Genomic DNA, 54,674 nt, shown 5'->3' on the forward strand with positions numbered 1-54,674 from the left:
TCGCTCTTTTGCCAAAGGCATCGACCATGGCATTCATCATGTGGCCAATCAGACCACCCAGTGTTGCCTGAGTCAGCTTATTGCTCATCTCAAACTCCAGCTCAAGGGAGACCTTGCAGCCATCCTCAGCCAGGGGCTGAAATGTCCAGATACCGGATAAGTGTTTAAATGGCCCTTCCAGCAGTTGCATCTCAATAGACCTCCCGGGAATCATTTGGTTCCTTGTGGAAAAGCTATGATGCAATCCGGCCTTGCCAACTTCCAGGGTGGCTTCCAACTGTGCGCCTTCCTGACGGTCAATACGACCACCGGCACACCCCGGCAGAAATTCTGCATACGACTCAATATCGCTGACCAGATCATACATCTGTTCAGCGGAATACATGACCAGTGCGGAACGGGAAATCCTTGGCATACAAAGCGCCTTTCATAAAAAAAGGCCGGATAGAATAACCTATTCCGGCCCTTGGATTAATAGACAGTGTCAGGGGCTGTTGAGATCTAGAACAGCGCGGTAATCAACACCGTCAATACACACAGCGGCACGATCACACGGATCATGGCACGCCACAGGTTGAATACTCCCACGCTCAGGCCCAGCTCATGCACCAAGGTTGAACGCTTCATTATCCAGCCAGCGAAGATGGAGACCAGCAGACCACCCACAGGCAGCAGGATATTGCTGGTGAAGTAATCCAGCAGGTCGAAGAAGTTCTTCCCGAACAGCGTGAAGGTCAGGTCACCACTCATGGAGAACACGGTGCCCAGGCCAACAAACCAGATGGCAGCACAGAGAATCACCGTCGCGACGGTACGGCTCAGTGGTGTGCGCTCGATCAGCCAGGCCAGTGCCGGTTCAACCAGGGAGATAGCCGAACTCAGCGCAGCAATACCCACCAGAACAAAGAACAGGAAGCCAAACAGCTCACCCATCGGCATGTGCACAAAGGCGGCCGTCAGGGAGACAAACAGCAGGCCGGGTCCGGCAGAGGGCTCCAGACCATAGGCAAATACGATCGGGAAGACAATCAGGCCGGAGATAATTGCCATCAGGGTATCCAGAGCGGCAACGTTAATGGCGGTTCTTGGAATGGAGTTATTGGCGGGCATATAAGCGCCGTAAGCCATCAGGCAGCACATGCCCAGACTCAGGGTAAAGAACGCCTGACCCAGTGCAGCAACAAACGCTTCACCGGTAACTTTGGAGAAATCCACGGAGAACATAAAGTCAAAACCGCGCATAAACTGTCCGGTTTCCAGCATGCTGTAGCCCAGCATGATCAGCAGCAAGGCGAACAGGGCGGGCATCATCACCTGCAGGCCTTTCTCAAGACCTTTATGGATACCTCGGGCGGTAATCACCAGGGTGATCACCATAAAGACGGTGTGCCAGAAGATCTGACGTGGTGCCGATGACACCAGCCCACCAAAAGCATCACCCACCTGATCGGTGTTCATGCCGCTGAAGGCCCCGGTCACAATGTCCCAGGCATAAGAAAGGGACCAGCCAGCGATGACACTGTAGAAAGAGAGAATCAGGAAGCCCGCCAGCATACCCATCCAGCCGATAATGCCCCACAGTTTGCTGGCCCCCAGGTCACTGGTCAGCTTGCGAATGGCATTCAGGGGGCTCAGGCGGGTATGACGGCCAATGGCCGTTTCTGCCATCAATAGAGGTACACCCATAACGGCGATGCACAGCAGATAAAGCATAACGAAGGCACCACCGCCATATTGCCCGGCGATGTATGGAAATTTCCAGATATTACCCAGGCCGATGGCAGAGCCGGCGGCGGCCAGCATGAAGGTCCAGCGGTTGGCCCAGGTTTTTTTCGATGTCGTTGGATTTTGTCCGGACATGAGTTCCCCAATGAGTCGAATTATTTTACTCAGAGGCTGTTTGAAAGGCAGGTAAGGTCTAACAACACAGAATAATTCTTATGGATAAGATACAGCTGCGACCATCTTTATCAATAAGGCCGGTTGTCAAAAACCAGAACAGCAACGCTGCATTTCAGACGGCTTCTTGCTTCTTGAACAATTGCCACGCGAGATTTTCACGGGAACAACACAATCCCGGTAAACCTCCAAGCCGAACAATCAGCTATAAAGACTACCTCAGATGAAACAGCATGCTGATGGAAGAGCGGAGAAGATCACACAGGTTGGTCGCTATTGTACCGGTCAGGCACTTCATCTCAACCGTTTTTTCCGTCTAATTGGTTAAAATAGAGTTTTTTGAATATTAAGGTTATTAAATGCAGAAATATTCACTATGCTAAACCTTCGTTGATCCGGTGCTATTGTCGAAACCCGTCCGGATCCCGCAGAATTAGTGACTTTACATTTAGCTGCTCCTATAATCCGCGCCATGGCAAAAAGTTCAAAGAAAGGCAAACAGGGCGACTCATCCATCGTCGTCAACAAGAAAGCCCGTCACGATTTTCATATCGACGAGACTTTCGAAGCAGGCATTTCCCTCGCCGGTTGGGAAGTGAAAAGCCTCCGGCAGGGCAAAGTCCAGCTGGTGGACAGTTACGTCCTGCTCAAAGATGGCGAAGCCTGGTTGATTGGTGCCCAGATCACACCGCTGATCACCGCGTCCACCCATGTTGTGGCAGACCCTCTGCGTGACCGTAAACTGCTGCTGCACCGCAGAGAACTGGCTAACCTGTTCTCGGTAACCCAGCAAAAAGGCCACGCCTGCATCGCCACCAAACTCTACTGGAAAGGCCATCTGATCAAATGCCAGATTGCCCTTGCCCGGGGTAAAAAAGAGTTTGATAAGCGTGCAGCCACTAAAGAGCGTGAGTGGAATATTGAAAAGCAGCGGGTTATGCACCGCGGCTGATAACCCCTGGCACACGGTTTCACTGTGTGCCGCTTACTCCTTTTTCTTAATGCAATTCACCTGGCTATTGAATTCGGGACTTGTTTCTGAGCAGTGCCTGTACAGTGAATAAAAACAGCTGGCGATGGGTTTCCCGGCTCAGTACTTCATACAGAAGGTGCCTATAGTCTTTCTCAGGAAAATTTAACGACAATGGTATTTTTTGCAGTGTAAAAATACTTATGTACTAAACACAGTTGCATTTGCTATCCACTTTTGGCATAAATACGACAGAGTTTTGTTACTGGGGGCGATCAGGATTCGACGACGGTTACGAAACCCAAGGTGCATGTCGAGGGCGTAGCGGCTCTCGTAAATCAAAACGCTACAAACGTATAGTTGCTAACGATAATAGCTTCAACGGAGCAATGGCTGCCTAATAACAGCTTTCTCCCGATCACTCTGTCTTGTCTGTTGGGTGGAAATTGATCGTTACCGAAAATAGAATCGCCACATCGGTCTTCCTGGAACCGGTGGGTTAAATCCACAGGATCGCGCAGTGTCACCCTGACCGTTGGGTCGTTCTGCGTTAACTTAATAACGGAAACTAAGCATGTAGAGCCGAAGGCGTAGAGCTGGCGGACGCGGGTTCAAGTCCCGCCGCCTCCACCAACCACCAAAACTGACTCAGGCCGACACAGGCAGAGTCAGACAGATTAAAGGGCGTAAATTCAAAAGTTTACGCCCTTTTTCTTTTTGGGAATTTTTGTTTCTGATGAAGAACTCGCATTACACGAATATCTTTACCATCCACCCAGTATGAAACAATCATGGATACTTCCGGAATGATCAGCAATCTGCCACGGATGCCTTCACGCTGAACCCCCATAAGCGGTTGTTCTAATAAGTTTTCAACTTCCGTTTCAATGATCAGATCAGTCTTTTCTGCGGCTTCAGGATTAAAATCATAAAGAAACTCAAAGATCTTTTCCCGATCATTCAGAGACTCTTCTTCCCATAAAACCATCACTGACTGCCTCTGTTGCGAATTTTTGCTTTGCGCTTAGCCATCTCGTCTTTGGCTTTATCGTGTTCAACAAAATCCGCTGCTCCAGAGTCCAGTTTCTCAAATGCCTGGTTGACTTGTTGGGTTAGCCATTGATCGTGGGAGGATAACTTACGCTGTTTTTCGGCCAGTTGCTCAGTAAACTCCCGGCATGCATCACTGATAGTGCGCCCCTGACTTTCAGCCATTTTTTGAGCCAGGCGTTTTGTTTCCTCATCGACTCGAAATTGTATTCTTGTTTCCATCATGGTTCCCTTATTGCTGTGTGTACAAATGTTAGCACAATGTAGAGAGGCTCACAAAAAACGAGTTAGGTGATTTGGCTATATCAGCATGGAACACGGTAAATCCAATTAGCCCCTCAAACGCCCCTCGTTTGGAAATTCAAAAATTATATGCAGAAAAAATAAGGGCTTATTTAGTCGATTAGTCGATGTATTCCTGATAGGGGTTGAAAGGCAGGCGAACTCTCTGCAAAACTCGCTGGTCTTCGACTTATGACTATAATGCTGGACAGACGAAAAGCCTGTGACCAGACGTCGGCATAAATGCAACAATGCTATGCAAAGAAAACCAACCACGGGCAGTGGTTGAGGCACCGGTAACCGGCCATCAATTTGTTCTGCCTTTGGGATCAAACATCCATAACTAAATCATGGTACTGACTACTAATGAATAACAGTAACTCCCCCGCCAAACCAACCATGGATTATGCCCAATTGCTGGAAGCCCTGAATCAGGCCAGCACCTTTGATCTGTTCCGGCTGAATGCCATGATTGATCGTGAGCTAGAGTCGTCAGAGCGTATTGGCCGGATCAAGGCGGCGCTGACCGTTGGACAAAAGCTGAGCTACTTTGATCGAAACAGCAACTCGCTGCGTGACTGCGAGGTGTTGCAGCTTAGGCAAAAGCGGGCACTGGTACTGGATTTTTCTGATGGCAAACGCTGGACGGTGCCCTACTACATGCTCAATCTTGAAGGTGCCGATGCCCGCGTTAATCATGAAGCTCAACAAGGCCTGAGTCGCCATGCCATTGCTGTGGGAGATCTGCTGGGTTTTAAAGATAAGCATGGGGAAGAACATTTTGGTCATGTCCTTCGTCTGAATACTAAATCAGTCTCCCTGCAGGTGGCTGAAAGACAATGGCGGGTCGCTTATTCTCTGCTCTACCGTGTTCTGGATGGGCAGGGTGACCAGGAAGGGGAGCTGTTGATTGACGGTGAGAGGGCAGATCAAAGCGGTGATGCTGTCCAGGGTTCATTGCTTGAGCTCTGATAAAATGACAATCAATCTGCCTGTAAAACGCTAAGACTGAGAACAGTATTTAGTGAAGAAACCAGATGATTGAACGACACGCTGGAATACTTCGCTGAGAACCTTGATCCGCTGACCGAGCAATTGCAAAAAGGAGCGGTATTTTACATACCTCGAACCATTTTTTTAATTTTCCTCAATCCCCTGATGAGCGTATATATGGTTTGCTGATGCATTCTGAATAATCTACCGGGTTTGTCCAGCCAGCTGATGAATTAACCGTGCTGCCAGTCGGGCCGTGTGTGCATCGATATCATGTTTCGGGCAGGTTTCAGCGATATCAAAGAGTTTCAGCTTGCCGCAATGTTTGATGATATCCAGCAAAGGTTCGACAACCTCCGGTGGAATGCCTCTGGCAGCGGGTGCGCTGACGCCGGGGGCCAGGGCGGCAGGGAAGGCGTCAATGTCGATGGTCAGATAAATATGATCCACCCGGTCGATAAACTGTTGGAGATCTTGCTGTAACGATGGCAGGTTCAGCAATGTCATTTCTTTATCGAGTCGATAGGCGACACCCAGCTGATCAGCTCGATTAAAAAGCGCCTGAGTGTTACTGCTTGCACTGATGCCAAAACAAAGGTAGTTAAACGGGATACGGTGCTCTCGGGCGTATTCAGAAGCCTGCCAGAATGGCGTTCCTGAGCTGGGACCCGCTTCGGGTAAACGGAGGTCAAAGTGGGCATCAAAATTGATAATGCCGACATTGATCGGGTCTTTACCCTGCCTCTGTTTTTCCAGATGCATCATCAGTCCCTGGTAAGAAGCCCAGCCAATTTCATGGCCTCCTCCCAAACCAATCACTAATTGATCATTGTCTAATAGTTGGCACATCTGCCCGGCATAGTCCTGTTGTGCCTGTTCAAGGTTGGTGCCATGGCAGTGAAGGTTGCCTGCATCCCAAACCGGGGCAGTGCGATTCCAGGGAAGGTTGGTCAGTGCCTGTCGAATATGGTCGGGCCCTTTGGCGGCCCCGGGTCGGCCCTGATTTCTCCGGACGCCTTCATCAGACTCAAACCCCAGTAAAGCAGCTCCTGGTTCGCCCCCCGGTGCATAAGGGCGAACTTTCTGGTGCCAGCGCTGTGCAGCCTGTGGATCGGTTTCCTGATCGATGCGGCCAGACCAGGAGAATGGTGGGTTTCTGGAGATGGTTGATTGCACAATTTGGCCACTTTTTATGATCAGGGAAGGGGAGATGCCCGTGAGCCCGGCCGCCAGAGAGGCTGGATGGCTGACAGGCCAGAGTAACAGGTCGGCATCCAGTCCTGCTCTGATTCGGCCAGTTTTTTCTTGCAGACCCAGTGCCTGTGCCGCATGGCGGGTACAACCGGCCAGTGCCTCGGAAGGCGTCATACGAAACAGGGTACAGGCCATATTCATCATCAGTCGTATAGATGCGAAAGGGGAGGTACCAGGGTTCAGATCGCTAGCAATGGCAATGGGAACGCCAGCTTTTCTTAATGCTTCAATAGGTGGCAACTTGGTTTCCCGAAGAAAGTAGAAGGCTCCCGGCAACAGAGTGGCTACCGTGTTGCTGTTTTTTAACGCTTCAATACCGGACTGGCTGAGGTATTCCAGATGGTCCACGGATAGCGCCTGATATTTTACCGCCAGTTGGGTGCCGCCGCTGTCAGAGAGTTGCTCGCCATGGAGTTTGATGTTCATCCCATGGGCTTTGGCTGCTTTAAATACCCGTTCAGTCTGTTCCGGTGAAAAAGCAATGTTTTCACAGAACACATCCACGGCATCGGCCAACTGTTCTCTGGCCACCGCAGGCATCATTTCAGTGCAAACGTGTTCAATGTAATCGTCAGCCCGGTTTTTGTATTCCGGCGGCAAAGCGTGGGCACCCAGAAAAGTTCGAACGACAGTGACAGGGTACTCACTGGCCAACAGACTTGCGGCCCGGAGCATTTTGGTTTCGGTTTCCGTATCCAGGCCGTAGCCGGATTTGATTTCCAGTGTGGTCACCCCTTCAGCCAGTAATGCCTCAAGTCGTGGGCGGGAGTCGTCAACCAGTTCTTCAACCGTGGCTGCCCGGGTGGCTTTGACGGTGGAGAGAATGCCACCTCCCTGTTTGGCGATGGTTTCATAGCTGACGCCTTCAAGCCGCTGTTCAAACTCTCTGGAGCGGTCGCCGGCATAGACCAGGTGGGTGTGGCAGTCGATCAGGCCGGGTGTTAGCCAGTGTCCTTGTCCATCGATGGTCTCTTTCGCATTGCTACCTGGCGGTAATTCTGACTCTGCTCCTGCCCAGGCAATCTTGCCGTCCTGCACCAGCACGGCACCCTGGCTGACGCTGTGATAGGGGCAGGTGGCAGTGCGGGCCGGGTCCATGGTGGCAAGGTGAATATTCCGAATGAATAGGTCACAGGCGGTCAGTGATGGATCAGCGTTACTGTTGTTCATGGTGTTAGGCCGTTATTGGTTGACTGAATGATGAGCCACAGCTTCAGGAGTAATCAGCATTTGTTGTCTCCTTTAGATAATGCATGAACGTCAAAATAAATACTTGCCAGAAAAGTTCAAACGATACTCGATTAATGAAGTAATCGGTTCCCATATCCATTCTTGGGAAAAGAGCCGTGTGAAATTATCTTCTGAGTAAGGCGGCGATCATATTACCAAGTGCAATGCCAAGGAGTACTTCCACAATCAGGGCAAGAATAGCGTCCACTTCCTGCCTCAACAACTCACTGGCCATTCTGGGGAAGTCAACGGGGTTATTGTTGTTGGGTCGGATAAAAGCGACTCCGATCAACAGATCAAGAAATTTTGCAAAGGAAAAGAAGGAGCGTAACTCCATAGCCAGTGAAAGTATTCTGGCATTGTCCTCGAAGGTAATCGAGTTATAAGCAAATAACGTCGATAAAGAAATTGCGACAATACTCCGACGAGACAATACCCTGTCTATAATGCTCCAGTCACCTGCCCTGTCTACTTCAAAGGGAAAATATGCATGTCGGCATAAAGGGCAGTTCAGTTTTCGCTCTCCCCACTGGACGATGCATGAGCGTCCAAAAGTATGTCCACAACTCATTAAAGCCCGATAGTGTGTGGGAACATCATCATATTCTCCCAGACAAATACTGCACTGATCACTGGTAACGTTGTTCACTCTAACCTCGAGAAAATCCTTGAATTTTTTAGCGAAATCGTACAATTTGCATTATCTTGTTGTATATACAACTATATACAATAAGATAATATAATCAAACTCAGGATCCCCGGGATCGCCGGAACGTCTGAAAAGCTCCAATTGGCACAAATAAATTATGAATCAGAGCCTGTTACCCCGTTATCAGCAGATTAAGCACTATATTCTTGACAAGATTGAGTGCGGTGAGTGGACAGAATCCCGCAAGGTGCCTTCTGAGAATGAGCTCTGCCAGCAATTTTCGGTAAGTCGGATGACCGCCAGGAAGGCGCTGCAGGAGCTGACGGCATCGGGCGTACTGATGCGCCAGCAAGGGTTGGGTACGTTTGTGGCTCCTATCGAGCCACAGTCGTCAATACTGACGGTAAAAAATATTGCCGACGAGATCAGGGGGCGAGGGCATGGTTACAGCAACCGGGTATTGCTTCTGTCTGAAGAACAGGCGTCCGAGGCCATTGCGGTTTCCCTTGAGTTACCGGAGTCAGCGAGCGTTTTTCATTCCATTATTATTCACTACGAAAATGGCCTGCCACTGCAATGGGAAGAACGTCATATTAACCCGCGGTTTGCTCCGGATTACCTGAAACAGGATTTTTCAAGGGAAACGCCCAATGTTTATCTGACCGGGGTTGCAGCGCTTACAGAAGCGACACATGTCGTGGAAGCAGTATTGCCTTCAAAAGAAGTGGCCGAAGCTCTGGCTATGGAAGCCGGTGCTCCCTGTCTGAGAATCACGAGAAGAAGCTGGTGTCGGCACGGTGTCGTCAGTCTGGCCAGGCTGATGCACCCCGGTGACCGATACCGCCTGGGAGACCATTTACAGTTTTCCTGATGACCTGCCGACAAGTCGGATCACAGGAGTAACACCGACAGCCTCCCGGGGCAATAACAACGATTGTGCAGGTGACAGTTCCACAATAAAGCAGCGTAACGTAGAGGACGGTGAATATGGCAAGTGAACAGGAGAAGATGCTTATAGCCGGTGGTAAAGAACCCGTTGGTAAAACCGGCAGTAAAGGCCATCAGCGATTTGATCCGGACCGAATCATTCGGGCTCCCAGAGGTTCTGAGCTGAATACCTGCAGCTGGCAGGTTGAAGCCCCTCTGCGTATGTTGATGAATAATCTGGATCCGGAGGTGGCAGAGCATCCTGAACAGCTGGTGGTTTATGGCGGTATTGGCCGGGCTGCCCGGGATTGGGCTTGCTACGACCAGATAGTGGCCACTCTGCAACGTCTGCAAACCGATGAAACATTGCTGGTTCAGTCCGGAAAACCGGTCGGGGTATTCAAGACCCACCCCGGTGCTCCCCGGGTGTTGATTGCCAACTCGAACATTGTGCCTTATTGGGCAAACTGGGAGTACTTCCATGAGTTGGATAAACAAGGGCTGATGATGTATGGCCAGATGACCGCAGGCTCATGGATCTACATTGGTTCCCAGGGCATTGTGCAGGGTACCTACGAAACCTTTGTGGCCATGGCCAAAACCCACTTCCAGGGGGATGCTTCGGGCAAGTGGATTCTCACCGGTGGTCTTGGCGGCATGGGGGGGGCACAGCCTCTGGCTGCGACCATGGCCGGTTTTTCCATGCTGGCCTGTGAAGTGGATGAGTCCCGAATCGACTTTCGCCTGAAAACCCGTTACCTGGATAAAAAAGCGGCGACGCTGGATGAAGCGCTGGCGATGATTGAACAGGCCAAATCGGCAGGCAAGGCGATTTCGGTGGGCTTGCTGGCGAATGCGGCGGATATATTCCCCGAGCTGGTTGAACGCAATATTACGCCGGATGTGGTGACGGATCAGACATCAGCCCATGACCCATTGAATGGCTATTTGCCCAAAGGGTGGACATTGTCTCAGGCCTGCGAACGTCGTCAGGCGGATGAAGCGGCGGTTACCCGTGCTGCACGAGAATCTATGGCTGTGCAGGTGAGGGCCATGCTGGAGCTGCAGAAGCGGGGGGCGGCAACTGTTGATTACGGCAACAATATAAGACAGATGGCGAAAGAGGTCGGGGTTGAAAACGCGTTTGACTTCCCCGGTTTTGTGCCCGCTTATATTCGTCCACTCTTTTGCCAGGGTATTGGTCCTTTCCGCTGGGCAGCCCTGTCCGGTGACCCTGAAGATATCTACAAGACTGACCAGAAAGTCAAAGAGCTGATTCCCGACGATGCACACCTTCATAACTGGCTGGATATGGCCAGAGAGCGCATCGCTTTCCAGGGTCTGCCAGCCCGCATCTGCTGGGTGGGTTTGCAAGACCGGGCCCGCCTTGGGCAGGCCTTTAACGATATGGTGGCCAGTGGTGAGCTGAGTGCGCCAGTGGTGATTGGTCGTGATCATCTGGATTCAGGCTCGGTTGCCAGCCCTAACCGGGAAACCGAAGGGATGCAGGATGGCAGTGACGCTGTCTCTGACTGGCCGCTGCTGAATGCCCTGTTGAACACTGCCTCGGGGGCAACCTGGGTGAGTCTCCATCATGGTGGTGGTGTAGGGATTGGTTACAGTCAGCATTCCGGTGTGGTGATTGTCGCGGATGGTACCGATGAAGCCCGGGAAAAATTGGGCAGAGTGCTGTGGAATGACCCGGGAACCGGGGTCATGCGCCATGCCGATGCAGGGTATGACATTGCCCGTGAGTGCGCACAGGACAATAGTCTGGACCTGCCCATGCAGTCGGGAGGGCAAAGGTATGAATGAGTTAGTGATTTACCCCGGAAAATTATCGCTGAGTGACCTGCACAGGGTTAGTCGTCACGAGGTTCAGATCAAGCTGACCCCGGACTGTTATGAAGCCATTCATAAAAGTGTGGCCTGCGTGAATCATGCGCTGGCAGAAAATCGGGTTGTGTATGGTATCAATACCGGTTTTGGTCTGCTGGCCAATACCCGGATTCCGGATCAGGAGCTGGAGGATTTGCAAAGGAGTATCGTGCTTTCTCATTCGACAGGTGTCGGACAATTTATGGATGAAAGCACTGTCCGCCTGATGATGGTATTAAAAATCAACAGCCTTGCCCGGGGATTGTCGGGAGTGAGGCTGGAATTGATTGAAGCACTGATTCAACTGATTAACCTGGGGGTTTACCCCTGTGTCCCCGAGAAGGGGTCAGTCGGGGCCAGTGGTGATCTTGCGCCACTGGCTCACATGAGCTGTTTATTGCTGGGTGAAGGTCATGCCCTGGTGGATGGTCAGCAGTTGACGGCCATGGAAGCCCTGACCTACGCCGGTATGGAGCCCATGAAGCTGGCACCGAAGGAAGGACTGGCACTGTTGAATGGTACCCAGGCCAGTACGGCCTTTGCCTTGCAGGGACTGTTTGGTGCGGAAGATTTAATGGCATCAGCCATCATCGCCGGGAGCCTCTCCATTGAAGCAGCCATGGCCAGCCGTCGTCCTTTTGATCCTCGCATTCACGAGGCGCGGGGGTTGCAAGGGCAAATTGATATTGCTCATGCCTACCGCACCATGCTGGATCACAGTGACATTGAGCAGGCACACATAGATTGTGACAAGGTTCAGGATCCCTACTCACTGAGATGCCAGCCCCAGGTGATGGGAGCCTGTCTGGAGCAGGTGCGTTATGCCGCCGGCCTGCTTGCAGTGGAAGCCAATGGCGTTACCGATAACCCCCTGGTCTTTGCTGAACAGAATGAAATACTTTCCGGTGGCAACTTTCACGCCGAGCCAACCGGCATGGCTGCCGAAGCATTGGCTCTGGCCATTGCAGAAATCGGTGCCATCAGTGAACGCCGCATTGCATTGCTGGTGGATCAACACCTGAGCGGATTGCCACCATTTCTGGTGAAGAACAGTGGCGTCAATTCCGGGTTTATGATTGCCCATAACACGGCGGCTGCTCTGGCCAGTGAAAATCGTTGCCTCTGTCATCCTTCGGTTGCCGATAGTCTGCCCACTTCTGCCAACCAGGAAGACCATGTCTCCATGGCAACTTATGGTGCCCGTCGTTTACGGGAGATGAACAGTAATACGGCGTCTATTGTGGGTATCGAATTGCTGGCGGCGGCACAGGGAGTGGATATGAGGAAACCCTGCAAAACCTCGGAAACGTTGCAGCGGGTGATGAAAACAGTGAGAAAGGATATACCGTTTTATGATCAGGACCGGTATTTCTTTCCTGATATCCAGAAGGCATCCGAGCTGGTGGCCAGTGGTGAGTTGAGCGTTTATATGCCAGCAGAGCTGCTGCCAAGTCACTCTTAGTTTGTGCAGGTGGCTAAATGCTCAACATCTGGTTAACCCATTCACGAGTCGGCTCCCTTCGGGGATCGACCTGTGCACGAAACCAATTTGCGTTATCTATGTCTATTTTGGAGTTTTTGTTCTGGAACTTGTCAAAACACATGAATAGTTAATTAATCCTTACCTGTCTCGCAACAAGCTTTGTTGACAACAGCCCCTTGAAGAGAAAGGTTTCTTCGCTTACGCCATGCTCATACTCAACTTCATAAAGCAGCGTAAATGGTAGCCCGTCATTGCTGCCCAGCCAGTCGCTAAAACTGGAAAACCAGCCAACATATTGATGACTTTTATAATTGCCCAGCTCTTTCGCTAATAGCGGCCTGTAGGTTTCCCGGTGCTGGCCGGTGGTGGTAATCCAGTGATCTTTGGTTCGGATAATCAGTGCAGACTTATCGGTTGAGAGACTGTTGATATCCAAGTTTGAGAAATAGCTGTCAACTTTCTGCTGATAAAAGAACTGCAGACTGATAAAGCCAGTGATAAAGGCTGACAGAGCAATGATGAATGCAATACCAATCCGTGCCAGCCATGAGCCTAATTGGTTATTTACCAGGGTTTTATTTTGCATAGCCATGCCTTTTTGAACCGTTCTTGAATAAATAGCGTCATTACTTTGGCTATCGGACGAATGGCAAAAAAAAGTAGCTGATCTGTCAAAAGAAGCATGGCTGGGATTACTGCACGATAAGCGGTATGGATGGTTTCACTCTATAAAAAGCCGTGTTTAGTGGTTTTATTATTCTAATCAACGGGATATGTCGTATTTATGGTGAATTTGCCCTGTCGGCAAAACGACCTGCAGGGTTTTGCTGCCACCGGGTTTGTGAGTAGGTAGCCCTGCACCATTACTGCACTTAACTATCCTGTTTAAAGGGCTGCAGGACGGTGCCGACAGATTGAGCAATGGACTTCAGCGCGCTGTCAAAAAACTCATTGGTCGAGGAAAAAATTATGAAAACAAGGATGTCGGAAATCCGTAAGATGTCGGGTTTTACCCTGATTGAATTGATGATCGTTGTGGCGATCATTGGTATTTTGGCATCGGTAGCGATTCCACAGTATCAAGCGTATACCAGGAACTCAACGGCTCAGGCAGCACTGAGCGAAGTGAAAGCATTTCAGACAGCTGTAGCGATTTGCGCACAGACAGCTACCATTCAATCCTGTCAACCTGGAGCTGCTGGTAGCGGTGTACCCTCGGTGGATGGCACCAGAGTGTCCACTGGTAAATATATAAACAATACTTATGCAGAGCTGATAGTGACGCCAGGGAGTTCATTTGATGAACAAACTCTGATTTTCCAGTCGGATGCTACCGGTGGTAACTGGAAGATGTCTTGCCAAAATGGTGGAGATACAACGGCAAATAATCTTTGTGCTACGGATGCCGTTGCGAAGTCCAAGCAATGGAGCGGTAAATCTGACGGTACTTTTGGAGAATAACGCTTGCCTCGTTGCTTCGTTCCCACGCTCTGCGTGGGAATGCCAACCGCAAACACCGGTAGCTCCCGCTCTCAAACAAGCCCCAAGGCTTGAAAGCAATTCAACACAAACTCTATAAAAACAACGGCTGAACATTCGGCCAGCATTGGTATGCATTCCCACGCAGAGCATAGTAATGAGACTCTTGGGGGGATACTGTGCTTTTACCCGGTTTCCCGACTACCAAGCTTATCCAGAAACTCAATCAACTCTCTAACTTGCTTCCTGTTCACATAGTCCTGTAAATCTTCCATCCGTTTACTGCCAATCGTTGGGCACTTATCTGAAATCTGCCGGGATAACAATCCTCGTAAATCCGTTATACACCCAGCCAACTCGCGGGCATTGCTTTTCCCGATGCCTGGAATACTCAGCGCACGGATCTGTTGCTCCAGGCTTTTCGGCCGTCGAATGGATTCGAAATATTGCTGGATATCCTGCGGATGCACCCCTGCCGATTGCAGTGAATGGGGTGTCAGCTGCAGAATGTCCACCATTGTCTGGATTGTTCCCGTTTGAACCCATTGATGAATAGCTGGCTTGCTGATAGCTGCAATATCAAGCCCCTGCTTACCGGTTAGCCATATCAGGCGAGCGACAAACTGTTGTTCACAACCCGGTGTCATAGAGAGGCAGGTAAAAGGCGTATAGCGGCTTGTATCCGGGAGTTTCGGGCTTACCCTGTTTGCCGGACGAAACAACACCTTACCAAAGACCGTTATGGCACTCCCTTTGAGCTTGATACTGATTTGATCCCCCACGGCAATCGCTTTCTTTTCCAGATTCTGAACAGTGCCCAGTGAAAGGGTTGAGAGGGTTCTGTTTTTGAATAGTACGGGCTTAATATGAACCACGGGTGTGATATTGCCGGTTCGCCCAATGGTAAATTCAATCGCCTCCACTTTTGATGTGGTGGTTGCTGGTGGAAACTTCCATGCCATGGCCCAGGCTGGTGTATCACCTGTCCAGCCCAGCTGCTTTTTGAAAGTTTTGCTGTCGGCCTTAATCACAATTCCATCCATTAAAAATACGGGTTTTTTGATGGTTGCGTAATGCTCAAGGCGCTGTTTGATTTCAGGGTAGGATGTTGTTTTGTGGGTATGCTCCAGGGTCAGAGGAAAGCCCATGCCCGCTAAAGCGGTTATTGACTGTAAACCGCTATTAAACGGGCTGTTTACCCACTGCCATGGGAAAAAATCAAAGGCTTTTACGGCTTCTGTGTCTGGATCAGACCGATTGAGCTGACCGGCAACCAGGTGTCGGGCACTGGCATACGGCTTAAGAATTAATGGAGAAATAATATCAAGCCGTGCGAATAGCTCTCCATGAAGAATGAGTTGGTTTATTTCATCATTAACCAGTGTTTTTGGGATCAGTGGCATCTGCCGGATATGATTTAGGATATCGACTCCAGCTTCGCCATTTCCCCGGGTGGAAGCTTGAATTAACAGCCCGTTTTTATAGACCAGCTCAACCGCAACGCCATCAATCTTCGGCTGTACCAAAACACCACTGTCAGCTATTCGCTGTAAAAAGCGTTTTACTTCTTCTGCAGACTGCGCTTTCTTCAAGCTGCCCATTGGAGCCTGATGGTGAATTGTGTATTTATTGTGAGGAGTTTGGTTAAGGGATTTCTCTGTTGCAATGGAAGGGAAGCACGCTTGCCAGTATTTCAGCCTGGCAAGCAAGTCGTCGTATTCACCATCGCTGATAATCGGGGCGTTCTGGTTGAAGTACAGTTCATCATGGTAAGCCACTTCATCCGATAGACTGCTGATCTGCTCAGTGGCTTCTCCCTGATCCCACTGTGGGCAGTCATCTGCCCACGCTGGTAGAAGAAAGATTATCCACAGGAGCGATATTGTTTTTTTCATGCTTCGATTAAAGCATGAAAAGGCGAGTGGTACCCCTTCTTTTAGCTTTTCAGCAGCCCCAAAGCTGGTTAACTGTGATAACCGTTTGGATTCGCCGACTGCCAGCGCCAGCTATCAGACACCATATCTTCCAACCCTTTTTCCGCTTTCCAGCCCAGTTCACTCAAGGCTTTGTCCGGATTGGCATAACAGGCGGCAATATCACCGGAGCGTCTCGGGGCGATCTGGTAAGGGACTGGCTGTCGTGATGCCTGTTCAAAAGCGGTGACCATTTCCAGCACGCTGTAGCCTTTACCAACCCCCAGGTTCCAGGCATGGATTCCCTCAGTTTTCTGCAGCTTTTCGATAGCACGCACGTGGCCAATAGCGAGGTCAACCACATGGATATAGTCCCTGACTCCGGTTCCGTCGTGGGTTGGGTAGTCGTTACCGAAGACACTGAGCTTGTCCAGCTTGCCAATGGCAACCTGAGAGATATAAGGCATCAGGTTGTTGGGAATATCATTCGGGTCTTCACCGATTCTACCGGAAGGGTGAGCACCAACCGGGTTAAAGTAGCGCAGCAAGGCAATTCGCCAGCTATTGTCCGACACCTGAAGGTCCTGAAGGATTTCTTCTATCATCAACTTCGAACGACCATAAGGGTTGGTGGCCGAGGTCGGGAAGTCCTCGCTGATGGGGAGGCTGGCAGGGTCGCCATACACCGTGGCAGAAGAGCTGAACACCAGGGTTTTGACCTTGGCCTGGTTCATGGCTTCCAGCAACACCAGTGTTCCATGCACATTGTTATCGTAGTAAGCCAGGGGCATGGAGACGGATTCGCCAACGGCTTTCAGACCGGCAAAATGAATAACAGAGGATATCTCATGGTTGCTGAACAGTGAGTGCAACAGCTCATGGTCGCGAATATCCCCTTTGACAAACTCCAGTGTCTTACCAGTGATCTCCTGAACCCGCTTCAGAGATTCCTGACTGCTGTTACTGAGGTTATCCAGAACAATGATGTCATAACCATCGTTGAGCAGTTCGACGCAAGTGTGGCTGCCAATATAGCCAGCGCCCCCGGTTACCAGAATTTTTTTGTTCATAGTGTTGTTGCTCAAGGCTGCCTCCGTGTGTTTTAAAGCTGCTCGATGATCCGCATGGACAGATCCACAGACTGGCAGTCTTTGGTTAGTGTGCCAATAGAGATAAAGTCGACTCCGGTTTCGGCAATGGGCACCAGCGTTTGATCATTAATACCACCGGAGGCTTCCAGTTTCGGCGCTTTTCCGGAGAGTTCCCGGTTCAACCGGACGGTTTCGGCCAGCTGGGCCAGCGGGAAGTTATCGAGCATGATGATATCGGCTCCAGCCTCTCGGGCAATATTGAATTCTTCCATGCTTTCCACTTCGATCTCTACCGGTTTGCCGGGGGCGATTTCGTGAGCTTTGCCGACCGCTTGAGCAATGCCGCCACAGGCGGCAATATGATTTTCCTTAATTAAAAAGGCATCAAAGAGTCCGATTCGGTGGTTGTGGCAGCCTCCGGCAGCGACGGCGTATTTCTGGGCAACCCGCAGGCCCGGCAGGGTCTTGCGGGTATCCAGCAATTTGACGCTGGTATTACTGACCAGACTAGCATAGCGCTGGCAGCGGGTTGCGGTGCCAGAGAGGGTCTGCAGAAAATTCATCGCGGCCCTTTCGCCGGTCAGAAGGCTTTGGGCAGAACCTTTCAGGACTACCAGCACCCGGTTCGGCTCAACCCGTTCACCTTCATCTATATGCCATTCCAGCTGGACATTGGGATCAATCTGGCGGAAGACCTCGTCAAACCAGGGGCGTCCACAGATGATGGCATGGTTTCGACAGATAATTCTGGCGACAGATTGTTGGATTTTTGGAATCAGGGATGCCGTAATGTCTCCGGAACCTATATCTTCAGCCAATGCCTGACGAACATTGGTTTCTACGGCACCGTGAAGCTGGTCTCGCACAACCGGGCTCAGGTTTTCAGGCAGTGTATAGGATACTTTCATGGTCATTCCGGAGGTTACTGGTGTTCTTTGGCGAGGATTATATACATAAAGGAGAAGCCGTTGCAGGCTGGCCTGTTTTGACGCCGACAGCGCTGAGCCGATCCATCAGTTGGTGATGGCCGTTGACGGTGACTCCCAGGGAATTGGCCTGTTGGATCAGAAAATCGTTGATATAGGCAAGTTCCGTGGCTCTTCCCTTACGTGCGTCCTGGCAGGTTGATGATAGATTGCTGGCAGTGATCTGGCAGACACCGTACACGCTGTCTTTAAGTGCGGTGGCTGGAATCCCCAGCGCCTCCAGAACCTCGCTGGTCTCAATAATTAATTGATTCAGCCAGACCTGCTTTTCACCATTATCCAGCAGCTCGCCATTACGGCAGTCGAACAATGCCGTGAGGCCGTTGATACAACTGTTAATGGCCAGCTTTTCCCATAACTTCTGCTCAATGAAATCGCAGTGGTTGACCTTTAATCTGAAATTGTCGCAAAGCTCATGAAAGCCCTGTTCGGATCGTTGCTGATTGCGGAGAAGGCCAATCCAGGTCTGACCCTGGCCAGCGTGATGTACCTCAAAAGGGGCTGACAGATAAGCTCCATCGGTACTGGAGCCTGCCCAAATCGATTGTGTTGGTAAAGCGTCCCTGATGGTCTGCTGGCTCCCCATGCCATTTTGCAGCAACAGTATTTGGCAGTTATCCGCCAGATGTGGCTTTACGCTGTTCAGTGCAGACAGTGAGTCCTGCGCCTTGGTGCAGACAATCAGACGGTTGATGGTGCTGTCGATGGTTTCTGGCGAGACGATATCGACAGCAAATCGAGAGGTCTGGTCTGGCGTTGATAACTTAAGTGAAATGCGTTTCTTGTTAAATTGCTGATAACTGCTTTCTCTCAGGATCAGTCGGGGGCTTTCCCCCTTATGGAAAAGGCTGGCAGCCCAAAGGCAACCGATGCTGCCTGCGCCCAGAATATACCAGGGATCATTGTCCATTAATCTCTAAAGTCCATCAGCGAATGAAGATACGCCGAGTCTACCATTTGCTGCCTATACTCAAACAGCTGGTGTTTTACAGCTTTTCTAAACAAGAGTGGGAGATAGACAATGAGTCATACCTATAAAATGACTGAACTGGTAGGCAGCTCAACGGTCAGTAGTGATGATGCTATTCAAAATGCCATCGCCGCCGCTGGCATGACCCTGGAGCATATGGGCTGGTTTGAAGTGGTGGAGCAACGAGGCCATATCGAGGATGGCAAAATTGCCCATTGGCAGGTGACGGTAAAAATTGGCTTCAGGCTTAAGGGCAAAGATCAGTAGTTTCCGTCAAAAGGATCTGATCCTGCATATTCACCTGAACCTTGTCACTGGTGTATTGATTTTCTCCATGGTCTTTCCAATACAATCATGGATACAATAGTTGTTAATTGTTTCTTTCGATTTCTCAAGGAGATCATTCGCTATGCCTTCATTTGACATTGTCTCTGAAGTGGATATGCATGAGCTGGCCAACGCTGTTGACCAGGCAAACCGTGAACTGACTACCCGCTTTGACTTTCGGGGCGTTGCTGCCAGCTTTGAGAAAAGTGGCGAAAAACAGATCGTTATGACCACCGATGCCGACTTTCAGCTGGTTCAAATGGTAGAAATGTTGAAAACCAAGATGGTCAAACGGGGTATTGATGTTAAATGCCTTGAAGTAAAAGACCACTACGGTTCTGGCAAACAGGTCAAGCAGGAAGTGGTGGTTCGGCAGGGGCTGGAAAAGGATATTGCCAAAAAGATCGTGAAAATGATCAAGGATGCCAAGCTGAAGGTTCAGGCCGCCATCCAGGGCGATCAGGTTCGGGTGACCGGCAAGAAAAGGGACGATTTGCAGACTGTGATTGCCTTTTTGCGGGAAGCCGATCTGGACATGCCGTTGCAGTACAATAATTTCAGAGATTGATTGACTGTTTGTGACACAGAAAACCGTTTTCATTGGATGATGGAAACGGTTTTTTATTTCTCGGCTAAGCTGATATCTTCTTTTTTAAAATAGAACGTCTATTACAAGAAGCATGGCGCTGTAGAATTTCATATTTGCGATGGAGCATATTGCATGGGGCTGGCAGCAGATTCTTCGAAGAATTGGGGTGACGCTTGGAAAAGCTTTTTTAATCGTCGGGTGATTGCACTTCTTTTTCTTGGTTTTTCAGCAGGCCTGCCCATTCTGTTGATTTTCAGTAGCCTTTCCCTCTGGCTTCGTGAGGCTGGGGTAGAACGCAGTGCTGTCACTTTTTTCAGCTGGGCAGCGTTAGGTTATTCCTTCAAGTTTGTCTGGGCACCGCTGGTTGACCGCATTCCACTGCCGGTTCTGCATGATTTGCTTGGGCGTCGTCGGTCATGGTTATTGTTATCCCAGGCCTCGGTTATTGCCGCGCTGTTGTTTATGGCGGCCCATAACCCTGCTGAAGGTCTGTTCTGGATAGCCTGTGGTGCGGTAATGCTTGGCTTTTCCTCGGCCACACAGGATATCGTTATTGATGCCTATCGAATAGAAGCGGCGGATGATGACCTGCAGGCCATGATGTCCTCTGCTTACATTGCCGGGTATCGAGTGGGTATGCTGGTGGCCGGTGCTGGCACCCTGGCACTGGCCAGCTGGTTTACCATGACGGACGAAGGCAATTACGACTATCTGGCCTGGGCCTGGGCCTATCGCTGTATGGCCGTGTTTATGCTGATTGGGGTGGTTACCACTCTGATGGTTGCTGAGCCGGATGTTGATCGTACTTCCGAGTCGGTACACAGCACTGTTGATTATCTTCGCTTTCTGTTGCTCTTTGCCCTGGCGGCGACCGTATTTGTTATCTCTTTTACTCCGCTGGCTGATGCCTTTGGTGCTCTGAAAACCTTTTTGGTGGAGACCGGGCTGTCTACGCCCATCGCCGGATTTCTGGCCGGTGCCGGTCGATTTGCAGGCAGTGTGGCAGCTGCTGGGGTTACAGCCTGGTTGCTGGTGAAAGTTCATCTGGCACCCAGAGCAATGGTAAAGGAAACTTACATCGCACCTTTTGCTGACTTCTTTGAGCGTTATGGCAAAGTAGCTATCTATATATTGCTATTGGTAGGTACCTACCGTATTGCTGATATTGTTATGGGTACCATATCTAATGTGTTCTACAACGATATGGGCTACACCAAAGAGCAAATCGCTACCATTACCAAAACCTTTGGCTTGGTCATGACCATTGCCGGTGGCTTTTTGGGCGGAGTGTTAGCCATTCGCTTCGGTGTGTTGCGAATTCTCTGGGTAGGTGCATTGCTGGCGGCATTGTCGAATGTGCTGTTTGCGTTTCTGGCCAATCTTGATCCATCCAGCCTCTATTTAAGCCTGGTGATTGCGGCAGATAATCTCAGTGGTGGCATGTCGTCCGCCGCGTTTATTGCCTTTTTATCCAGCCTGACCAACCGGGCCTTTACGGCCATGCAGTACGCTATTTTCAGTTCGCTGATGACGTTGCTGCCCAAGCTGTTGGCCGGTTATTCAGGCACCTTTGTGGATTCCCTGGATTATCCGGTCTTCTTTATTGGCTCAGCGCTGCTGGGGCTGCCGGTTTTATGGTTAGTGTCGTATGTAGGGCGATTGCTGGAACGTCATGAGGCGGTAACTAAAACGTATTCTGAAGAGGGTAGCTGTTCCTGAGACAGAGAGTGTGTTGCAAAAGGCTATTCAGCCTTTTGCAACATCCTGTTAATGGGTTTCAGCCGGTGTGTCGTTTGATGAGTCCAGGAGTTCGGCAATCAGTCTCTGCCGCCAAAATTCCCGGGTTCCGTCGTTGGGTAGTTTGTTCAGTGTATCCTGACAGATGTGAACCATCGCCTTGAGAATATTTTCTTCCGGATAATTCAGGTTTTCCAGCTGGCGAATAATTTCGACGGCCAGGGCAATATCTTCCGACGCTCCATCCATGTATTTACTCTCCATGCCATTGATGCGCTTTCAGGTTGATTTTTCCGGATGAAATTGTCACTCCCTCCTGCTCCAAACGTTGTTTTTGCTGGCTGTATCGACTCGACCCATCAGGGAATGAAATCTGACCTTTGCCGTTAATAACCCGGTGCCAGGGAAGGTCGGTCCCGGCGGGCAGCTGTTTCAGGATATTGCCCACAACGCGCGCATAACCGGGGGCTCCTGCCATATCTGCCAGTTGGCCATAGGTTACCACACAGCCTTTCGGAATCCTGCTGATCAGATACCATATTTCCGAAGGGGTAAAGGGGGCGGTCAATGTTGGTTCTCCACGATACTTTCTATGATGATCGCCATGATACTCTTCATCATAAGATCGACCACAAATAATAGATGTCAGGATATTTTAAAAGTTTGGAATGGGAAAGGAAATTGTGGAGCCTGTCGTATTTATGAATTTTACAGGTGGATAACCTGTTCTGGAGAATTCCTTTTATGTTGCTCCAAAGGAGCCTTCGCTGTTTATCAAGGCTGCTGGGAATATTCTGTCTGTTTTCTATCAGTATGACATGGGCTGATACCGTCTGGATGAACAATGGCGATGTGTTGTCTGGCGACATTGTCAAGCTGGATTCTGGCAAGCTGAGTTTACAAACAAAGTATGCAGGAACTATTGAACTGGATTGGCGCTATGTCACGGCCCTGGACTCGGATAAAACATTCTGGGTCAGCCTGATTGGTGAAGAGAAGGCCAGATTGCGGCGGTTTGAAGGCCAGCAGACAGGCGTTACGGTTATTGATGAGAGTGGTCGAAAGCGCTCTTTCTCAGCAGTATGGCCGGTTGCCGCTATCCATATTGAAAAGCCGGTGATTGCCGATACCTGGGCGCTGGGAGGTAAGCTGGTGGCCACGCTGGACAGCAAATCCGGCAACGATGATGAGTTGTTGGTTGGTGTTGAAGGCAAGCTCAATATTGATGATCAGTGGAATAAAAATGCTTTTTACTGGGATATTGAAGTGGAAGATGATGACGGTATTAAAAGCTCTGAGTGGCAGGTTGGCTATTCATACAGCCGTTACCTGGATGAGCACTGGTTTGTGCAGGGAGCCGCAGAACAGGAATATGATTCGGAAGACGATCTGAGAACCCGTACATCAGTGGGTGGTGCCTTGGGCTATCGTTTTTGGGAAACCGCTGAAAGGGCGTTGAAAACCAGTGGGGGTATCAGTCAGCTCTGGGAAGACTATATTACCAATGAATCGCAGCGGGATTATGCCCTGACCTGGATCTTTAACTACCGAACACGACTCATGAATAACTGGGAATATTTTGCCAACAGCCGAACGTTCTTCCGGCTAAAACAGTCTACGACACTGGTTAATGTCAATCAGGGGTTAAACATTGGACTGACCGATCGCATTACCTGGAATCTGACGCATATTGTTGATTACGACAGTGACCCGGTGGATAAGACCAGAAATGTCGACAGCCGAATCAAAATGGGGATTGGTTACCAATGGTGAGGTCCGGAGCGCGGCAGGTGGGTGCATACTGGCAGTCGTCCTCTTGTGGGCATAAAAAACCGGGTTCTTATCAGGCAGCGCCGGAATGGGTACTGCCTTGAGGGTGGGAAAGCCGGTTTCTGTTGCTCAGGCTGCTCAGTAAGTTGCTTCTCTTCACGCTGTTCTTGTAAAGCCCGCATAGTGGTTTCCAGCCAGTTGGCTGCACGATAGAGCAGCGAGTGTCTGGTTAAATTGTCAGAGTGTTGATGTTCAAGGGGAAAAATCAGGGTTTTTCTGACTTTCATTGCTACCGGGTACTTTTTCAGAATTACTTCTGTTAATAGCGGCAGAAGGGCGTTTTGATTGATGACAGATTACGGTTTTTTTACCCTCTCGCCTTTGGCAATGTACAGGCTCCTAAGGCTCCCGGAAGTAAAGAGGTGCTGCCTATACAGTAAGCAGACACTCCAAAACCTCGGGCTGGTAAAAGACGGGATCGTCAATCGGGCATAGTACGTGATAATGGGGTCATAAACCAGAGACTGAGACGCTTTCAACCACTTCTTCACTGAGAGGCGTCATTTCAGCGTAGGCTTTTCTATCCCGTTGTGATGTCGGACAGGGTTGATTTCCGTGTGAACAGAAAACACAGCAATCACCTTCCTGTGGGGTAATCAGTTTCTGGCAGTTTCTGCATTCGTAAAGGTAAACACAGGCATCCTGAGGCATGGTTTCAACCGCATGGTGAAGACAGTCCGGGCAGGTGATGATGGACGTAGATACAAGAGTTTTTGCGCTTAAGGTATAGTTTTTACTGGACATACTCTTTCTCCTGGCACTTCTTGTGCCGTTCGTTGCATTTTTTCTCTTTGGGCATAGGATAGAGTTATCGGCCTCCGTGTTGGTTTATTGACAATGAATACGTAAAACAAGGTGCACTGTCGTTTTTTGACGAACAAACACGTAACAAAAGCACCTCTTTTCAAACTACCCTATCTGACTTTTTATAAAAAGAGCGGCATGAATCAGGCCAGTTATGATGTAAGCATAAAAGGGGAATATGACCGTTTACTGACAGCCATAAAAAAAACCGGACATTTCTGTCCGGCTTTGTATGGGAAGAATTAAACGAACTTAGTCGTTTTCAGCCTGAATCGCAGTCAGGGCAATGGTGTAAACGATATCGTCAACCAGGGCACCACGGGAAAGGTCATTAACTGGCTTGTTAAGACCCTGAAGCATTGGACCGACACTGATAACGTCTGCACTGCGTTGTACCGCTTTGTAGGTAGTATTACCTGTGTTGAGATCAGGGAAGATAAACACGGTCGCACGACCCGCGACGTTACTGCCGGGAGCTTTGCTCTGGGCTACCGACTCAACGGAGGCAGCATCGTACTGCAGAGGGCCATCGATAATCAGGTCCGGACGTTTGGCTTTAACGATTTCAGTGGCCTCGCGCACTTTCTCTACATCAGCACCGATGCCAGAGGTCCCGGTGCTGTAGCTGATCATCGCAATGCGTGGCTCAATACCGAACGCAGTGGCTGAGTCGGCGCTCTGAATGGCGATATTGGCCAGCTGTTCTGCATCCGGGTTTGGATTAACGGCACAGTCGCCGTATACCAGAACCTGGTCAGGCAGTAGCATGAAGAAGACGGAGGAAACCAGTCCGCCAGCATCTTTTTTCGTCTTGACCAGCTGGAACGCCGGACGGATGGTGTTGGCGGTGGTGTGTACTGCACCAGAAACCAGACCATCTACCTCGTTCAGAGCCAGCATCATGGTGCCGAGTACTACAGTATCTTCCAGCTGAGCTTCCGCCATCGGGGCGGTAAGGCCTTTGTTCTTGCGCAGCTCAACCATCGGGTCAACATAACGGGTGCGGATGCTCTCAGGTTCCATGATGATCAGGCCATCCGGCAGTGTGATGCCGTTGTCTTTAGCGACCTGTTCAATAACGCTGCGCTGCCCGAGAAGGATACACTGGGCGATACCACGCTCCTGACAGATAACGGCAGCCTGAATGGTGCGTGGCTCATCGCCTTCTGGCAGAACAATACGCTTATTGGCACCCAGGGCTCTCTGAACCAGTTGGTAACGGAAGGCCGGGGGGGAGAGTCTGCGCTCTGCCAGGGCAGAGCATTGTTGCTTCAGCCACTCGGTGTTCAGGTTGGCAGCGATGGTATCCATAACCAGTTCAACACGAGCAGCGTCGTCAACCGGCAATTCGTTATGGCGACGATCCAACAGGGTTGCCGTGGTGTAAGAGTCTTCCCCGGTGAGCATGACAGGAAGACCTGTACCGATGGCCTTGCTGCACAGTTCCATCACGGGTTTGGAGGGAGTGATACCGCTGGTCAGCAGAAGACCCGCCAGGGGAACACCGTTCAGGGCCGCCATGCAGGTGGCCAGAATGATGTCATCACGGTCGCCCGGAGTAATCACCAGATTACCTGGCTTCAGGTGATGAATCATATTGGTGGGCGTTCTGGCGCTCAGGGTGTAAGAAGTCACCCGACGGGTATCCATCTCACCGGCATTGATGATGTCTGCTTTCAGGTGCTCGGCAATATCCATGGTTCTTGGGGAGGCCAGGTTATTGTCAAACGGAATATAGCCCAGCGGCTGGAATGGCTTGCGGGCAAATTCTGGCAGGCTCTGGAAATGGCCGTCTTTATTCAGGCTGGCAACCACGTCCGGCGTCAGTTTATTCAGGGCATAGCCGACGACATTCGGGTTCTTGATGCCACCAAAGCTGTCGGCAGCGATTTCCAGTTTGTCGGCCAGGTCTGCCAGAGAATCATTACCGGGCTCAGACACCAGGATGATGTCGGCATTAATGGTTTTGGCAATGCTGCTGTTCAGGCGATTGGCGTAGGGCATTTCCCGGGTCGGAACCAGACCTTCTACCACCATCACGTCACAGTCCTGAGAAGCCTGTTCAAACAGGGCTACGATCTCTTCCATCAGGACATCGCCCTTGTTATCACCCAGCAGGTCTTCAGCACGGTGGGAGGTAATGGGGGTAGGCGGCTCATGGTCCATGATACGCTGGACCAGTTTGGTGGAACGCTCTGGTCCAGTGTCGCCTACATGCAACTGGGCAATGGGCTTGAAGAACTTGACCCTGAGACCGAGATTATCGAGTGCTCGAACCAGGCCCAGGGTAACGGAGGTCAGGCCAACACCATAACGTGTTGGTGCCAGGAAAAATGTACGCATATCCGGACGAATCCTTCTCATGAAATACTGATATAAAAACAGGAGGTGAAACCTCCTGTTGCTTACATCATTTAGATAACCAGTTTAGCCAGCAATCAGCGCTTCGGTATCACGGGCAATCATCAGTTCTTCATTGGTCGCGACAACCATGGCTACGGTTGAGCCGGGTTTGGTGATAACACCGCTCTTGCCACGGAAGGTCTCTTTGTTGGCTTGTTCATCAACGTCAAAGCCGAAGATGGACAGACGCTCCATGACATTCTTACGGATCGTGCTGGAGTTCTCACCGATACCGCCGGTGAAGACCAGTGCATCAATGCGGCCCAGTTCAGCGGCAAAACCAGCGAGTTTTTTGGCCAGAACGTGGCAAAAGATGTCCAGGGTGAGCTGGGCACGCTCATGACCTTCTGCTGCGGCATTTTCAAGAACACGGCAATCGTTGTCCAATCCAGACAGACCGAGCATGCCGGATTTTTTGTTCAGGAGGTCGATGATCTCGTCCAGGGAGTAGCCGCATTGCTTGTTCAGGAAGCTGAAGACGTTCGGGTCAATATCACCGGAACGAGTACCCATTACCAGCCCTTCCAGCGGCGTCAGGCCCATGGTGGTATCAACGGATTCGCCGTTTTTGATCGCACAGGCACTGGCACCGTTACCCAGGTGCGCAACCAGGATAGCACTGTTGTCCAGGTCAAGACCCAGCATGTCGGCAGCGGTTTTGCTGACATAACGGTAGCTGGTGCCGTGCATGCCATAACGACGCAGGCCGTGCTCTTCGTACAGGTTGTAAGGAACCGCGTACAGGTAGCTTTCTGCCGGCATGGTCTGGTGGAATGCTGTGTCAAATACTACGGACTGTGGCAGCTCCGGGAAGTATTTTATGCAGGCACGGATACCCAGCAGGTGAGCAGAGTTGTGCAGAGGTGCCAGGTGGCTGCAGTCTTCGATGCCCTGGATTACTTCATCAGTGATCAGGGTGGATTGGGTGAACTTCTCACCACCGTGAACAATGCGGTGACCGATGGCTTCGATGTGTTCCATCAGGTTGTTCTCACGGAGAATGCCCACCAGTGCTTCGATAGCACCTTCGTGGCCAGCAGCGCCAAGATTCAGGGTTTGCTTCTCACCGTTCAGTTTCCAGGTGATGGAGGCTTCGTTGCCCACGAGGCATTCAGCAATGCCACTGATGCTTTCCTCTTTGGTTTTCGGGTTGATGACTGCGAACTTCAGGGAAGAACTGCCACAGTTGATAACCAGAACGCTGTCTTTGCTCATAGAATCTATTACCAGTGAAAATGACCGCACAGTTTTCGAAAATGCCCGTTTAATGCTTTTAATGTAAGCGAATTGTCACGAATATCGTCAAACGCCGCGGCCGGAACCAATCACAAGGAGGCTGTCTGGAAATAATGTCCGTAACGGAGATGGCAGAACATTGTGGAGGAAACATCGTTTTTGTGCGGTGAATAGTGGTGCTATTTACCGGAAAAACGAATGTCTGAACCCATGTGCTGTCACAGCAGCAGGACGGTCTATTCCAAGGCAACCTCCCGGATGATCATGACTTGTATAAAGTAGAAAAGCGGTATGAAAATATTATAACCATTGACCTGTGTCGGTGGACTGCGTATTGATGCGTATATCGTAACAAGGCTGTGGTTAATTGTTCTCCAATGTGTCAGAGCATATCAGAGGTTTTGTTCCAGTGCCGGAAGAACCAGCTGATCAATCATTTCCGGAACATTGGCAGCCAGCTGCAGCAGCTCATTCTGGTAAAGCCAGCCATAGGATCCTGCGGCAATCAGGGCCAGTAATGGAATCCACAGGCCAAAGACCTGGGCAATTCTCCCGGCGGAATAGGGAGTTGGCCCAAACCGGTTGGTACTGGCAGTACCTGAGGAAAAGGTCAGCCATAACAGAAACAGAAGGTTGATGCCCGGGATCACTAGCAGCAGGCTCTTCCAGCCACTGCGGTCAAAATCATGAAGCCTTCTGGCAGCCATGGTCAGCATAAGGAGGCAGGCAATAGTCATCAGGCCCAGTGTCAGGTGCAGTGACTCCAGAGGTGGGTAGAAAGGTGTCAGGTGAGGGGTTAAAAGCCCCGGAACCCAGCAGGCGCAGACGACCAGCAGCGCAATTACCCAGAGGGAGGCGATAAATCGTACTCTTCCCATTCTGGGGAGCAGTTGAAACTGCCCGGATGATTCGGCCGGTTGTTTCTGCTCCTGCTCCGGGATGGTTTCTGGTGGCGTTTGGGGGAGTTCTTCATTACTGGTCATAGAGAGAATCCGGCAATGGGCTCCTGCCTTCATCATGGCTCTTTCATAAGGACGGATTTCACTGGCGGTCATATTCTTGCGAATAATAACCGGCTTTCCTGAGAACAGACATTTCAGTTCTGCCTTGTCGGCATTCAGGAGCTCTTTCAGGTTTTTCCGAACCTTTCTTTCCTTAAAACCCGGCAGTATTTCTCCTTCGAAAACCAGTTTATAGAATGAGTCATCCATGGCGACCTGTCCTGAAATATGTCCTGAGACAGGTTATCGGCGGGCATGGTGGAGACTGAGGCTTTTTTGTGGTTAACCCCAGGGAGTATAAATATCGTAAAGGAGCAGTGGGTTCCCTTGGATTTTATGCTCCAGATGGTCAGCCTTCTAAAAGGGCTTAACAACCACCAGAATGACAATACCCACAAGGAAGACCACAGGAATTTCATTGAAAACCCTGAAAAATGTGTGGCTGTGGGTACTGGTGCCGTTGGCCAGTTGCTTCATATAGCGGGCGCACATATGGTGATAGCCCACGGTCAGAACTACCAGGGTCAGTTTTGCATGCATCCAGGGGGCACTGATGTAGCTGGGGATATAGTGTAACAGCCACAGGCCAAGCGTCAGGGTGGCAATCATGGAGGGGGTGGCGATGCCGCGCATCAGCTTTCTTTCCATGATGACAAAGCGATCTCTGCTGATCTGGTCTTCACTCATGGTGTGATAGACAAACAGCCTCGGCAGGTAAAAGAGAGCTGCAAACCAGCAGGTCATGGCGATAATGTGGAAAGCTGTTACCCAAAGCATGGTTAAACCCGATTGTTATTGAATTTGTAAGCATTCTTACAGGTTAGAAAAGTAAATCAAGTTGCATGCTTTAAATTTCTTGATTCAACGCTTTGGGGGCTGTGGATCTATAGCCGTTACTGTTTTTTCCTCACTGCTTGCTTTCATATAATCAGCGTACAGGTATGGCCAGTTTTTCGACCACCATGGAGGGTTTGGGATATCTCGGAGAGCTGCCCGTAAACCGTGATAACATGAGATGACGAAGTCATTTGTTGCCAGTAAGTCTTTATTCCGAATTCTATCGGCCAGGAATATTTCTGATTCTGTTTTGAGTTTGACCAGTTTTTTTCTGATATCTTTCCTGCTGCTCATTAACGCTGGTCTGCTGATCATCAACTCGGAGATTTTGTCGCAGAGAAGCCTGAGATCTTCCCGGAGCCCCTGAGGTCTGCCGATGATGTTTTGCAGTAATGCGCGTTCGGTTTTTTGTTCTTCCAGGACACAGCGGCCTCTGGCCAGTTTGGCTTCTTCTCTGTATTTATCTTGACGGGTGGTAAGCCAGGAGTGAGAAGTCCTGTTGTTCAGGCTTTCTTCCATAAAGTGGTCGCATATCAGCGTTGCCAGCTGTGTTATCGCCTGTTTCTGAGGTTTAACTTTTTGTAACGGGTTGATCAATTGAATGTCGTCAGATTCCCAGACGCAACAGGCGAAAAAAAAGCGTCTGCACTCTTCCCTGGAAAACCCTTTTGGGCGAACTCTGCCCCCCGTTAAAATTCTGGTTTCGCACTCTTTCATTAACTGTGTCAATTCGGAGGTGATTGTTTTATAGGTATTTGGATGCTCATGTAACTGAAGAGTAAGCTCTGGGCTGCTCAACAGTCTAAAGCATGGGGAATTGGGTACTTCCGGGCTGTCTTCTTCACATTGCTCATCAAATGATGGCCACCAGCCTGAATTAAGTTGAATTGGCGAATCTTCTTCTTCTGGTAAACAGTCATGGATGGTTTTTATTTCATGAAAGATTTGATGGATTGTTTCTAAAATGACCTTTTGTTTTTCGTCGATGTCTGGCATTTTCTTAGGTATGTTGAGCAGTTCTTCAAAATCTTGAGCATTTTTTTCTTCTGCTTGTCCGTTTAAAAGCACAAGCTTGTCTTGTGAGAGGCTGGTTGCTTCAGGTAACTGCATTAATTTCGCCAGCTGTTTTTTTATTTTGTCGAAATTAGTGTAAAGAGCTGCTGGGGAAACGGCGGCTCTTTGCTCAGGCTCATACCATGACATGAAATCAGTAACGGTTATCTGGCCAGTAGCTAACGCTTTAACTTTAGCCCTGATCAGTGCTTCAGCCGAAATGCCCTGGACATCAATAGAGAGTGCTGAATAAAGGTTGGTTCGATTTTTTTTTCTGGCTGAGACAAGCATTGATGTCCCTGCTGAAATATCGAGCGTTTTCCCGGTTCGCCTGAAAGAGTGGCGGATGCCCTTGACTGCACGCCCCATGAAGCCGGGTCTGGCAGAAGGCTCAGTGGTATTGTCATCTTGACTTGGCGTTTCTGGCAGAGCGCCAACGTTTGAGGTTGCTCCCAACTGGTTGACTTCCATCGGTTACACCCTTTTATTGATCTTCTCGCTTTCTAATCGTTTATAAAGTGGCTACAGGGACCCATTTGCCCCCGATAGACGTGAATCTATCAAATATTCTTGCTGGCTGAATGTCTCAAGCATCATTATTCGTCATTAATGTACAACTACTGTGCGTTACTGAGAAAACGCTCAATTGATTGCAGAGTAATAACACCAACAGCGTTGTATATTTCTACTTTTTTCCGCCCGTTCTTTTCCATGACCAGCAATACATCGAGACCTTTATCAAGCATGATTTTACGAGCTTCATATAAGGTAGACTGCATATCAATGGGCAGTGTCTGTATAACAACGTTGTCTCTTATCTGACTGGTTACATCCTCCCCTTGCTTTTGACATTCAAGCAAGTCTTTAGTTCTGATAATTTGCCCGGGTTGTCGATCGCCCAGGACGACCCAATGACTGTTTGTGCTGTTTATCCTCCTGAGTTCATTTGGTACAGACTCTGACGATAATGTCACCAGCTGTCTATCCATCAAACCCGCAACCCCTGTTCGATTCAACAACTGAGCCATTGGGGAAAGCTGAATACTCTGTCCACGTGCCAGGAACTGCATGGCAAAAATACTCTGTTGGCCACAGATCTGGCTGGAGGTCAGACAGGCGATCACGATAGCCAACATGGCTGGCAGAATAATCTGGGAACTGTGGGTCAGCTCCAGCACGGTAATCAGGGCCGTCAACGGAGCCTGAAAGATCGCCGCCATCATGGCGATCATCCCGGTGATGACATGAAAGGTGATATTGGTAGAAACCCCCGGTAACTGGCCAGCCAGTATAGCACAGCAGGCACCGACTGCGGCTCCGATCATCAACGATGGTCCGATCATTCCGCCGGGAACGCCCAGACCGATGACCAGTGGTGTAATCACCAGCTTGGCCGCCAGCAGGATAAAGAGAAACTGCAGATTTACCTCGTCGCCGTTCAGCAGGGCTTGAATGGAGTCATAGCCAATGCCCATGGTTGCAGGGACCAGAACGGCGACTATGCCCATTAGAAGCCCTGCGATTAACAGTGGCAATACGACCTTATTCTGGCGCTTTTGCATGGCAAAGATATTAATTTGAATAAACGCTGCGGCAAGAAGGCCAATAATGACCGCAGTGATCGCCGTCAGCATCAGGTCTTCGGGTACGGCAGAAGGAATGATCGGGATCTGAAAAGCCGGGTTAGGGCCGTAAACCGTTTGGGTCAGAACGGAAGCCACCACAGCGGAAACCATGACCGGAATAAAGCTTTCCAGTGAATACTCTTTCATAACCACCTCCATGGCAAAGATCACCCCGGCCATGGGCGTATTGAACAGTGCGGCAATGGCTGCGGCAGTACCACAACCCGCCAGTACTCCCAGAGTGTTGGCAGGCAGTTTCAGCATCTGGCCCAGAAAGCTGCCTGCTCCTGCGCCCAAATGTACTGCAGGCCCTTCACGCCCCACCGAGAAGCCACTGACCAGCGCGATCAGTGCCGTCAAAAACTGGGTGATGGTGCCGGTAATGGGTAACCAGCCCCTGTTCAGGGTCAAGCGCTCGATCACATGGGCAATGCCAAAGCTTCTTTGCCCGGGGGGGCAGCGCTTGATTAACAGGATCAGGGCAATGGCTCCCCCGACAGGTGACAGGAAACGAACCAGGGGAGGGAGAGCTTCATAACCACTTTCCACCGATGCGAGTGTTGCAAATACCTGTTCAGATATCAGGGCACGCTGAGAAACAACGCCAAAGTAAAACAGCAAATCCTCAAAGGCGATAAGAAAGCCTCCGGCCAGCAGCCCGGTCATCAGTGCCATCAGGGTCAGTTGTGGCAGCGCTTCTGATTGCGCCAGACGCAGCCTTAAATTCTGTATCGAGGGGTTGTTAAACATAGACGCCGCCTGGGTAAAGTTGTTCCGTTGCTGAGCGGTTATCAGATGATTTTGTTTCCTGGCATGGGGTGAAAATATGACTTTTTCAGGGTTATGGGCTTCAGTAATCGCTTATGCCGGAATTAAATAACGTCGGTTGACGTATGTAGTTTGCAGTTTACCGGATTGTCATTGCGTCTCTCTACCTGTTAAAACAGTGTTTTACTTTTCAGGTATGATTGAACGATTTTTGCACATTATTTCGATGATTTGATGTGTACAATCTCCGTTCACCCTGAGCGGAGTCGAAGGGTGATTGGCACAGTCTTTATTCAGGGTATGGTGTTTACACCCTTCTTCCGTGCACCCTGAGCCGAGCCGAAGGGCGCTCAGGACGAACGGAGCCTGGAAGTCATTGATAGAAGGAACCCATCAATTACATTGAAACCATGTACTAGTGCGCAGCATATAGCTGCTTCAGGAGAGATCGAGCGATGTCATCAGGAACGCTGTCAGGCATTGTCATTTTGCTGTTTTTTACCGTGCTGGGTGATGTATTAAGTGACGCATTCAGTCTTGCAGTTCCGGGCTCTGTGATGGGGTTGATACTTCTGGTTATTTATCTTCAGTTGTCTGGCGGTGTCAGTGAGTCGCTGGATACGGTGAGCCAGTTCTGTATCCGTTACCTGGCCGTGCTGTTTATCCCGGGCTGTGTTGGTATTTTCTTCCTGAGTGACCTGCTCTTGCAGCAATGGCTGCCTATCGCTCTGGCCATGTTGGTGGCGACTCCTGTTTCTTTGGTGTTAACGGCTGTTCTTCTGCAATGGCTGCTGAAACGCTTTGCCAGCACCTGCGGAGAGAATCATCATGGATGAGGTGATCAGTTTCTCTTACGGACTATTACAGCGGCAAATGAACAACCCGGTTGCCATTTTGTTGATCAATCTGGGCGCTTACCTGCTGGCGGAAAAGTTGTTTAATCGTATGGGGCGCAAAGGGTGGTTTCACCCGCTGTTTACCACCAGTCTGCTGGTTTTTCTGGTGATTCACTGTTCTCCACTTGAGCCCGATGTGTATACCAGGCACAGCCAGTTGCTGAAGATGTTGCTGGCACCATTTACGGTAGCACTGGCGGTTCCTCTGTCACGACAGCTGCACACTCTTCGTCAGTTAGCGGGACCTCTTCTGTGTACATTACTGATCGGTGGATTGCTGGCGGCGTTTATGGGTATGGGGATGGCTCTGGCAACCGGCGGCTCAAGAGACGTGGTGTTATCCATTTCTACCAAAGCCGTAACCACAGCGGTTGCCCTGGTGATGGGCGAACAGTATGGCGCTATTATTTCCCTGGTAGCGGCGGTAGTCATTATTTCCGGCGTTTATGGATCGCTGGTGGGGCCAGCACTGTGTCGCAAGTTTGGCGTGACTGATCCAAGGGCCATTGGCTTTGCCATGGGCGTAAACGCTCATGCAGGCGGCACGGCCCGGGCTTTTGAGCTGGATCTGACCATGGGAGTCTATTCCAGCCTGGGAATGTGCCTGTGTGCTGTCTACATGCCGCTGCTTGTGCCATGGCTGATCCGCCTATTATTGTAATTAGCCTGAGAAAACCCGATGTTCGATAAAGAAGACCTGCTCAAAATCGCCAACCAGACCATGCCTTTCGGGAAGTATCAGGGCAGAAGACTGATCGACCTGCCAGAGCCCTATCTTCTCTGGTTTGCTGGCAAAGGGTTTCCGGAGGGTGAGCTGGGTAAGCTGCTGGCATTGGCTCTGGAGATTCAGGTCAATGGGTTGAATGACCTGATTACGCCATTAAAAATCACTCAGTAGTCTCCTTCATTGGAGCGACGATATCCCGGAGAGTTCTGGTAAGATCGCCGGTTCAAACAATAATCCAGACGTAACGGAAGCAGCAGATGATTAAAGTGGGGATTGTCGGTGGAACGGGCTATACCGGAGCGGAGTTGTTGCGGTTGCTATCGGTTCATCCAAATGTTGAGTTGCGTATGATCACCTCCCGTTCTGAAGCGGGAAAGCCGGTCAGTGAACTTTTTTCCGGGTTACGGGGAAAGCTTGATCTGAACTTTTCGCTTCCGGATAACCAACAGCTGACCTCATGTGACCTGGTGTTTTTTGCCACACCCAATGGTATTGCCATGGAGTCTGTGCCGGAATTACTGTCTGCCGGTGTTCGGGTGATTGATCTGGCGGCTGACTTTCGTTTGCGCGATACAGCGCTGTGGCAGCAGTGGTATGGTCTTGAGCATGTCTGCCCGGAGGTATTGGCAGAAGCGGTCTATGGCCTGCCAGAAATGAACCGTGCCGATATTGCCAGCGCCCGGCTGGTGGCCAACCCCGGCTGCTACCCAACGGCAACGCAGCTGGGTTTATTACCCCTGTTGAGGGCAGGGCTGGTGAGTGGCAATATCATTGTCGATGCCAAATCGGGAGTCAGCGGCGCTGGCCGTGGTGCCAATGTGGGCACGCTGCTCTGCGAAGCCTCCGAGTCTTTCAAGGCCTATGGTGTTGCCGGTCATCGTCATTTGCCGGAAATTCGCCAGGGTATTGAGCGCATGCCAGAAACGGGGGTATCGCCATTTACCGGCGACCTGGTATTTGTTCCCCATTTGACCCCAATGATCCGCGGTATCCACTCCACGCTGTATTGCACCGTCAAAGATCATAGTATTGACCTTCAAGGGTTGTATGAGAGTACCTTTGCCGATGAGCCCTTTGTTGATGTTATGCCTGTGGGCAGCCACCCGGAAACCCGGTCGGTTCGCGGATGTAACCAGTGTCGTATAGCCATCCATCGTCCACAGGGCGGGGATACGGTGGTGATATTGTCTGTTATTGATAACCTGGTCAAAGGGGCAGCAGGCCAGGCCGTTCAGAATATGAACATAATGTTTGGACTGGATGAAATGACCGGCCTGGACTTCCCTGCTGCTATGCCTTGATAAGAGACGGTATCATTATAGTCATAAAAAAGCGCTGCTTCTCTCTGGTTTAGCAATCAGAGGGAGGCATTGGGTTTTGTCTGATTTCAAGTTAATTGTAAATTTTTTATTTTTTTTAACAGAAATTTTATTCTCTTATTTTTTTGTCTATTTTTGATGGCCTAAAGAAAAAATAATATACAGAGGTTTTAGCTATGGACACGAAAGGTCATCAAGCAAATCCTGTTAATAACCAGCAGGTAACCTATCCACAATCACAAGCGCCTCTTTCCTCATCCGACGCATGTCGATTACCCGCTGGTTCTGGCCATCGAGAATCAGTGAATTACTTTGGATACTCCTTAAATTCACAAGATCCCAATAGACAACATTTGGCACATGCTCCCAGTGACCGTCCCAATACCAATTCGGGGCAGGTGAGAAACGTTGATTATCTGGCGCAAGGTGTTGTATCAACAGCCACTGTTCGCCCGCAACTATACCCGGATCTTCCTCCATACCCGGATCTTCCTCCATACTCGGATCCTCCGCCTCCATACCCGGGAACCGATGACCAACAGTCCGGGGTTGGCTCTCAACCATCAATAACCACCTCGTTTCCCTCGCCCATAGAAAAGTTTCAACGAGCATTTACACCTGAGCAGCAATATGCGATCCAGCAGGTGCTGGGTGGTTCAATCAACGGATCAACCTGGCTGGCCTATCGACTGGCCGCCCTGAAAAATTATGAACTGCATTTTATTATTGATAACAGCATGTCAATGGATACCCAGGATGGCATGGTACATCCTGAGGTCGGAGTAAGAATGTCCAGGTTTGAAGAGGCGGTCTATCGGTTGAGTCATGTTGCCGATTTATTAGCCCATATTCCGGTGATGGGAATAAAAATTCAAAGTTTCACTCAGGAATTCCCACCAATTGATACCGGTGGCACGCCAGCCAAGGTTGCGATGCAGATGAAGAGGTGTCTGGACAGTATTTTCAGGGCTAAGAGACTCCCTTCAACCCCGCTCTATCCTGCTATGTTAAAAAGCATAGAAGAGTCTGAACGTTCTCCGAAATCTCCCCCCCGTATTATCTATGTATTTAATGATGGTGAGCCCAATAACGGAGGCTCTAAAGAGCATATTTTTGAATTACTGAAACACCGAAAGGCTGAGAGGAGTCCGGTGTGCCTGGTTGCCTGTACTGATCTAGAGTCATCAGTCGAGTGGATGAACGAGGCAGATGAGCAGCCAAACGTTCATGTTGTTGACGATTTCCAATCAGAAATGAGAGAAGTGAAGGGGCACCAGGGCGCAGCTTTTCCCTTTACAGAAGGCTTCTACCTTATGTCCACTTTGCTTGGTCCCATTGACCCGCTGTTTGATAAAGCGGATGAAAATCACATCTTTGATCATGCGGATTATCAGGAAATCTGTGGCTATAGCGTATCGCCAGCGGAGTATGACTTATATCGAAATGAAGCTTATAGACTGCAAAATGAGCCTTATCGACAGCAAAACCGGCAGGCTGGAAATGAGCCTTATCGACAGCAAAACCGGCAGGCTGGAAATGCACCTTATCGACAGCAAAACTGGCAGGCTGGAAATGCACCTTATCGACAGCAAAACAGGCAGGCTGGAAATGAGCCTTATCGGCAACAATACCGGCAGGCCGAAAATGAAGCTTATCGATTACGAAACAGGCATAATGAAAATAATGAAAATTCTGATTACTGTTTAATTTCATAGCGTTACTGGCTGCCTGCAGGAAGTATGTATTCTCTGTCGCTTAACGGCTTGACCAGTTCAAACAGCAGATGGAAGTAGCGCAGCAGCCAGGGAATAGCGACTTGCCATCAACTTTGACAAATAACGAAGGTTAACGATGACCTAGGTTTTTGTTTTTGTTCCTGATGATGGATAGACCCCCATAAGCCTTGCAAAAACCTCTTCTGCCTTTTTAATTTCTTCTTTTTTAAATCCCTGGGTCATAGAGGGATTAAGATCGTAAAACCAGCGTCTCAGGCTGGTTCTCAGAGATGTCAGATTCTTCCAGTGTTTGCCTCGACGAAATATACGATTGATGGTAATTTCAATATCTTTTTTTGAGGTTGGCTCTTGCAGGCAGGCATTAATAGTGTCTTTAACCGCATCTAATCTTGCTTTAGTTCTTTTAGGGTGATTTTTAGAAGATTTGTTTTGGCAAGTTACCTTTCTTTTCTTAATTGGCCGGGAGTTCGCTTCTCCTTCTGAGTGTGATTTACCCTGGCTTCTGACTGTAGATGTTGTTTCCGCTAAGGGATGTTTCCGGAATCTGCGAGTTACTGTTTGAACTGAACTTTGGCATTTCAGGAGGCCTGTTTCAGAGTTTGCTGCATGGGGAACTGCTTTTACTTTACCGGGGATAGCATTTCGTGCTGCTTTAATGCCAGGGATATTATCGTATTTTTTTAAATAAAGTAATGCTTTCAGAGTTTGCAAGGAATTTTTTTTATTATCATAGGTGACTCCAATCGTATCGGTAATATCACGAAAGAGGCTTTCGTGGGTATGGCTGAACAATCGCATCATAATGCAAAAGCTTGTTACTACAGTTTCAGCATCCTCGGAGTATTGTTTATCCAGAAATTTGCTGCTTCTACTGTCGGCGTTTGAATGAAAATCGCTTGAACAAAATTTTGAAAACTCAATTACGGTTCTCTCTTGCGGTGATATATATCTGGGCTTTGACTGCTCTACACCTTGTTGTGGCTCTGAACCTTCTTTAAGCATGAATGTACAGGGTTTTGCTGGTTTTATCCGGCCATTTGTCATGGCTTGTCCGTGGAGCTTTTTTGCAGCTTGTTCGTGGAACATTTTTGCAAGAGGTCGTTGGGTGTTGGCATCGGGGGTAATTGGTGTGGTGGAAATATCCATAATAACTGCCTTTAGCAAAGTTTATTTTAATAATGATATAAATTAGTTGTTTTTTTTGATGAAAAGTTCCTTAACTGGTGAAATTTAATTTTATTTGAATATATTCAAGAGAGTTTTTTAGAACAAGATGGTGTAGGTAGATGGCCAAAAGGAATCATATGTTTCTGACTAAATGGGCGGTCACTCTCGGCAACTGCTCCATACAGATATTGGTAATGGCGAACCCTGATTGAATAGAATGATGGAACCAAACTATATTTTTCTTGTCTGAACTCTATAGCGGGTCGAATCATTTTAGAGGATTGAAGGTGTTTTCCAGAGTCAAGTGTTTATCCATAACCTCATTAACTGTATGTATTTACTTGCTTTCCTGCGTTTCCAGCGCTCATGGGAATCAAGAGGTTCATACATTAAATAGAAACGATGTTATCAATAATCTCCATCGAGTTGTTGATAGAAGCCTGCTGGAAGAGTTTGAAAATAATGGCCTTGCATCGGTTGCCAGTGGCACTGTTGGTACAATGATCGGCGTCAGTTGGACTGGCCTTGCATCGGCAATCACAAAAAACAGTGCCAACCCGTTTTTTATTGATTTTACGGTCAGGGCATTCCTGACCGGGGCTGCGCTTGGGACTCTTTCCGTGGTATCCCGAACGTATTTAAAGACCCCTTTCGATTACCTTCACCTGCCACTGGGCTGGGGGTTTTACAAATTAGCACAATTGCAGGACTGGGTCCTGCGTGAAGAGACATCCCGCGAGCTGGAACAGAAATACTCCGAATTTCTCGACCCTGTTGCCGAACGTTTAAAGGCCGTTGCTGAGCAGGTTTTTGATATCCCTGCCGATTACTGGACAATCTCAACCATGAATAGTGGTGTTCCCAATGCCTTTGCAACCAGTGGCTATAATATTGCGATTTATCATTCGTCTTTTCCCCTGGCGAAAAATCAGGCTGGCATGGCCTGTTTTCTGGGACATGAAATGGGTCATATATTGGCAAGGCACATGGGGCAGGGTTTAAGTGATGTCCTTTTTCTGAATCAGCTGGCCCTGGCCAGTATTCCGTTTGCCAACTCAATTTTGCAGAATCGTGAAACTCAGGCTGACGAAATAGGCATCTACCTGACAGCCTTGGCTGGATATGACCCTTCAGAATGCTCCAGAGTCTGGGGCAGGGCTATCGCTTATAGTGGAAGTCTGCGAGAAGTGGTCAATATATTCCTTTCAGCACACCCGACCAGCAAGACCCGCATGAATGCCCTGAAACACCATGGCGATGTTTTACAGGCCTATTATTTGAACACGCCAGAAGTGCTTGGGCTGGGGCTCGAATATGAACTTTAATGGCTGTTTGGTCAGTCTCCCGGGAGCAACTCAGTTGCCGTTGCCGAAAGTGACCGATCATCTGGTTAAAACTTATGATCCCTGTGTTTATACCAATTCCACCTTCTAAATATGAACTGCGCAGCCATTTTGAACCGCTGGATCTTCGTTGGAATTCCTCGCAATAGCCCTGCTATTACTCGTCATTCCGCCTTGCCCAGCTGTCCAAAATGACTTGCTCGATATCATATTTAGAAGGCGGAATTGGTATTACCTGATTATGCTGGCTTTATAGCATTCAGGGTTGCAAAACAGGTTTCTCTGGCTGAGGTAATAAAGCTGGCAATATAGGGTTGCTCCTTTTGTTCTGCTCTAATCGCTGCATACAGTGTTGACCACAACCCCTCTTTACCAAGTCGAACTGCCGCAACGTGCCCTTTATCAAGATATTCCGCCAGTGCCCAGCATGGCAGTGCAGAAACACCTCTCTGGCTGGCAACCAGCTGCAGCATCATCAATGTTAACTCTGCTGTACGGATATCAGCAGGCTCAATATCTGCCGGGTCAAGAAAATCGTAGAAGACCGCCAAACGACCTTGTTCAACAGGGTAGGTGATCAGTACTTCCTGTTGCAGGTCAAGAGGTGTGACAAACTCTCGTTCTTTTAATGGGTGTGTCCTGGCAATGGCCAGCAGCATCTCATAACGAAAAAGGGGGATGTACTCGATGCCATCAATGGGCACTGGGTCAGACGTGACCACAAGATCAAGTTCACCCCGGGAAAGAGCCGGTAAGGGGGCAAAATTAAAGGCAGTGGAGAAATCCATTTCTACTTCTGCCCAGTGTTGCCGGTACTCTGTGATGGTTGGCATTAGCCACTGGTAACAACTGTGACACTCAATGGCAATATGCAACCGTCCGGCTTTGCCGCCCGCCAATCTCATCAGGCGTTGTTCTGTAGCCTTGAATCTTGGCAGCACTTCTTCAGCCAGCTCCAGAATATTTAACCCGGCAGTGGTAAACCGGGGTGGCCGGGATTTACGGATAAACACTTCCATCCCAATACGATGCTCCAGCTCTTTCAACTGATGGGACAAAGCGGATTGGGTGAGATGTAAACGGCTGGCGGCTTCTACCAGGCTGCCGCTTTGGTGAATGGCTTTCAGTGTTTTAAGGTAACGTAACTCAAGACCTAGGTTTTGCATTGTCATTGTTTGCCTTTCTTCTATCGTCAGTTCACAAGAGCATCATTATTAGTTTTTTTCATTTTTATTATTAGAAAAATGAGTTTGATTCAATTCTAACTCTCCAACAGAATCGTGACTACTCTTTGATCCATCCTGAAAACAATAAGTCTGACGATCAGCCCGGAGTTATTTCATGATCACTACCCATAACCTTGGATTTCCCCGAATAGGTGCTAACCGTGAGCTGAAGAAGGCTCAGGAAAGTTACTGGCGCGGTGACCTGTCCAGGGCAGAGCTTTTGGAAGAAGGCCGTCGCCTGCGTAAACGACACTGGCAGTTGCAGAAAGAATCAGGTATTCATCTGATTCCGACGGGTGATTTTGCCTGGTATGACCAGGTGCTGAGCCACTCTTTGATGCTGGGTGCGGTGCCGGAGCGATTTTCGGAAGCGGACCCTGGTGATATTGATACCCTTTTTCGTATGGCCCGAGGTCGAGCACCTACCGGAGAACCTGCAGCAGCCTGTGAAATGACTAAATGGTTTGATACTAACTACCATTACATAGTGCCGGAGTTGCATAAAGGCCAGAAGTTCCAACTGTCTAACACCGCTATTCTGGATGAAACCGCTGAGGCTATTGAACAGGGCCTCAGGGCAAAACCGGTACTGATTGGCCCGCTGTCCTGGCTGTGGCTTGGTAAAGTTAAGGGCGAGTCTTTTGACCGATTGGAGTTGCTTGACAGTGTTGTCGAGGTGTATGGCAAAGTTCTGGCCAGACTGGCTGAAATGAATGTGGAGTGGGTACAGGTTGATGAGCCCATTCTGGCTCTGGATCTTCCCCTTAAATGGCATCAGGCGTTTGAATCGGTATATAACCGGTTGCAGAGTTGCCATGTAAAAATTCTGTTGGCCAGCTACTTTGGTGGTCTCAATGGTACTACGACCACGGTCGTTAATCTGCCGGTGGATGGTCTGCATATTGATCTGGTCCGGGATCCGGATCAGTTACCGGCACTGCTTGATCGCCTGCCTGCCTACAAGGTTTTATCAGCGGGTGTTGTTAATGGTCGAAATATATGGCGCTCAGACTTGCAGCAGATAGTGCGGCAATTGAAGGAGGCAGAAGAGCGGCTGGGTGATCGGCTGTGGGTAGCGCCTAGCTGCTCATTACTGCATGTTCCGGTTGATCTGGAGCAGGAAACCGAGCTTGATGACGAGCTGAAATCCTGGTTTGCCTTCGCCAGGCAGAAGTGTGAAGAGGTCTCCGTGATTGGTCGGGTTTTATCCGGAGGGCTTCAGGCACAGGACCCGGTGGTGTTGACATTGATTTCCGAGGCCGAAAAAGCGGTATCTGCCAGGCAACACTCTCAGCGGGTTCATAATACAGCGGTAGAACAACGGTTGACGTCATTAAATGATGACAGGGATATTGATCATCGTCGCTCACCTTATGCGGTAAGGGCAACGCTACAGCATGAAAAACTGAATCAGCCTGAATTTCCTACAACCACCATTGGCTCTTTTCCCCAGACACGGGAGATACGACAGAAGCGCTTACAGTTTCGCAAAGGGGAGCTGGATGAGCAGTCTTATATCGAAGCGATGCAAGCGGAAATACGCAAGACCATTAAAAGGCAAGAGTCGCTTGGTTTGGACGTTCTTGTCCATGGCGAAGCAGAACGTAATGATATGGTTGAGTACTTTGGCCAGCAGCTGGAAGGGTTTGCCTTCACAGCCAATGGCTGGGTACAGAGCTATGGCAGTCGCTGTGTAAAACCCCCCATTATTATTGGTGACATCAGCCGCCCTGAGCCGATGACCATTGCATGGAGCCGCTATGCCCAGGAGCAGACCAGCCAGCCGGTTAAAGGCATGTTAACCGGGCCGGTTACCATTCTTTGCTGGTCATTTCCAAGAGATGATGTGAGCAGGGAAACGTCCTGTCTCCAGTTAGCGTTGGCCTTAAGAGATGAAGTTGTTGATCTGGAGAATGCGGGTATTGGCATTATTCAGATTGATGAGCCAGCCATTCGGGAAGGCTTGCCTTTGAGAAAAGCAGACTGGCCTGCTTACCTGGAGTGGGCGGTGAAGAGCTTTCGCATTGCTGCCAGTGGCGTCAAAGATGAAACCCAAATCCATACCCATATGTGTTACAGCGAGTTTAATGACATTATTGAATATATTGCCGCCATGGATGCGGATGTCATCACCATAGAAACTTCCCGCTCAGATATGGAACTGCTGGATGCTTTTGAAGCGTTTGAATACCCGAATGAGATTGGACCCGGAGTTTATGATATTCATTCGCCAAATGTGCCCAGTATTCAGTGGATTCAACAGCTGATGACTAAAGCGGCACAAAAAATACCCAAACAGCGTTTATGGGTAAATCCGGACTGTGGCTTAAAGACCAGAGACTGGCAGGAGGTAGAAGACGCTTTAAGAAATATGGTTGCAGCTGCGAAAATATTAAGATCCGGTTAAGTGAGGTTACCACTACCTGAAAAAAAAAGCTGGCTGAAGAAAAAAAGCTGGGTCATGAGTAGTAAATCTGAAAAAGAGCCCAGCTTTTTACACTTGCTTAAATAATATAGGAAAAGTACCGTATTTTTTATTTTATAATCTCAGGCTTTTATAAATTTTTTGCTCTGTCTTTTTTGTTCTGGTTTGATTATTTTTCAGGGCTTCTTTTAACTGGGATTTTTCTCTATCTGATTTTTCTATTTTATCAATCATCAGCTGCCGTTCGGCCTGTAAAGCGTTGAGTTTTTGTTCAAGGTCAGCCACCTTTTTTTGTTCATCATGAAAAGCAAATTTTACCAGGCTCTCTGATAGTTGATCTTTTTTCTGGAGTAGTGCAAATTCTTTTTTAAGCATTTCCAGATCCTGTTCAAGAGTTAATGATTTTCTTGATAATTGCAGGTTTTCGTTTATGACTCCATTTAAGAAATTTTTAGTTTTCCTGTCTTTATACTCCAGGTCTGCCTGTCTCGTCTTCAGTTTGACAATCTGATTTTTTAAATATGTTATCAGTGGGGTATCTTGGGGAGCTACCTGAAATAGCTCTGGTGTTGATGCTAATGGTAAAGTTTCTGTCATATCGTATAGTGCAGGCTCTCTCCCTTCAGGGGTATGTTGTTGAAAGCCAGAGGGTGTTGTCTCATGTCCTGAAGCTGGAACACCCAGGGCCTCAATTGGAGCAGCCCCTCTTTCTTCAGGGTTGTGTTGTTGAAAGCCATAGGGTGTTGTCTCATGTCCTGAAGCTGGATAACCCCATATCTCATCCGGTACAGCCCCTCTCCCTCCGGGGCTGTATTGCTGGAAGACAAAGGGGATAGCCTCATCTTCTGAAGACGGTGCTTCCCCGGTTTGTGGTTGCAAAGTGCAGGATGATCCTGAAGAAGAGTGGTCATCGTGCATCTGTTGACAAGGTGGCCATGGGAAAATTTCCTGTGGAGCAACGGCCTTCATTATAGATAAGTCACCTGTTGGATACAGTTCTTCATTGGTGCCAGTTTGTGGTTTGTATATGCTGATATCAGGATGAGATGGGGGGGATGGAATCCAGGTATGGGGTTGCACCTGTTCGTTTTGCTCCTGTGGACTTGGAATAGCGGAGTGGGATGGGGTAACAAGAGAATGGGTATCTTTAGTCTCCTTCGGACTGTTCCATGAACATTCATCAACGGTTTTGCACGGCTCTTTTTCATAGCATACTAACTCCTGCTCAAGAAACTGAAAATCAGGGGCTGAAATCCAGGGTTGCTCAGAATACTCGAGTGTTTTTCCTGTTTCCCCTGGTTTTTGCAACGTTTTCTGTATCATGGAGTTAACTTGGCTATTACTGTTTGCAGGCTCTTTAATGGCATGTAATGAGTCAAAAGTAGCTGTTTTTATATAAGGTGAATCAGGTTCTATTATACCATCGGGTTCTTCTAAGGGAGCTGTTGCTGAAACTTCTGCTATTTTAAGATTTATTGCTTTATCTGTTTTTTTATCTAAGTTTGTTTTTTTACTGGTTGTCATGCTTGCTTTTGTATCTGTATCTGAATCAGTTTCTGAATCAGTTTCTTTTTCTGAATTAATTTCTATTTCTGAATCAGTTTCTGTTTCTGAAACCATTTCTGGCTCTGTGATTTTGTCTTTTCTTGTGGTTGTTTCTTCGTTTGTGTCTTTTTGTGTGTTGTCACCTTTTTTTCTATTTGTGTCTGTTTTGGCAGTTTTTTCTATTTTTGTATTAAAATATATTATTTCATCTATATTTTCTTCTGATCTTAAGCTAGATTCTGATTTTGATCTTAATTCTGGTCTTAATCTTGGTTTTGGTCTCGGTTTTAATCTTGGGCTTAATTCCTTATTTATCACTGAAGATAAGTTTTGATTTGCTTGGGTTTGTGATGTTTTTAATTCTTGGTTCTTGGCAATAAATGACAGGAATTTCTTGAGCGTGAGATGTTCGCTATTTTTTTTGTGGTGTGTTCCCGGAATGGATTGATAAAGTTCATTAATTAGCTCACGAATTTCTTTTCGGCGATTGGCTTCATTGAGATTTTTTATAAATTTCTTTGTTTTTGGGTTAGTGTTGGCTGAGTAGGATAATGTTTTCCTGTTTTTACGATTAGGACAGGTATGGTTGGGGGCACTTTTCTTTTTTACAATCCCAATGCAGGTTAATAGTAAATTTCTTTTTGTTGGTTTGATGCTTATAGTTGTTATATCTTTAAGAACATGATTGATGTCAGAATATAGCTTGGTCAGTTTTTTTCTTCTTTTGCATTCAGCGATGGCACTAGCTATTCTTCCAGATTTATTATTCATTTGATCAATTGAGATGCACTCCTTATCCTTTTTGTCTCTGTTATGGTATTTAAACGATGAATATTTATTATCCGGTTTTGCTATTTTTTGTTCATGTGGTCTCAATCTTTTGACTGAGGTTTCGTTTGAAGTATTTAATGGTTCCTTGTTGAATTGTTCATTTTTTTTATTTGCTGAATAATCAGGGTTTGTTCTTTTACGATTTATGCTGGCTGCATTATCTGAAGCTTTAATAGATGCCAGTATTGGAGAGTCAACTGCGCTATCATTGTGAGTTGTTGAGTATGAGATTTCCTGATGTGGCATACCAACAGATTGATGAGTGAATGACCTGAAAAATGGGATTTCACCCTGTGCGCCCGGTAAATATCTGGTTGGGGCAATACTAATGACAGAAGGCTTTGATGGTCCTGCTTCCTGAAGGGGTTGTGTTAACAGTTTAACCAAGGGAGATGTCTGTTGATAGGTTTTAGAGTGAATGCCGTCCATTTAACTACCCTTAATGGTTTTTAATTGCCTGATGAAATAGGAATATCAGGTGGCGAATCAGCCAGTATTTAGTATGTGTGTCTTGATGATCTCTTTACCTGTAAATGGTTAGTCATGTGTCTTTGAAACAATCAGGAATAAAAGTAGTCTGAAGTTGTATAAAAGTGTAAATCTTAATTATTTTTATTATGTCTGTTATCAATACCTCGGGTGAAGTGTGCAATAACTTGCAATTAAATACCGAGATAGCCGTGCTTACCGGTAGTGATTTTGGTTTAATGGCAGTCATAACGTTGTGAAGAAACAGGTATTGGGGATGAAATGGTTAAAAGTTCTGGTCGTGAGCCTGAGTATTTTTCTGGCAGGGTGTCAGACGGTATCAACAACCAACTCAGGGACTATTGGTGTTCAGCGTGAGCAGAAAATGTTCTCTTTGCTCTCTGAAAGCCAGGTGAATGCCATGTCTGCCAGGGCTTATCAGGAAGCTCTGAATCAAGCTCGGGAAAAAGAAGTGCTGAACCGCAAGTCAGCAGATGTGAAACGTCTGCGCAGGATTGCTGACCGGCTGGTGTCCCATGTTGGTGTGTTCAGGCAGGATGCCCGAAGCTGGCAGTGGGAAGTTAATCTGATGACGGATAAACAGCTGAATGCCTACTGCATGCCCGGGGGCAAGATTATGTTTTACACCGGCATTATTGACACTCTGAAGCTGACGGATGATGAAATTGCCGCCATTATGGGACACGAAATGGCTCATGCACTCAGGGAGCATGGGCGGGAGTCTATGTCTCAGGCCTATGCAGTGCAGTTGGGGCAGGATACCCTGGGGATTCTGCTGGGGGTCAGTCCTGAGTTAATGAGTGTTGGCAGTACCGTGGTCAATTATGCCCTTACCTTGCCTAATAGTCGTACCAATGAGGCCGAGGCTGACCTTATCGGTTTAGAGCTGATGGCCAGGGCTGGATATAACCCGGAGGCTTCTGTCAGCCTGTGGAAAAAGATGTCAGCGCAAAGTGGTGGCAGTGTGCCGGAATTTATGAGCACACACCCTTCCCACGATACCCGTATAAACGGGCTGAATGCCAATATCAGGAAAGTGGATCATCTTTACAGGCAGGCGATTAGCAAAAGCAATTAATCCATAAGTTCTACGGGATTGGCCGGATCCATACCGCTACTAAAAACCTGTGGTAATCATAGATTACTCAACACTGTTATGAGCCCCGGCCAATCCATTCTTCGTCAAAGACACTGATTTCTTTCCAACCATTTTCGCGTATTTTTCGATCGATGCTTCTGAGAAGTAAGGGGCCCGGCTTTTTCTGCATGAGGAACTGAACTAATAGCCGATGGGTCAGTCAGACCCATTAATCAGACAGTTCAAATTATAAGTTAGAACGGGGATATTTAAGTGTGAATACCTTCTCATTCAACGATTGTAATCGGATACCACCAGCAGCCCCGTTAGTCTCTGAACGAGAGGGTAAAGAAACTGAAAAATGCGTTATCTGCCTTGATGGTCTGGATAAAAGTCCCATTGCAGCAATGTTTCCCTGCACCCATATCCATCACAAGTCGTGCATTGATAAGTGGCTAAGTGGTCCAGGTCATGCCGATATTGGTTGCCCAATGTGTAAACGTAAAATTACTCATTGTTTGTACTCTGAGAAGACGCCACTCCACGTGGCAGCCGCCGGAGGTCGCTCTGATATTGTCAATGGCTTGCTTGAACACGGTGCCAATGCCAATGCCAGCACCAAGGACGGGATAACTGCCCTCCACTGCGCCGCTGGCAAAGGTGATGAGGCGACTATCAGGCATCTTGTCAAACAGGGTGCCGACGTCAATGCGCTCACAACAGCGGATTACCCTGAGACTCCGCTTCAGCTTGCGGTATTTAATGGTCATGAAGCGGCCATAACAGCTCTTATTGACTACGGTGCCGACATTAATGGCCACGCCCCGGATATAAGACGCCCACTTCACTTTGCAGCTGCAAATGGTTTCCTCAATATCATTGATGTTCTGCTTAACAAAGGTGCTGATATCAACATCGGTAGCAGGACCCCTCTGCATTTTGCGGTGGAACATGGAAAACATGATGCCATCCGGCTGTTGCTTGGCAGGGGTGCCAATATCAATGCCCAATCCTCACGGTTGTCAAAACAGTTTGGGTTTGAAATGGTAAGACACCTACTTATGAAAGTGGAAATGAGGGAGAGAACCGACAAATCGACGGTAAGTAACGGTGAAAGGGAAGGCTGCCAGAGACTGTACGGAAAAACACCGCTTCACATTGCTATTGACACCGGCCAGGCCGAGATCGTTGATCTCCTGCTGGCTGCTGGTGCAGCCACCGATGTACTTATTGGCAGTGGTGAGACGCTATGGAGCTGGATAAACAATGTAAACAAACTGACTGTACCCATAATCAGGTCGTTAACCCTTGCCATATGTAACTCTGAGGCACCCTGTGACGATATGCGTGCAGGATTACTTGGGGCATTAATTAAAATCAATGACTGGAACTTATTCGACCAATTGTTCGCCAATACCCCGAATGCTGACATTAACAAACTTCATTACCCGGGTTCCGGTCAATCAGCCTTTTACGAGGTGGTTAAAGAGGGGCAAAAAGACAAAATCCAGTCCATGATAACCCGGCGTGCCGATGTTAATGCCCGTGACCACCGTGGATGGACGCCCCTGCACTGTGCAGTCTACAGTCGCCATCCGCAAGACGCCACTGAGTTACTGGTTGGCTCTGACGTTAATGCCACAAACAACGAGGGACAAACGCCTCTGCATCTTGCGGCTAAATCAGGTAAGTCAGAGGTTATTGATCAACTGATTGACCGTGGTGCTTTTGTCAATGCTACCACTGGCAGAAGGGGCTGTGTTACAGGGCGGGCGGAGGAGTATAAGGGTTATCAGTCAGCCGGGGCAGCACTGAGGCTGAAGTGTTTCAAACAGGAGGTTTGCCTGAGAGGCTTACTATTAAATGGCCAACCGGTCAGATCGGATGCGATGGTTAGAATAGACAACACCGGCATCATGACCCCCCTTCATTATGCAGCCCAGGGAGGTCATGTAAAAGCAGTTCAGCACCTGCTTGTCAGAGGAGCTTCCATCAACGAAAGAGCCCAGAACGGAATGACACCACTGAAACTTGCAGAATCTGAGCTGATGAAAGCTAAAAAGATTAAAGTGTTAGGCCTCGCCTCATTCCTTGGGGGACAACAGGTACCAGGCTTTAACGCCGCAGAAGCAGTTAAATCCTACTCAGACATCATCAGCCTTCTAAAGGCTCAGTCATCACTAACCTCCGTACCTTCGGTAGCTATCTGAGGACCTTCAATGTTGTCATTCAATCGGGGTGTAGGATAACGCAGCCCAATGGTAAAACGAGGGCGTATAATTTCTGACATTGGTGTAGCCTGCCGCCTTCAGCACCATCACCATGTGTGCGGACCGGATACCGGCAGTACAGTAGACGACAATCGGGCTATTTTTTTGAATATCCTTATCCGATAACATTCGGCTAATGTCGTCAAATGACTTCAAGGTGCCACTGGCCGTGAACATCTGCTGAAATGGTAAGCTCACGGCCCCGGGAAGATGCCCTTTGCGCTGTTCACCCAAGTCCATTTTGCCGTGGAACTCTTCCGGTGATCGCGAGTCGATCACGCGAAACTGTGAGTAGTCCCGGTAAAGGGCTTTGGTATGAATGGTGGCTGAAGAATCCCGTTGGGTTATCGTGTAATCACTTTTGGTACTGAAGAAGGTCGGGATGATGGTGGTTTTCAGCCCTTTTTCTTTCCAGTGAGAGTACCCGCCATTAAGAATGCGGACATTCTTTAACCCTGCCACGTGCAAACTCCAGGCAATTCGGCCATCTTCACCCCACCCCCGTTGAGCATCGGCATAAACGACAATATTGTCTGTTGGGCTCAGGCCCAGCTTCTGTATCTGGTATTCCAGCTCCTTATTGTCAAGAACTGTTGCCCAGTTCTCGCTACCGGCCGCCCCATTCATATCAGAAAGTGATTGCCACTGAACTGAGCGGGCTCCCGGGATATGGCCCTTGAGATACTCAGAGTATGCCCGGGCATCGATCAGCAGGTAATGGTCGGGATTGCTGGCAACCGTTTCTGCACTGATAAAATAATCCTCTGGTACTGCACAGGCGAATCTGAAGGGCAGAATCAGTAACAGGAAGAAGAAAATACATCTTTTGAGGTATTGGGATAATACTGGTTTCTTATTCATTGCCAACAGGCCTCGATTCACGGAAATAGACAGACTTCAGGAAAAAGTCATCGACCTGATCAAGGGCAAAGTGACTGGTCAGCCTGGCCACTCCCTCCCGGCCAAACCAGCGGGAGATAAAGAAACAGAGTGTAGCCGCGACCATGGCGCTGCTCCAGGATAGCAGTGCCCCCTGCCACCAGCCAAAAATGGCGGCGTTGGCAAAGGTAAGAATAAAAGCAGGCAGCGGCGCTGCTACTGCCTGGATCACCATCAGCAGTCCTGAAACCAGAGGGGCCCACAGTCCGAAACTGAGAATGTAGGTGCGTACCTTGTCGATATCCAGCGATGAAAGAATTCGGATCATCTCAAATAGCCACTCACGGGCTGGCGGGATAGCCAGAATAGCGGCAGTTATCAGCAGAACGATCAGTGGTTTGGTAATAGATTGAATAGTCATTAATCGGTTGTAAACGCAGTTCTTTAAGGAACCCTTCCATGCCTGGTTGAAGTTTCCCAACTGCCAAAAGATGTGAACGTTGAAATTGGGTCGTTGGCCACTGTGAAATCAGCAGCTGTGGTTTTTTTGCAGTTTGAACATAAACTATTCGGTTTTTATATTTAAACTCCGACGTTTACTTCAAACATTGATTCCAAGGAGTTAATCGGTCCTCAAAGCGCGAGGGAGGGTACTCGTGCATGAGCCCTGTGTCAAACCGGGGCCGTTCGAGAGATCGGCGGTGAACTTTATTCTTCAGCGGTTGTCAGAATGTCGGTCATATTCAGGATTTTGCCCAACTTTCACTCGTTCTGTGAAGATAAGAGGAAAGGTATGTCAAACCCATCTTCGCAACCGGCAATCTCTGGTGCAGTGCACTCTGGCTGGAATTTCCCTCCCCCTGATGATCAGTCGGCAAGTTCCGCCGCCACCCACTTGCCGGATACCCATAAAGCTACGGCGTTTTGTCGGCGAAATACGACGTTGGCTTCTCATGAAGAGCAGCACCTGAAGATTCATGGCTATTCCACCGAGGAAATCGCCAGGTCGGAAAAAGCCCTGGTCCAGCGCAATATTACCCCAAGCAACAGTGAGATCATTGGTCATCTTCAGTCAGACAACGGTGATACACTGGGCACCATTAAACAGTGTATTGAAAACGGGTTGAGTTCAACAGCAGGGGTTCAGGGCAAACTGCGATTGTTGATCGAACTGCAAAGCTACACCAAATCATGTGTAAAAACCGCCGCTGAGAATCTCAATCGTCAATACTCTTCCTTCTGGCCAGATCGCCAGAGCATCGTAACTATGGTCAATAAATGGCCCAGCACATTGCAACGACAGGGCGCTGTTATTTGCAAAAGCTGGCCAGAGCTGCTTGTTGACAATGCTGTACAAGTGGATTTCAGCTCCAGCATAAGTATCTGTTCCAATGAACTTAACTTTCAGTTAGCGCCACTGGATTGCCTGTCATTTTTACGACTTGTCAAGGATATCTGGTTTGATGCCCTGAGTTGTGGAAATATCTGTGCCATCGACAGAGTCAGTCACCTGCTGGTTACGTTTGCCTGGGAAATGTCTTCCAATCTCTATTATTTGCGCGGTAGCTCTCCCACGCACGACCGTCACGAGCGATTTGAGCAAGTGGTTCAGCAAATGCTGCAACAAGGTATTCACTGCATTGATGATATTGACGCGTTTGCATTTATGCTGGTAACCAAGCCCCACATCTGGCGCAATCATCAAAGTGATGTTCTGCAACTGATGATCTGCAGGGCGTTCAAAGGCCGGGACCAGCAACTGTCTCCACTCTGTGCCCAGTGGCGGGAGGATGCAAAGAGCCACGAACAAATCGCTAAAACAGTAGAAACAGAGATCATCCCTGACACAGCTTCCGCCATGCATTACCTTAACGACATACACGGTTATCTGATGCAATACAGGGACAGGCACCCTAACTGCAGCGACAGCAGCCAAATACATAACGCGAAATACTTTGATCCTGTCACCCTGCAATTAATGTCACCAATCCTTGCCCCTGACCTGACAACCACACCCGCTCTTGAGGTGACAGGTGCGACTCTATCGGCCTATTTCAATTTCTGCCTGGACCATCAGGCGTCGTCATCAAATAAAACATTTGAGGACTTCCTGACGAACAAAGTCGTACCGGATATCAGCGAGCCGGGATATTTTGGACTTCTGGAAAGCACTGACAACGCCGAAAGCATGACATCGAGACCAGGCACCAGCGCAGAGTTGAGTACCATCCGTAGTCACGGTGAAATGCCCAAACGCAGAAAGAAGTTGGCCAAATCACCCGTGGTGCCAAGAAGCCTCACCAGGGATTGATGATCCTGTCGGGTTTATTGGTGCCAGCACTTTCAGGAAATGTTCATTTCTTCGGAATTTTGCAGAAACCTTCTGCTGGCACATCCAGGGCAGCGTTGAATTTGCTGGACATGTTCTGAAAAGCGATCAGGCCAGTCAGTTCAATAACAGCGTCATTATTGAAATGCTCTTTTAGCTGCTTCATCAGCTCAGGGGTTACCTGTCGGTCGCTGTAGGTAACAGCTTCGGTATATTCCAGGGCAATACGCTCCTGAGCATTGAAAAGGTCAGAGTCTTGCCAGTTATCCAGTGCTTCGACTTTATCCATGCTGCCTGCACGTTTTGCCAGGGTCATGGCATTGATGTCAACACAGAAGGCGCACCAGTTGACCTGGGATACTCTGACGGTAACCAGCGAGCGCAGCTCCGGTGACAGGGGTGACTTTTTTCGATCCAGTACGCCGTAGAGCGTGGCTACAGCGGCAAATAACCGGGGAACTCTTGCCCATAACAAGCCCGGCTTAAGGACTTTTCCATAGCGACGCTTCTGGCTCCAGAAAAAAGGCATTAGCCACCAGGGATAAGAGCGAAGGGGTTTATCCGGTACATACATGGCTGATTCCTAACTTGCAGTTCCATAGTCGGTCAGCCGATGGTGGCAGGAAAGTTGGATGTCTACAATCCTGTTGTTGGTTTTTTCTATTCGACTATATGTAATAACATATGGTGACAGTCAGGTATTTTCTTTAAAATATCCTGCTTTATGATTCCAATGAAGAAGAGGTCGTCTCATGGACGTAATGGAGCAAATAAAAGAACAGGTTGAATCCCATACTATTCTGCTGTACATGAAGGGCTCTCCCAAGTTGCCCCAGTGTGGTTTCTCTGCCAAGGCGGTTCAGGCGTTGATGGCCTGTGGCGAACAGTTCGCTTTTGTGGATGTTCTGGCTAACCCGGAGATTCGTGCCAATCTTCCCAAATATGCTAACTGGCCGACCTTCCCACAACTGTGGATTAAGGGTGAGCTGATTGGTGGCAGTGACATTATTATTGATATGTTTAACAGCGGTGAACTGCAGCAGTTGATTGCTGAAGCGGCTGGTTCTGCTGAAGGTGCAGAAGACTGATTTTGCAATCGTTTTCATCCTTCCCTTCCGGTGTGATAAAACCGGAAGGTTATCTTTCTCCT

At 48.8% G+C, this 54,674-nt stretch carries 48 protein-coding genes and 1 other RNA gene (1 of these 49 only partly in view); 22 read left to right on the forward strand and 27 right to left on the reverse strand.

Features of this window, described 5'->3' with window-relative positions:
- Window positions 1-415: the 5' portion of a type II toxin-antitoxin system RatA family toxin gene (locus ACO6V1_RS01345; RefSeq protein ID WP_269675517.1), read on the reverse strand. Its footprint begins 17 nt before the window's first position; only the first 415 of its 432 coding nucleotides appear in the window; its start codon is at window positions 413-415; its stop codon lies beyond the left edge, outside the window.
- Between the two features lie 86 nt (window positions 416-501).
- On the reverse strand, window positions 502-1,860 hold the full coding sequence (locus tag ACO6V1_RS01350) for a sodium-dependent transporter (protein ID WP_422465493.1): 1,359 nt from the start codon (window positions 1,858-1,860) through the stop codon (window positions 502-504).
- Window positions 1,861-2,371: 511 nt separating this feature from the next.
- On the opposite strand from ACO6V1_RS01350, the gene smpB reads away from it, so the two are divergent.
- Together smpB and ssrA are read left to right on the forward strand one after the other, a co-directional pair.
- Window positions 2,372-2,851, forward strand: coding sequence for an SsrA-binding protein SmpB (gene smpB, locus ACO6V1_RS01355; protein WP_101745079.1), 480 nt, complete (start codon window positions 2,372-2,374; stop codon window positions 2,849-2,851).
- Window positions 2,852-3,136: 285 nt separating this feature from the next.
- Window positions 3,137-3,502, forward strand: a transfer-messenger RNA (tmRNA) gene (ssrA, locus tag ACO6V1_RS01360).
- Window positions 3,503-3,569: 67 nt separating this feature from the next.
- Here the strand turns inward: ssrA and ACO6V1_RS01365 are convergent.
- Together ACO6V1_RS01365 and ACO6V1_RS01370 are read right to left on the reverse strand one after the other, a co-directional pair.
- Window positions 3,570-3,857 (reverse strand): type II toxin-antitoxin system RelE/ParE family toxin, encoded by a 288-nt coding sequence (locus tag ACO6V1_RS01365; RefSeq protein ID WP_422465542.1) that lies wholly within the window; start codon window positions 3,855-3,857, stop codon window positions 3,570-3,572.
- Window positions 3,857-4,144 carry a type II toxin-antitoxin system RelB/DinJ family antitoxin gene (locus ACO6V1_RS01370; RefSeq protein ID WP_422465495.1) on the reverse strand — a complete coding sequence of 96 codons (288 nt, stop codon included), beginning with the start codon at window positions 4,142-4,144 and terminating at the stop codon, window positions 3,857-3,859. Before ACO6V1_RS01370 ends, ACO6V1_RS01365 begins: the two co-directional genes overlap by 1 nt.
- A 423-nt stretch (window positions 4,145-4,567) precedes the next feature.
- Here ACO6V1_RS01370 and ACO6V1_RS01375 point away from each other — a divergent pair, with 423 nt between their 5' ends.
- The gene (locus tag ACO6V1_RS01375) at window positions 4,568-5,173 is read left to right on the forward strand and encodes a hypothetical protein (protein ID WP_422450092.1); all 606 of its coding nucleotides are present in this window, start codon (window positions 4,568-4,570) and stop codon (window positions 5,171-5,173) included.
- Window positions 5,174-5,398: 225 nt separating this feature from the next.
- Here the strand turns inward: ACO6V1_RS01375 and hutI are convergent, their stop codons facing one another.
- Both hutI and ACO6V1_RS01385 read right to left on the reverse strand, forming a co-directional pair.
- Entirely contained in the window at window positions 5,399-7,618 is a 2,220-nt protein-coding gene (gene hutI, locus ACO6V1_RS01380) for an imidazolonepropionase (RefSeq protein ID WP_422465497.1), read from the reverse strand.
- Window positions 7,619-7,802: 184 nt separating this feature from the next.
- Window positions 7,803-8,372 carry an RING finger domain-containing protein gene (locus tag ACO6V1_RS01385; protein ID WP_422465499.1) on the reverse strand — a complete coding sequence of 190 codons (570 nt, stop codon included), beginning with the start codon at window positions 8,370-8,372 and terminating at the stop codon, window positions 7,803-7,805.
- A gap of 112 nt (window positions 8,373-8,484) precedes the next feature.
- Here ACO6V1_RS01385 and hutC point away from each other — a divergent pair, with 112 nt between their 5' ends.
- The 3 genes from hutC (at window position 8,485) to hutH (ending at window position 12,594) form a co-directional block, all read left to right on the forward strand.
- Window positions 8,485-9,198, forward strand: a complete 714-nt coding sequence (gene hutC / locus ACO6V1_RS01390; protein ID WP_422450095.1) for a histidine utilization repressor — start codon at window positions 8,485-8,487, stop codon at window positions 9,196-9,198.
- A gap of 137 nt (window positions 9,199-9,335) precedes the next feature.
- Entirely contained in the window at window positions 9,336-11,069 is a 1,734-nt protein-coding gene (gene hutU / locus ACO6V1_RS01395; protein WP_422461417.1) for a urocanate hydratase, read from the forward strand.
- Window positions 11,062-12,594, forward strand: a complete 1,533-nt coding sequence (gene hutH, locus ACO6V1_RS01400; RefSeq protein WP_422461396.1) for a histidine ammonia-lyase — start codon at window positions 11,062-11,064, stop codon at window positions 12,592-12,594. The genes hutU and hutH overlap by 8 nt, the downstream gene beginning before the upstream one ends.
- Window positions 12,595-12,742: 148 nt before the next feature.
- Here the strand turns inward: hutH and ACO6V1_RS01405 are convergent, their stop codons facing one another.
- The gene (locus ACO6V1_RS01405) at window positions 12,743-13,201 is read right to left on the reverse strand and encodes a hypothetical protein (RefSeq protein WP_422461394.1); all 459 of its coding nucleotides are present in this window, start codon (window positions 13,199-13,201) and stop codon (window positions 12,743-12,745) included.
- Window positions 13,202-13,536: 335 nt separating this feature from the next.
- On the opposite strand from ACO6V1_RS01405, the gene ACO6V1_RS01410 reads away from it, so the two are divergent.
- Complete coding sequence (locus tag ACO6V1_RS01410; protein ID WP_422461392.1) at window positions 13,537-14,076, forward strand: pilin; 540 nt, start codon at window positions 13,537-13,539, stop codon at window positions 14,074-14,076.
- A 203-nt stretch (window positions 14,077-14,279) separates the two neighbouring features.
- On the opposite strand, the gene ACO6V1_RS01415 is transcribed toward ACO6V1_RS01410, so the two are convergent.
- The 4 genes from ACO6V1_RS01415 to ACO6V1_RS01430 all read right to left on the reverse strand — a co-directional run bounded on the left by ACO6V1_RS01415 (window position 14,280) and on the right by ACO6V1_RS01430 (window position 18,994).
- On the reverse strand, window positions 14,280-15,989 hold the full coding sequence (locus tag ACO6V1_RS01415; RefSeq protein ID WP_422465501.1) for a DNA ligase LigA-related protein: 1,710 nt from the start codon (window positions 15,987-15,989) through the stop codon (window positions 14,280-14,282).
- Between the two features lie 68 nt (window positions 15,990-16,057).
- Window positions 16,058-17,077: a UDP-glucose 4-epimerase GalE gene (galE, locus tag ACO6V1_RS01420; protein WP_422465503.1), complete on the reverse strand. Its 1,020-nt coding sequence runs from the start codon at window positions 17,075-17,077 to the stop codon at window positions 16,058-16,060.
- Window positions 17,078-17,109: 32 nt separating this feature from the next.
- A complete protein-coding gene (gene nadC, locus ACO6V1_RS01425; protein ID WP_422465505.1) occupies window positions 17,110-18,006 on the reverse strand; it encodes a carboxylating nicotinate-nucleotide diphosphorylase in 897 nt (298 codons plus the stop codon).
- A 37-nt stretch (window positions 18,007-18,043) separates the two neighbouring features.
- Complete coding sequence (locus tag ACO6V1_RS01430) at window positions 18,044-18,994, reverse strand: ketopantoate reductase family protein (protein WP_422465507.1); 951 nt, start codon at window positions 18,992-18,994, stop codon at window positions 18,044-18,046.
- A gap of 111 nt (window positions 18,995-19,105) precedes the next feature.
- Between ACO6V1_RS01430 and ACO6V1_RS01435 the strand changes: the two genes are divergently transcribed.
- The 3 genes from ACO6V1_RS01435 to ACO6V1_RS01445 all read left to right on the forward strand — a co-directional run bounded on the left by ACO6V1_RS01435 (window position 19,106) and on the right by ACO6V1_RS01445 (window position 21,689).
- Window positions 19,106-19,321: a dodecin gene (locus ACO6V1_RS01435; RefSeq protein ID WP_101748417.1), complete on the forward strand. Its 216-nt coding sequence runs from the start codon at window positions 19,106-19,108 to the stop codon at window positions 19,319-19,321.
- A 142-nt stretch (window positions 19,322-19,463) separates the two neighbouring features.
- Window positions 19,464-19,949, forward strand: coding sequence for a YajQ family cyclic di-GMP-binding protein (locus ACO6V1_RS01440; RefSeq protein ID WP_101748418.1), 486 nt, complete (start codon window positions 19,464-19,466; stop codon window positions 19,947-19,949).
- A 153-nt stretch (window positions 19,950-20,102) separates the two neighbouring features.
- On the forward strand, window positions 20,103-21,689 hold the full coding sequence (locus tag ACO6V1_RS01445) for an AmpG family muropeptide MFS transporter (RefSeq protein ID WP_422461382.1): 1,587 nt from the start codon (window positions 20,103-20,105) through the stop codon (window positions 21,687-21,689).
- A gap of 48 nt (window positions 21,690-21,737) precedes the next feature.
- On the opposite strand, the gene ACO6V1_RS01450 is transcribed toward ACO6V1_RS01445, so the two are convergent.
- Both ACO6V1_RS01450 and ACO6V1_RS01455 read right to left on the reverse strand, forming a co-directional pair.
- Window positions 21,738-21,956: a hypothetical protein gene (locus tag ACO6V1_RS01450; RefSeq protein WP_422450104.1), complete on the reverse strand. Its 219-nt coding sequence runs from the start codon at window positions 21,954-21,956 to the stop codon at window positions 21,738-21,740.
- Window positions 21,957-21,960: 4 nt separating this feature from the next.
- On the reverse strand, window positions 21,961-22,275 hold the full coding sequence (locus ACO6V1_RS01455; RefSeq protein WP_209201560.1) for an MGMT family protein: 315 nt from the start codon (window positions 22,273-22,275) through the stop codon (window positions 21,961-21,963).
- Between the two features lie 269 nt (window positions 22,276-22,544).
- On the opposite strand from ACO6V1_RS01455, the gene ACO6V1_RS01460 reads away from it, so the two are divergent.
- On the forward strand, window positions 22,545-23,480 hold the full coding sequence (locus tag ACO6V1_RS01460) for a DUF481 domain-containing protein (RefSeq protein WP_422465509.1): 936 nt from the start codon (window positions 22,545-22,547) through the stop codon (window positions 23,478-23,480).
- Here the strand turns inward: ACO6V1_RS01460 and ACO6V1_RS01465 are convergent.
- From ACO6V1_RS01465 to ACO6V1_RS01500, 8 genes are all read right to left on the reverse strand, one after another.
- Window positions 23,468-23,764, reverse strand: coding sequence for a hypothetical protein (locus ACO6V1_RS01465; RefSeq protein ID WP_422450106.1), 297 nt, complete (start codon window positions 23,762-23,764; stop codon window positions 23,468-23,470). The two genes, ACO6V1_RS01460 and ACO6V1_RS01465, sit on opposite strands and share 13 nt — an antisense overlap.
- A gap of 223 nt (window positions 23,765-23,987) precedes the next feature.
- Window positions 23,988-24,281, reverse strand: a complete 294-nt coding sequence (locus ACO6V1_RS01470; protein ID WP_101748424.1) for a GDCCVxC domain-containing (seleno)protein — start codon at window positions 24,279-24,281, stop codon at window positions 23,988-23,990.
- Window positions 24,282-24,593: 312 nt separating this feature from the next.
- The gene (gene pta, locus ACO6V1_RS01475; protein ID WP_422450108.1) at window positions 24,594-26,684 is read right to left on the reverse strand and encodes a phosphate acetyltransferase; all 2,091 of its coding nucleotides are present in this window, start codon (window positions 26,682-26,684) and stop codon (window positions 24,594-24,596) included.
- Between the two features lie 84 nt (window positions 26,685-26,768).
- Entirely contained in the window at window positions 26,769-27,959 is a 1,191-nt protein-coding gene (locus ACO6V1_RS01480) for an acetate kinase (RefSeq protein ID WP_422465512.1), read from the reverse strand.
- A 413-nt stretch (window positions 27,960-28,372) separates the two neighbouring features.
- Window positions 28,373-29,191: a DUF805 domain-containing protein gene (locus ACO6V1_RS01485; RefSeq protein ID WP_422450110.1), complete on the reverse strand. Its 819-nt coding sequence runs from the start codon at window positions 29,189-29,191 to the stop codon at window positions 28,373-28,375.
- 147 nt (window positions 29,192-29,338) lie between these two features.
- Window positions 29,339-29,758 (reverse strand): protoporphyrinogen oxidase HemJ, encoded by a 420-nt coding sequence (gene hemJ, locus ACO6V1_RS01490; protein WP_422450111.1) that lies wholly within the window; start codon window positions 29,756-29,758, stop codon window positions 29,339-29,341.
- 84 nt (window positions 29,759-29,842) lie between these two features.
- Window positions 29,843-31,021, reverse strand: a complete 1,179-nt coding sequence (locus tag ACO6V1_RS01495; RefSeq protein WP_422465514.1) for a hypothetical protein — start codon at window positions 31,019-31,021, stop codon at window positions 29,843-29,845.
- Window positions 31,022-31,488: 467 nt separating this feature from the next.
- Window positions 31,489-33,246, reverse strand: a complete 1,758-nt coding sequence (locus ACO6V1_RS01500; protein WP_422465516.1) for a chloride channel protein — start codon at window positions 33,244-33,246, stop codon at window positions 31,489-31,491.
- 473 nt (window positions 33,247-33,719) lie between these two features.
- On the opposite strand from ACO6V1_RS01500, the gene ACO6V1_RS01505 reads away from it, so the two are divergent.
- The 5 genes from ACO6V1_RS01505 to ACO6V1_RS01525 all read left to right on the forward strand — a co-directional run bounded on the left by ACO6V1_RS01505 (window position 33,720) and on the right by ACO6V1_RS01525 (window position 37,921).
- Window positions 33,720-34,100, forward strand: a complete 381-nt coding sequence (locus ACO6V1_RS01505) for a CidA/LrgA family protein (RefSeq protein ID WP_422450114.1) — start codon at window positions 33,720-33,722, stop codon at window positions 34,098-34,100.
- Window positions 34,093-34,821: an LrgB family protein gene (locus tag ACO6V1_RS01510; protein ID WP_422465518.1), complete on the forward strand. Its 729-nt coding sequence runs from the start codon at window positions 34,093-34,095 to the stop codon at window positions 34,819-34,821. Before ACO6V1_RS01505 ends, ACO6V1_RS01510 begins: the two co-directional genes overlap by 8 nt.
- Before the next feature lie 18 nt (window positions 34,822-34,839).
- Window positions 34,840-35,058 (forward strand): DUF3820 family protein, encoded by a 219-nt coding sequence (locus ACO6V1_RS01515; protein WP_422465520.1) that lies wholly within the window; start codon window positions 34,840-34,842, stop codon window positions 35,056-35,058.
- A gap of 86 nt (window positions 35,059-35,144) precedes the next feature.
- Complete coding sequence (gene argC, locus ACO6V1_RS01520; protein WP_422450117.1) at window positions 35,145-36,188, forward strand: N-acetyl-gamma-glutamyl-phosphate reductase; 1,044 nt, start codon at window positions 35,145-35,147, stop codon at window positions 36,186-36,188.
- A gap of 194 nt (window positions 36,189-36,382) precedes the next feature.
- Window positions 36,383-37,921, forward strand: coding sequence for a hypothetical protein (locus ACO6V1_RS01525; RefSeq protein WP_422465522.1), 1,539 nt, complete (start codon window positions 36,383-36,385; stop codon window positions 37,919-37,921).
- A gap of 141 nt (window positions 37,922-38,062) precedes the next feature.
- Here ACO6V1_RS01525 and ACO6V1_RS01530 read toward each other — a convergent pair whose 3' ends face one another.
- The gene (locus ACO6V1_RS01530; RefSeq protein ID WP_422465524.1) at window positions 38,063-39,088 is read right to left on the reverse strand and encodes a hypothetical protein; all 1,026 of its coding nucleotides are present in this window, start codon (window positions 39,086-39,088) and stop codon (window positions 38,063-38,065) included.
- Between the two features lie 362 nt (window positions 39,089-39,450).
- On the opposite strand from ACO6V1_RS01530, the gene ACO6V1_RS01535 reads away from it, so the two are divergent.
- On the forward strand, window positions 39,451-40,434 hold the full coding sequence (locus ACO6V1_RS01535) for a M48 family metalloprotease (RefSeq protein ID WP_422465526.1): 984 nt from the start codon (window positions 39,451-39,453) through the stop codon (window positions 40,432-40,434).
- 257 nt (window positions 40,435-40,691) lie between these two features.
- Here ACO6V1_RS01535 and ACO6V1_RS01540 read toward each other — a convergent pair whose 3' ends face one another.
- Window positions 40,692-41,624 (reverse strand): LysR family transcriptional regulator, encoded by a 933-nt coding sequence (locus ACO6V1_RS01540; RefSeq protein ID WP_422450121.1) that lies wholly within the window; start codon window positions 41,622-41,624, stop codon window positions 40,692-40,694.
- Window positions 41,625-41,793: 169 nt separating this feature from the next.
- Here ACO6V1_RS01540 and metE point away from each other — a divergent pair, with 169 nt between their 5' ends.
- A complete protein-coding gene (gene metE / locus ACO6V1_RS01545) occupies window positions 41,794-44,085 on the forward strand; it encodes a 5-methyltetrahydropteroyltriglutamate--homocysteine S-methyltransferase (RefSeq protein WP_422465528.1) in 2,292 nt (763 codons plus the stop codon).
- Window positions 44,086-44,217: 132 nt separating this feature from the next.
- On the opposite strand, the gene ACO6V1_RS01550 is transcribed toward metE, so the two are convergent.
- Window positions 44,218-46,908 carry a hypothetical protein gene (locus tag ACO6V1_RS01550; RefSeq protein ID WP_422465530.1) on the reverse strand — a complete coding sequence of 897 codons (2,691 nt, stop codon included), beginning with the start codon at window positions 46,906-46,908 and terminating at the stop codon, window positions 44,218-44,220.
- Between the two features lie 316 nt (window positions 46,909-47,224).
- Between ACO6V1_RS01550 and ACO6V1_RS01555 the strand changes: the two genes are divergently transcribed.
- Window positions 47,225-48,046, forward strand: a complete 822-nt coding sequence (locus tag ACO6V1_RS01555) for a M48 family metallopeptidase (protein ID WP_422450124.1) — start codon at window positions 47,225-47,227, stop codon at window positions 48,044-48,046.
- Window positions 48,047-48,321: 275 nt separating this feature from the next.
- Window positions 48,322-50,256 carry an ankyrin repeat domain-containing protein gene (locus ACO6V1_RS01560; protein WP_422465532.1) on the forward strand — a complete coding sequence of 645 codons (1,935 nt, stop codon included), beginning with the start codon at window positions 48,322-48,324 and terminating at the stop codon, window positions 50,254-50,256.
- A gap of 15 nt (window positions 50,257-50,271) precedes the next feature.
- Here the strand turns inward: ACO6V1_RS01560 and ACO6V1_RS01565 are convergent, their stop codons facing one another.
- Both ACO6V1_RS01565 and ACO6V1_RS01570 read right to left on the reverse strand, forming a co-directional pair.
- Window positions 50,272-51,177, reverse strand: coding sequence for a sulfurtransferase (locus ACO6V1_RS01565; RefSeq protein WP_422465534.1), 906 nt, complete (start codon window positions 51,175-51,177; stop codon window positions 50,272-50,274).
- The gene (locus tag ACO6V1_RS01570) at window positions 51,170-51,616 is read right to left on the reverse strand and encodes a TVP38/TMEM64 family protein (protein ID WP_422465536.1); all 447 of its coding nucleotides are present in this window, start codon (window positions 51,614-51,616) and stop codon (window positions 51,170-51,172) included. The genes ACO6V1_RS01565 and ACO6V1_RS01570 overlap by 8 nt, the downstream gene beginning before the upstream one ends.
- Window positions 51,617-51,988: 372 nt before the next feature.
- Here ACO6V1_RS01570 and ACO6V1_RS01575 point away from each other — a divergent pair, with 372 nt between their 5' ends.
- Window positions 51,989-53,506: a hypothetical protein gene (locus tag ACO6V1_RS01575; protein WP_422465538.1), complete on the forward strand. Its 1,518-nt coding sequence runs from the start codon at window positions 51,989-51,991 to the stop codon at window positions 53,504-53,506.
- 43 nt (window positions 53,507-53,549) lie between these two features.
- On the opposite strand, the gene ACO6V1_RS01580 is transcribed toward ACO6V1_RS01575, so the two are convergent.
- Window positions 53,550-54,098 (reverse strand): carboxymuconolactone decarboxylase family protein, encoded by a 549-nt coding sequence (locus tag ACO6V1_RS01580; RefSeq protein ID WP_209201534.1) that lies wholly within the window; start codon window positions 54,096-54,098, stop codon window positions 53,550-53,552.
- A 178-nt stretch (window positions 54,099-54,276) separates the two neighbouring features.
- Here ACO6V1_RS01580 and grxD point away from each other — a divergent pair, with 178 nt between their 5' ends.
- Window positions 54,277-54,612 (forward strand): Grx4 family monothiol glutaredoxin, encoded by a 336-nt coding sequence (gene grxD / locus ACO6V1_RS01585; protein WP_209275513.1) that lies wholly within the window; start codon window positions 54,277-54,279, stop codon window positions 54,610-54,612.
- Window positions 54,613-54,674: the final 62 nt, after the last annotated feature.

The sequence above is a fragment of the Endozoicomonas sp. ALC013 genome, from assembly GCF_049310205.1.
In the GTDB taxonomy this organism is placed as follows: domain Bacteria; phylum Pseudomonadota; class Gammaproteobacteria; order Pseudomonadales; family Endozoicomonadaceae; genus Endozoicomonas.

Coding starts and splice junctions, on each gene's coding strand:
- ACO6V1_RS01350 (WP_422465493.1), bottom strand. CDS start 1,860: ATGTCCGGACAAAATCCAACGACATCGAAAAAAACCTGGGCCAACCGC.
- smpB (WP_101745079.1), top strand. CDS start 2,372: ATGGCAAAAAGTTCAAAGAAAGGCAAACAGGGCGACTCATCCATCGTC.
- ACO6V1_RS01365 (WP_422465542.1), bottom strand. CDS start 3,857: ATGGTTTTATGGGAAGAAGAGTCTCTGAATGATCGGGAAAAGATCTTT.
- ACO6V1_RS01370 (WP_422465495.1), bottom strand. CDS start 4,144: ATGATGGAAACAAGAATACAATTTCGAGTCGATGAGGAAACAAAACGC.
- ACO6V1_RS01375 (WP_422450092.1), top strand. CDS start 4,568: ATGAATAACAGTAACTCCCCCGCCAAACCAACCATGGATTATGCCCAA.
- hutI (WP_422465497.1), bottom strand. CDS start 7,618: ATGAACAACAGTAACGCTGATCCATCACTGACCGCCTGTGACCTATTC.
- hutC (WP_422450095.1), top strand. CDS start 8,485: ATGAATCAGAGCCTGTTACCCCGTTATCAGCAGATTAAGCACTATATT.
- hutU (WP_422461417.1), top strand. CDS start 9,336: ATGCTTATAGCCGGTGGTAAAGAACCCGTTGGTAAAACCGGCAGTAAA.
- hutH (WP_422461396.1), top strand. CDS start 11,062: ATGAATGAGTTAGTGATTTACCCCGGAAAATTATCGCTGAGTGACCTG.
- ACO6V1_RS01405 (WP_422461394.1), bottom strand. CDS start 13,201: ATGCAAAATAAAACCCTGGTAAATAACCAATTAGGCTCATGGCTGGCA.
- ACO6V1_RS01410 (WP_422461392.1), top strand. CDS start 13,537: ATGGACTTCAGCGCGCTGTCAAAAAACTCATTGGTCGAGGAAAAAATT.
- ACO6V1_RS01415 (WP_422465501.1), bottom strand. CDS start 15,989: ATGAAAAAAACAATATCGCTCCTGTGGATAATCTTTCTTCTACCAGCG.
- galE (WP_422465503.1), bottom strand. CDS start 17,077: ATGAACAAAAAAATTCTGGTAACCGGGGGCGCTGGCTATATTGGCAGC.
- nadC (WP_422465505.1), bottom strand. CDS start 18,006: ATGAAAGTATCCTATACACTGCCTGAAAACCTGAGCCCGGTTGTGCGA.
- ACO6V1_RS01430 (WP_422465507.1), bottom strand. CDS start 18,994: ATGGACAATGATCCCTGGTATATTCTGGGCGCAGGCAGCATCGGTTGC.
- ACO6V1_RS01435 (WP_101748417.1), top strand. CDS start 19,106: ATGAGTCATACCTATAAAATGACTGAACTGGTAGGCAGCTCAACGGTC.
- ACO6V1_RS01440 (WP_101748418.1), top strand. CDS start 19,464: ATGCCTTCATTTGACATTGTCTCTGAAGTGGATATGCATGAGCTGGCC.
- ACO6V1_RS01445 (WP_422461382.1), top strand. CDS start 20,103: ATGGGGCTGGCAGCAGATTCTTCGAAGAATTGGGGTGACGCTTGGAAA.
- ACO6V1_RS01450 (WP_422450104.1), bottom strand. CDS start 21,956: ATGGATGGAGCGTCGGAAGATATTGCCCTGGCCGTCGAAATTATTCGC.
- ACO6V1_RS01460 (WP_422465509.1), top strand. CDS start 22,545: ATGAACAATGGCGATGTGTTGTCTGGCGACATTGTCAAGCTGGATTCT.
- ACO6V1_RS01465 (WP_422450106.1), bottom strand. CDS start 23,764: ATGAAAGTCAGAAAAACCCTGATTTTTCCCCTTGAACATCAACACTCT.
- ACO6V1_RS01470 (WP_101748424.1), bottom strand. CDS start 24,281: ATGTCCAGTAAAAACTATACCTTAAGCGCAAAAACTCTTGTATCTACG.
- pta (WP_422450108.1), bottom strand. CDS start 26,684: ATGCGTACATTTTTCCTGGCACCAACACGTTATGGTGTTGGCCTGACC.
- ACO6V1_RS01480 (WP_422465512.1), bottom strand. CDS start 27,959: ATGAGCAAAGACAGCGTTCTGGTTATCAACTGTGGCAGTTCTTCCCTG.
- ACO6V1_RS01485 (WP_422450110.1), bottom strand. CDS start 29,191: ATGGATGACTCATTCTATAAACTGGTTTTCGAAGGAGAAATACTGCCG.
- hemJ (WP_422450111.1), bottom strand. CDS start 29,758: ATGCTTTGGGTAACAGCTTTCCACATTATCGCCATGACCTGCTGGTTT.
- ACO6V1_RS01495 (WP_422465514.1), bottom strand. CDS start 31,021: ATGTCATGGTATGAGCCTGAGCAAAGAGCCGCCGTTTCCCCAGCAGCT.
- ACO6V1_RS01500 (WP_422465516.1), bottom strand. CDS start 33,246: ATGTTTAACAACCCCTCGATACAGAATTTAAGGCTGCGTCTGGCGCAA.
- ACO6V1_RS01505 (WP_422450114.1), top strand. CDS start 33,720: ATGTCATCAGGAACGCTGTCAGGCATTGTCATTTTGCTGTTTTTTACC.
- ACO6V1_RS01510 (WP_422465518.1), top strand. CDS start 34,093: ATGGATGAGGTGATCAGTTTCTCTTACGGACTATTACAGCGGCAAATG.
- ACO6V1_RS01515 (WP_422465520.1), top strand. CDS start 34,840: ATGTTCGATAAAGAAGACCTGCTCAAAATCGCCAACCAGACCATGCCT.
- argC (WP_422450117.1), top strand. CDS start 35,145: ATGATTAAAGTGGGGATTGTCGGTGGAACGGGCTATACCGGAGCGGAG.
- ACO6V1_RS01525 (WP_422465522.1), top strand. CDS start 36,383: ATGGACACGAAAGGTCATCAAGCAAATCCTGTTAATAACCAGCAGGTA.
- ACO6V1_RS01530 (WP_422465524.1), bottom strand. CDS start 39,088: ATGGATATTTCCACCACACCAATTACCCCCGATGCCAACACCCAACGA.
- ACO6V1_RS01540 (WP_422450121.1), bottom strand. CDS start 41,624: ATGACAATGCAAAACCTAGGTCTTGAGTTACGTTACCTTAAAACACTG.
- metE (WP_422465528.1), top strand. CDS start 41,794: ATGATCACTACCCATAACCTTGGATTTCCCCGAATAGGTGCTAACCGT.
- ACO6V1_RS01550 (WP_422465530.1), bottom strand. CDS start 46,908: ATGGACGGCATTCACTCTAAAACCTATCAACAGACATCTCCCTTGGTT.
- ACO6V1_RS01555 (WP_422450124.1), top strand. CDS start 47,225: ATGAAATGGTTAAAAGTTCTGGTCGTGAGCCTGAGTATTTTTCTGGCA.
- ACO6V1_RS01565 (WP_422465534.1), bottom strand. CDS start 51,177: ATGAATAAGAAACCAGTATTATCCCAATACCTCAAAAGATGTATTTTC.
- ACO6V1_RS01570 (WP_422465536.1), bottom strand. CDS start 51,616: ATGACTATTCAATCTATTACCAAACCACTGATCGTTCTGCTGATAACT.
- ACO6V1_RS01575 (WP_422465538.1), top strand. CDS start 51,989: ATGTCAAACCCATCTTCGCAACCGGCAATCTCTGGTGCAGTGCACTCT.
- ACO6V1_RS01580 (WP_209201534.1), bottom strand. CDS start 54,098: ATGTATGTACCGGATAAACCCCTTCGCTCTTATCCCTGGTGGCTAATG.
- grxD (WP_209275513.1), top strand. CDS start 54,277: ATGGACGTAATGGAGCAAATAAAAGAACAGGTTGAATCCCATACTATT.